The sequence below is a fragment of the Virgisporangium aurantiacum genome, assembly GCF_016863635.1.
In the GTDB taxonomy this organism is placed as follows: domain Bacteria; phylum Actinomycetota; class Actinomycetes; order Mycobacteriales; family Micromonosporaceae; genus Virgisporangium; species Virgisporangium aurantiacum.
The window spans coordinates 57,672-115,342 of record NZ_BOPG01000004.1 but is presented as its reverse complement, the minus strand read 5'-3'; the positions used below and the strand labels follow the sequence as shown (position 1 = coordinate 115,342).

Below are 57,671 nucleotides of genomic sequence, written 5' to 3'. Positions count from 1 at the left end.
CAGCAGGGGATCGTGCACGTGATCGGGCCGCAGTTGGGCCTCACGCAGCCGGGCATGACGATCGTGTGCGGCGACTCGCACACCGCGACGCACGGTGCGTTCGGCGCGCTGGCGTTCGGCATCGGCACCAGCGAGGTCGAGCACGTGCTGGCCACGCAGACGCTGCCGCAGGCGAAGCCGAAGCAGATGGCCGTCACCGTCACCGGTGAACTGCCGGACGGTGTCACCGCGAAGGACCTCGTGCTGACGCTCATCACGCAGGTCGGCACCGGCGGCGGACGCGGGCACGTGGTCGAGTACCGCGGCCCCGCCATCGAGAAGCTCTCGATGGAAGGCCGCATGACGATCTCGAACATGAGCATCGAGTGGGGCGCCAAGGCCGGGCTCATCGCACCGGACCAGACCACCTACGACTATCTCAAGGGACGCGAGCACGCGCCGGAGGACTGGGACGCCGCGGTCGCCTACTGGGAGAGCCTGCGCACCGACGAAGGTGCGGTGTTCGACACCGAGGTGGTGCTGGACGCGTCCACACTGACGCCGTTCGTCACCTGGGGCACCAACCCCGGGCAGGGCGCGCCCTTGGACGCGACCGTGCCCGACCCGGAGTCGTTCACCGACCCGGTCGACCGCACGGCCGCCACCCGCGCGCTGGAGTACATGGACCTGACGGCCGGCACGCCGCTGCGCGACATCTCCGTCGACGTCGTGTTCCTCGGCTCCTGCACCAACGGCCGCATCGAGGATCTGCGCGCGGCCGCCGACGTCCTGCGTGGGCGCAAGGTCGCCGACGGCGTGAGGATGTTGGTGGTTCCCGGCTCCGCGGTGGTGCGGGCGCGAGCCGAGGAGGAGGGCCTGCACGAGGTGTTCACCGCGGCGGGCGCGGAGTGGCGGTTCGCCGGGTGCTCGATGTGCCTCGGCATGAACCCCGACACGCTGAAGCCCGGCCAGCGCTCGGCGTCCACGTCGAACCGCAACTTCGAGGGACGCCAGGGCCGCGGCGGACGCACCCACCTGGTGTCGCCGCCGGTGGCCGCGGCGACCGCTGTGGCCGGTCACCTCGCCGCACCCGCGGATCTGTAAGGGAGATCACGATGGAGAAGTTCACCGTCCACACTGGAACGGCTGTGCCGCTCAGGCGGTCCAACGTGGACACCGACCAGATCATCCCGGCGGAGTACCTGAAGCGGGTCACCCGCACCGGTTTCGCCGACGGCCTCTTCAACGCCTGGCGCGGCGATCCGGCCTTCGTGTTGAACGACCAGGCCTACGTCGGGGCCACGATCCTGGTGGCCGGACCCGAGTTCGGCACCGGCTCGTCGCGGGAGCACGCCGTCTGGGCCCTGCAGGACTGGGGCTTCCGGGCAGTTGTGGCTCCCCGTTTCGGGGATATTTTTCGGGGGAACTCCCTCAAGGGCGGGCTGCTGCCCGTGGAGCTACCCGCCGAGGCCGTCACGGAGCTGTGGGACACCATTGAGGCCGACCCGAAGGTATCGGTAACCGTCGATCTTGAAAGTCGCAAAGTCGTTGTGGGACAACGGTCCTGGGACTTTCCGCTCGACGATTTCAGCCGCTGGCGGCTGCTCGAAGGGCTCGACGACATCGGCCTGACGCTGCGCCACGAGGCCTCGATCGACGCCTTCGAGGGCACCCGGGAGACCTGGTTTCCGGTCGTTTCCTAGGCTTTCAGCGGGCCTCGGCGAGAAATTCGTTAGGACACAAGGATTTCTTTTCCGCTTTATGTTTGTATCCTGCTCACAAGGGCCATACGTTGCGCGAAGGGATGACTCGCGCGAGTCCAGCCACTGTGTATCGGAGGAAGAACGTGAACAAGGCCGAGCTCGTTGAAGCGCTCGCCGTCAGTCTCGGAGACAAGAAAGCGGCCACTGCCGCCCTTGACGCCGTGCTGAAGGAGATCCAGAACGCGGTCACCAAGGGCGACCGCGTTGCCATCACCGGCTTCGGTGTCTTCGAGAAGCGGGTTCGTGCGGCCAGAACCGCCCGCAACCCCCGCACCGGCGAAGCGGTGAAGGTGAAGAAGACCTCGGTCCCGGCGTTCCGTCCGGGTGCCGGGTTCCGTGAGCTGGTTGCCAGCGGCAAGGTCCCGAAGGTCGCCGCGGCCAAGAAGACCGCCGCCGCCAAGAAGACCACCGCGACGGCCAGCAAGGCCGCGCCGGCCAAGAAGGCTCCGGCGACGAAGGCCGCGGCCACCAAGGCCACGGCTGCCAAGAAGACGACGGCCAAGGCCACTCGCGCGGCCGCCACGCCGGCGAAGCGCACCACGACCGCCAAGGCCGCTCCGCGCAAGCGGGCCTAGTAGTTCCGGATTTCTGGCTCGGGGGCCACAACTCACTGCAGGAGTTGTGGCCCCCGGCCGCGTCTTCAGGTCCGGCTGCTCAACCAGGCGGACATTGTTCGTACTCCCACGCCTATGGCCTGCTCATCAGGGTCGAACGTGGGGAAGTGGGGATAGGCCGTCTCTATCGGGGAACCCGGGCGGCGGACGCCGACAAAGGTGAACGTGCCGGGGATCCGGTCGAGGAAGAGCGCGAAATCCTCGCCGTTGAACGGTACCGAGGCGTGCAGCGTGGTCACCCCCTTGGCGCCGAGCGTCCGCCGGAGGAAACCGGCCTGCTCCCGGCCGTTCCGTTCGGGTACCACCATCGCGGGGAAAGGGTCGGTCGGAAATGCCACCGAGGCCGGGCCAGAGGAGTTCGCGAGGCGGGTGATGCTCGCGCGAATCTCTTCGTAACGGTTCTCGGGCCAGCATCGGTAGGAGACCTGTACCTGGGCGTCCACCGCTCGTGCACCGATGGACACGAAGCGGGCCAGCGGCGTGCCCGGCGTCTGCAGGTCGGCCACCAGGCGTTCGAGGTCGGCGGGTGTGGCGGGCTGAGACACCGTTCTCAGGTTTGTGATCGCGGTGGCCAGCGCCTGTGCCCGGGCCGGTGCGTCGGGCCCGGTGAGCGTCACGACGCCGCGATCCTGGCCGGGCAGGCCGAACCCGGGCATGACCGCGAACTGCCCGACCGGGAACGGGCCGCAGTGCAACGCGTGGATCTCGGCCGGCCGGACGGCGTCGAACACACCGTCGGCGAGCATCGCGGCGGCGCCGGCGAGCGACTCCTCGGCCGGCTGGAAGACGAACATCACGGTGCCGGAAAGCCTGCGCCGCCGGCGCGCGAGCAGTTCCGCCACTCCCACCCCGATGGTGGTATGGAGGTCGTGGCCGCACAGGTGGGCCGCCTCCGTACCGCCGCCGACCTGGCCGCTCGGCGGCACGGCGTCCATGTCGGCCCGGTAGGCGACCGTCCGGCCGCGCCGGGCGCCCCTGAGGACACCGACCACCCCGTGTCCACCGATGCCCGTGGTGACCTCGAGGCCGGCCGCACGGAGCCGGCGCGCCACGAGGCCGGCGGTGCGCACCTCGTTGCCCGCGGTCTCCGGATGGCTGTGCAGGTCGCGCCGGAACGCGACGAGGTCGTCGGCACCCGACGCGAGAGCCGGCCCGGCCAGACCCGGAAGGGCGATACCCACGGCGCTTCCGACGGCGCCGCCCAGAACCACTCGACGACCGATGACGCGTCTCCCCGACATGGCATTCCTCCCGCTCGATCCGTTGTGGACGAGCGTGCCGGAGAGGCCGGATGAACACAGTGACGGCAACACCCGTCTCCGCGGTGACGCCAGCGGTACTAGACGGCCGGGGTTCTCAGATCCAGATGGGCGGTCGACGCGATCTCGCCGGACGCCGCGAACGCCAGCACCCACGCCGTGCCCTTGGGGGTGGGCGGCTCGCCGCCCGGGCGGACGGACGCGATCAGCGGCCGGATCAGCCCGCCCTGGCTGCACACAACGGCCGCCTGCGTGGCCTGAGCGAGCTCCTGCAGCGCGTGCAGTGCCTCCTCGGGGTCTCCGGCCTCCGCGAAGCGTCCGTCGACCTCAAGGCGCAATCCGAGCCGTTCCGCCGCCGGGGCGACGGTGTCGCGGCACCGCACGGCCGGCGCGCTGAGCACGCGCTCCGGCTCGAACAGGGTCAGCAGCGGCGCGGCGGTCTCCGCGTCGCGGCGTCCGTTCTCGTCGAGGGGGCGTTCGTCGTCGGGGCCCGACCAGCCCTCGCGGCGGCCGGCATGGGCGTGCCGCACCAGCACCACCACGCCGGTGACCGGCGGAAGGGCCACGAACGAGGCCACCACGCCGCGGTCGTGCGCGTAGGTCAGGCGGTCGCGGGCCGTCGCCAGTGGCACCCACTGCAGGACGTCGACCTCGTGGTCGGGCTCGTGGCCGTGGTCGGCGGAGCAGCGCATCGACCAGTACTCGACCTGCTTCTCCACGCCGGGGTCGCCGGTGAGGTAGCTGACCGAGCGCAGCCGCGCCTGCGGCACACCCCGGACGCCCGTCTCCTCGTGTACCTCGCGCACCGCGGCCGTCAGCCGGTGCTCGCCCGGGTCGAGCTTTCCCTTGGGCAGGCTCCAGTCGTCGTACCGCGGGCGGTGCACCAGCAGGATCTCGGCGTCGCCCTCCGGACGCCACCGGTACACCACCCCGCCGGCGGCCAGAACGATCTGGTTCACGAGCGCAGCCAGCCGGTGTGTTCCGGGGTGTCGGCGAGCGCCCACGCGGCCGGGAACCGCTCGCGGGCGCGGCGCACCGCCGCCCGTTCCCGCTCGACCAACCGGCCGGCGGCCACCGCGAGCGCGTGATCGTCCACATCGGACCGCGCGATCGCCAACCACGTCTCGGCCGCGATCGCCGCGTCCTGGTGCTCCCCGAGCAGTTCCTGTACCTCCGTCAACGATTCACCCAGCGCGGCGGCGGAGCCACCGATCAGCTTGGCGACGGACTCGACAGCGTACCGGGCGCGCTTGGCCCGGATCCGCACCGAGTGCCAGTCGTCGTCGAGGCCGAGCACGTCGAGGTCGCCGGCGCCGACCCGGCCGCGGCCGGAGGTGCTGAGCTGCCGCCACGGCCGGGCCACCAGCCTCGTGAGGGCGACGTCCGCCTTCTCCTCGGCCGCCGCGCCCAGTTGCGGTTCGCGCGCGGCCTCCACGAGGACGTCGAGGAGCGTGGCGTACCGCTCCGAGCCGAGCACGTTCTCCAGCGCCTGCAACGCGTCCTCGTGCCGGGCGGCGAGGTCGGCGTCGAACCGGGCGACGGCCGCCGGGTCGAGCGGCGCGACCGGATCGGCGCCGGCCGTGCGCTGCAACCGTTCCCGGAGCACCTCGGCGTCGCGGGCGACCCCCAGCACCTCGGCCAGCCAGCTCGCGCCGGCCCGCAGGTTGTCGGACCACTGGGGGTCCAGCAGCGGTTTGAACGTACGGAGGTCGCTGCGCAACCGGCGGCAGCCGACCCGCATCTGGTGCACGGGGGTGTCGCCGTCCGGCATCGCGGTGCGCAGGCGCAGGTACGGATCGGCTTGAAAGATCTTCTCGATGTGCTTGCGCACCGCGGTGACCACGATGTCGCCGGCGGTCGGCCGGCCCCCCGACGACGGAGCGGTCGGCGGGGTCAGATCGGGCGGTGCGGCGGCCCGCTCGCCCATCGCGCGGGCGTGCTTGGGGAGGAACGCGCCCCGGTTCGCGCCGGCGTCGACCAGGATCGCCTCGATCCGGTCGAGCAGTTTGGTGCCGCCTTCCTTGCGTTCCACCTCGATCTCGCGGAACTGCGAGGTGACGTCGCGGCCGTCGAGCACGCTGACCGTGTCGTCGGCGACCTCGACGAGCACCTCACCGGTGCGGCTGCGCAACTCGTACGCCCGGCGCACCGTGCGGATGGTGACCGCCGGAACGAGCGGCGCGCCCCGGTGGTACGCGGTCAGCAGGGTCACCAGCTCGGCCGGCATCGTCCCCTTGGTGCCGTCGCGGTTGATCTCGTCGCGCGCCTCGGCCGCGCCCGACGTCGGCAGCTTGACCGTCCACGGCGGCTTGCCGCGTTCGCCGCTGCGGTACCGCACGGAGATGCCGGCGCGGGCCAACCGCGCGGTCTCGGTGTCGTAGTAGGTCGCGCGCAGCGTCTTCGGCGGCAACGGGACGACCGTGCCGCCCTTCGGCAGCGCCTCGGTCAACAACGGCAACCGGAAAGCCGTGTCGACGTCGTACTTGCGCTCCTCTTCCAGCATTCAGTCACCCCTGCCGACGATGCGACGGATCAACGCCTCCTGCGGGTTCTGCAGCGGTCCACCGTCGGGATCGGCGACGCGTCGCCGCCATTCACCGTCGGCATGCAGTTCGAACGCGCTGGTCTCCCCGCTCATGCACAGGGTGATTATCCGGCCCAGGTGCTCGCGGGCGTCGGCGTCGGTCACCCGGACGAGCGCCTCGACGCGCCGGTCGAGGTTGCGGTGCATGAGGTCGGCCGAGCCGATCCACCACTCGGCGGTCTCGCCGTCGGCGCCGAACCGGAACACCCGCGAGTGCTCCAGGAACCGGCCGAGGATCGAGCGCACCCGGATGTTCTCCGACAGCCCCGGCACCTGCGGCTTGAGCGTGCAGATCCCGCGGACCACCAGGTCGACCTTCACCCCGGCCTGGCTCGCCCGGTACAGCGCGTCGATGATCTCCTCGTCGACGAGCGCGTTCGTCTTGATCTGCACCAGGCCCGGCGTACCCGCCGCGGCCTGCTCGGCCTCGCGTTCGATCCGTTCGATGAGGCCGCTGCGCACACCGTGCGGCGCGACCATGAGCCGCCGGTACGCGGTCTGCCGGCTGTACCCGGTGAGCACGTTGAACAGGTCGGTGAGGTCGGCACCCACCTCGGTGTCGGCGGTCAGCAGGCCGAAGTCCTCGTACATGCGGGCGGTCTTCGGGTGGTAGTTGCCGGTGCCGATGTGGCAGTAGCGGCGGATCTGGTTGCCCTCCTGCCGCACCACCAGCGCCGTCTTGCAGTGCGTCTTGAGACCCACCAACCCGTAGACGACGTGGCAGCCGGCCCGCTCCAGCATCCGCGCCCAGCCGATGTTGGCCTGCTCGTCGAAGCGGGCCTTCAACTCGACGAGCACCACCACCTGCTTGCCGGACGCCGCGGCGTCGACCAGCGCGTCGACGATCGGCGAGTCACCCGACGTGCGGTACAGCGTCTGCTTGATCGCCAGCACGTTCGGGTCGGCGGCGGCCTGCTCGATGAACCGCTGCACGCTTGTGTTGAACGAGTGGTACGGGTGGTGGACCAGGATGTCGTTGTCGCGCAGGCGGGCGAACACGCTGCGCGGTGTCTCGCCCTCGGCGAAGTACGGGTGGGTGGCCGGCACGAACGGCTTGTCCTTGAGATCAGGCCGGTCGACGTCCTCGAACACCTGCCACAGCGCGCTCAGGGCGAGGAGACCGGGCACCCGGATCACGTCGTGCATGTCGACGTCGAGCTCACCGACGAGCACGTCGAGCACGTGGTCGGAGATCGACGCGGCGACCTCCAGCCGCACCGGCGGGCCGAACCGGCGGCGGGCCAGCTCCCGCTCCAGCGCCTGCAGCAGGTCCTCGTCGCGGTCCTCGTCGAGCTCCACCTCGGCGTTGCGGGTGACGCGGAACACGTGGTGCTCCACCACTTGCATCCCGGAGAACAGCGAACCGAGGTGCGCGGCGATCAGCTCCTCCACCGGCAGGAACCGGAACACCCGTCCGGCGTTGTCGCCGACGGACACGAACCGCGGCACGTTGTTCGGCACCTTCACCCGGGCGAACAGCTCCGGCCCGCCGTCCGGGTCGCGCACCACCACCGCGAGGTTCAGCGACAGGCCGGAGATGTACGGGAACGGGTGGGCCGGGTCGACCGCCAGCGGCGTGAGCACCGGGAAGATCTTCGCCTGGAAGTACCGGCGCAACTGGGTGCGCTCGGCGGTGTCGAGGTCGCGCCAGCGCACGAACTCGATGTTCTCGTCGACGAGCGCGGGGCCCACGTCGTCGGTGAAGCACTGGGCGTGCTGCGCCATCAGCTCCGACGACTGCACCGCGATGCGTTCCAACTGCTCGCGGGGGAGCAGGCCGTCGGTGCCGCGCACCGGTAGGCCCATCTGCATGCGTCGCTTCAGGCCGGCGACGCGCACCATGTAGAACTCGTCGAGGTTGCCGGCGAAGATCGCGAGAAACTTCACCCGCTCCAGCAGCGGCGTGCGCGGGTCCTCGGCGAGCGTCAGCACCCGGGCGTTGAAGTCGAGCCAGGACAGTTCCCGGTTCGAGTACCGGTCGGCCGGCAGTTCCGGAAGATCGGGTGCGGCGTCGGGGTCGTTCCGCGGCGCTTCGGTCAGCACCGGCTCCGGCGCCTGCGCCGCCACGGGTTCGGAGGTGGTGGCGGCCCGGCGGAGACCGTCGGTCGCCGGGAGGACGCGCTTGCGGCGACGGGACGCGGACCGCTTGCTCCCCGCACCCGTCGCCTCGGTGCCGTTCCGGTCATCGGGGTGAAAGGCGCTCGCGTCCACAGGATCATCATGACCGGTCAGCGGCTCGAACAACACGGATCCGGACAGCAGGTTCTCAGCGCATCGTGACGAGACCAACGCGTTCGACCGCGCCGCTCGGCGCCCGATCGAGGCGTACCCGTTGGCCGACGCGGAGCAGTCGGAGCCCCGAGGCCGCGAACGCGGCGGCGGGGAACTCGAGCCGCTGCCCGTCGTCGAGAAGCACCGCACCCGCACCGGTGCCGGAGTCGAACTCGCTGACCGTCCCCTGCATGCCCAAACCCTAGACCGCGATCCCGGCACGCAGGAGCGCACGGGTGTGCGGGCCAACCCCGAGGGCGACGGCGATCGCCAGGTCGGCCGGGGTGTCGACGTCGTGGCGCAGCGAGGGCCAGTCGCCCTCGACGCGGCGGGCGCCGGCGTGGCCGTGCGCGGCCGCCGAACCCGGGCCGAACCTGGGCACCAGCCGACCGCCGGCCGCGGCGACCAGCAGCACCGTGCCGGTGCCGGACGCGTCGGGGACGTACCCGCCACCGGCGGCGGTCGCCAGGGCGCTCAGGGCCGCGCTCAGCTCGTCACCCCGAAGAGCGGGCAGATCGGCCGGCAGCGCCGCGATGCGGCCGACCACGGCTGTGCTCGCGGTGGCGGCCGCGTGCCGCAACGCCGCGTTGAGGCCGCCGGACCCGGCCCCAGACCCGGCCCCGGACCCGGCCCCGGGCACCGACTCCGGACCCGGTTCCGCGACGGTCCGGGCGCCCAGCGCCGTGACGGCGGCCGAGACCAGCGGATCCGCCGTGACCACCAGCACATCGGCGATGCCCGGCGCCGCCAACGCCGCCGCGACGGTGTCCTGCGCCATCGCCAGCACGAGCGGCTCGTGCCGCTCCGCGCCCACCGCGCCGCGCAGCCGGGTCTTGGCGGCGGCCAGCCGCTTCACCGGGACGAGCACCGACCACTCCACCCGCCCGATAGTGCCCTACCCGGCACGGCGGTTGTCGCTCGCGGTGACCAGCGCCACGCCGGTAAGGTTTGGCCGGCGGAGTGGCTGGCCGGACGGCCGAAACCGGGTGGGGCTCCGCGTGGAGGAGGCACACGTGGCCGGGCGTGGCTTGGGTTTCTGGCGGCGGTTCGCGGTGATGGCGATCAAGCCACCACTGACGGTGTTCACGCGCCGGACGTGGAGCGGGTTCGAGCACGTCCCGCAGACCGGTCCGGTGATCATCGTCGTGAACCATATTTCGCATGCCGACACGGTCGCCGTCGCGCACTACGTCTACGACTCCGGCCGCTGGCCGCAGTTCATGATCAAGGGCTCGGTGTTCAAGGTGCCGGTGCTCGGCAACCTGATGCACCGGTGGCAGCAGATTCCGGTGGAGCGCGGAACCACCGACGCGGCCCGTGCGCTGGAGGCGTCCGTCGCGGTGATCGAGGCCGGCGGGGCGGTGGTCATCTACCCGGAGGGCTCCACCACCAAGGAGCCCGACCTGTGGCCGATGCGCGGCAAGACCGGCGCGGCGCGGCTCGCGCTCGCCACCGGCGCGCCCGTGGTGCCGCTGGTGAGCTGGGGCGCGCAGAAGATCTTCGACCCGCGTACCAAGAAGTGGCGGGTGCGGCCGCGCACCCCGGTGACCCTGGCCGCCGGTCCGCCGGTCGACCTGTCGCGCTGGGCCGGGCAGCCGCCCACCAGCCCGGTGCTCAACGAGATGACCACCGAGATCATGAACCGGCTCCGCGAGATGATCTCCGAACTGCGCGGGGAACCGGCGCCGCCGATCTGGAGCCCGTCCTCGGCCGCCAAGGCCGACTCGAAGGCCGAGGAGCCGTCGTGACCGAGCACTTGTGCGAGGGCACCATTCAGCAGAGCCGCCCCGGTCAGGGCGGGTCGCCACGAAGTGGAGACCCGGCATGACGCGTGCCGCCGTTCTGGGCGCCGGGTCGTGGGGGACGGCGTTCGCGAAGATCATGGCCGACGCCGGCTGTGACGTCACCGTGTGGGCGCGCCGGCCGGCCGTCGCCGCGGCGATCCGGGAACAGCGCACCAACCCCGACTACCTGCCGGCGCTGCGGCTGCCCGTGGGCGTCACCGCCACCACCGACCCGCGGCAGGCGATCCGCGGCGCCGAGCTGGTGGTGCTCGCCGTGCCGTCGCAGACGCTGCGCGGCAACCTCGCCGACTGGTCGTCGGTGATCGAGTCCGACGCCACCCTGATCAGCCTCATGAAGGGCATCGAGCTCGGCACCACCAAGCGGATGAGCCAGGTCATCGCCGAGGCCGCCGACGTGCCCGACGAGCGGGTGGTGGTGGTCAGCGGCCCCAACCTGGCCGCCGAGATCGCCGCCGAGCAGCCCGCCGCAACCGTGGTGGCCTGCCGCGACACCGGCCGCGCGGAACTCGTGCAGAAGGCGATCACCACCCGGTACCTGCGCCCGTACACGAACGAGGACGTCGTCGGCTGCGAACTCGGTGGCGCGGTGAAGAACGTGATCGCGCTGGCGTACGGGATGGCCACCGCGCTCGGGTTCGGTGACAACACCCGGGCGATGGTGATCACCCGCGGGCTGGCCGAGACGGCCCGGCTGGGCGTGGCGCTCGGCGCCGACCCGCTGACGTTCGCCGGCCTGGCCGGCCTCGGCGACCTGGTGGGCACCTGCTCGTCGCCGCTGTCGCGGAACCGCACGTTCGGCGAGCACCTCGGCCGGGGCGAGACGCTGGAGCAGGCGCAGGCGGCCACCCGGCAGACGGCCGAGGGCGTCAAGAGCTGCCTGGCGATCCGTGACCTGGCCCAACGGCACGGCGTCGAGATGCCGATCACCGCGCAGGTCGAGCGGGTCTGTCACGAGGGCCTCGACCCGCGGATCGCCGTCGGCGCCCTGATGGGCAGGAGTGTGAAACCGGAGTGACCGGAGACGGAACGCGCGTCGCCCATGCCGGGCTGCCGGATCCCGTACCGGGGCAGCCGTTCCTGCCCGGTCCGGTGTTCGCCGCCCCGTACCACCTCGACCCCGTCGCGGGGCCGCAACCGGGCACGCCCGGCTACGGCCGGCCCGACAACCCCACCCGCGTCGCGCTGGAAGCCGCCATCGGCGAACTCGAAGGCGGCGAGTGCGTCGCGTTCGCCAGCGGCATGGCCGCGATCGCGGCGGTCTTCCAGGTGTGCGGGCGGAACGGCAGCGTCGTCGTGCCGTCCGACGGGTACTTCGCCGGCCGGGCGCTGGCGGAGCAGATGCTGCCGAGCGTCCGGTACGCCCCCACGGCGGGTCCCGCGCCCGACTTCGCCGGCGTCTCCCTCGTCCTCCTGGAAAGCCCGGCCAACCCGGGCCTGGACATGTGCGACCTGCCCGCGCTGAGCGCGGCAGCCCACGCGGCGGGAGCGCTGGTCGCGGTGGACAACACCACGGCGACGCCGCTCGGCCAGCGGCCGCTCGACCTCGGTGCCGACGTCTCCGTCGCGTCCGGCACCAAGGCGCTGGCCGGCCACTCCGACGTGCTGATCGGCTACGTGGCCACCCGCGACGCCGGCCTGGCGGAGAAGTTCCGCTCCTGGCGCGCGCTCGGCGGCGCGATTCCGGGCCCGTTCGAGGCCTGGCTGGTGCACCGCTCGATGGGCACGCTCGACCTGCGGCTGGCCCGGCAGAGCACCAACGCCGCCGCCGTGGCCGAGGTTCTCGCGGCCCATCCGGCCGTCGTCTCGGTGCGGTGGCCGGGACGCCCGGCGGATCCGGCCTACGACCTCGCCCGGAAGCAACTGCGCCGGGTGCCGGGCGTGGTGACGTTCACGCTGGCCGACAAGGCGGCCGTCGACCGGTTCCTCACCGCGAGCACGCTGATCGCCGCCGCCACCAGCTTCGGCGGCCTGCACACCACCGCCGACCGGCGCGAGCAGTGGGGCGACGACGTGTCGCCCGGCCTGGTGCGGCTGTCGTGCGGGATCGAGGACGAGGCCGACCTGGTCGCCGACCTCCAGGCGGCGCTGAAGGCGGTCTAAACCGGGCTCGGTTTCAGGGCGAAACCGGCGATCTCGGGCGCCTTCAGGGGACGCGCGAAGTGGTAGCCCTGCGCGTACCGGTACCCGAGCTCGTACAGCCGGTCGGCCTGCGCACCGGTCTCCACGCCCTCCGCGACCACGACCAGCCGCATCGCGGAACCGATCTGGCTGAGCGACGTGATGATCGCCTCCTGCTCCGGACTCTGACCCACGCCGTCGACGAACGACTTGTCCACCTTCAACACGTCGATCGGGACGGTGCGGAGCAGGCCCAGAGACGAGTGACCGGTGCCGAAGTCGTCCAGCGCCACCCGGACGCCGAGGTCCTTCATCGCGTTGACCGCGACGAGCGCCGGGCCGCCGTCGAACACCGCGGTCTCGGTGATCTCGACGGTCAGTTTCTCCGCCGGCAGGCCCGACGCGAGCAGCGCCGCCTCCACCACGGTCGGGAAGTCGGGCTCGATGAGCTGGCGGGCCGACACGTTCACGCTGATCCGGCCCGGTGCGGCCGGGCCGAGCTCGCGCAGCCAGGCCGCGCCCTGCTGGCAGGCCTCGTAAAGGACCCACGCGCCCAGCGCGGTGATCAGCCCGGTGCGCTCGGCGACCGGGATGAACTCGACCGGCGACACGAACCCGCGCACCGGGTGCTGCCACCGCACCAACGCCTCGACGCCGCTGAGCTCGCCGTGCGGCAGCGTGACGATCGGCTGGTACACCAGCGCCAGCTCGTTACGGTCGATCGCGACGGACAGGTCGGCGGCCAGCTGGGCGTGCTCCTGCGCGGCCTGGTCCATGCTCTGGTCGAACTCCACGCACCGGCCGCGGCCCTGGTTCTTCGCCGCGTACATCGCGAGGTCGGCCCGGCGCAGCAGTTCGGCGGCGGTGATGCCGGGCGTCCCCGGAGCCACACCGACGCTGGCCCGCACCAGCAGGTCGTAGCCCTTCGCCGTCACCGGCTGCTCCAGTTCGCCCATGAGCCGGCGGGCGATCTCCATCCGCTCGTCCGGTACGACGTCACGCAGCAGCACCGCGAACTCGTCACCGCCGAGGCGGGCCACCGTGTCCTGCGGCCGCAGGCCGTCGCGCAGCCGGGTGGCGACGTCGCGCAGCAGCGCGTCGCCGACGGCGTGGCCGAGCCGGTCGTTGATGAGCTTGAAGTCGTCCAGGTCCACCAGCACCATCACGGTGCCGGCGGGCTCGTCGGTGGCGAGCGCCTCGTCGGCGACGCTCGCGAACAGGGTGCGGTTGAGCAGGCCGGTCAGGTCGTCGTGGGTGGCCTGGTAGGCGAGGTCGTCCCGGTACCGCCGGGCCTCGGTGACGTCGCGGGCGTTGCTCACCATGCCCTTGATGACCGGGTCGTTGAAGAAGTTGGTGCTGTGCACCTCGAGCCGGCGCCAGGTGCCGTCGGCCCGCCGGAACCGGGCCTCGCCGTGCGCGGTCGCGCCCGGCCCGGCGTACGAGGGGGCCAGCTGTTCGGCGAGCGCCTCCCGGTCGTCGGGGTGGACGACCATCCGGCAGCCCTCCAGCACCTGCTCCGGCGTGATCTGGAGCATCTTCTCGATGCCCGGGCTGATGTAGGTGATCCGGCCGGTGCTGTCGGTGATCGAGACGACGTCGGTCGAGTTGCGAACCAGCGCCCGGAACCGGTGCTCCTGCGCGCGCACGTCCCGCAGGCTCTCGTCGAGGCGGCCGACCAGCCGGGCGTTGTCGTGGAACGCGGTGATCTGGCGGACGATGATCAGCGTTGTCAGGACGACGGACCCGACCAGCAGCATCTCGTGGCGCGGCAGGTCGCGCATCTCGGCCACCAGCGCGAGCAGGTTGAACAGGACGACCGCCGCGTACGGCACCACGCTGAAGGGTCGCCGGCGGGTGCGGGCGGCGGCCGCGTCGGGGTCGGCCAGCGCGACCCGTTGCCGGCGGGCCGCCAGCATCCACCCGACCGCCGAGACCGGCAGCACCACGGTCTCCGGGGTGAGCCCGGTCCACGGCGTCAGCGCGGCCAGACCGCCGGCCGCCATCGCGCTCATCACGAGGGACCCGCCGAGCAGCCGCATCGACACCTGGTCGAGCGGCTCGGCGCCGGTGATCATGAGCTTGCCGACCGCGACCAGGCCGCAGCCGGTGACGCACCCCAGGATCAGCGTGAGTTCCAGGGCACCCGACCGCCCGGTGGCGTGCAGCAGCTGGGTGGCGAGGTACCACATCATCACGACGGTCGCGCAGCCGACGACCGCCAGGTCGAGGACGACCGTCCGCCGGTTCCGCAACTGGTGCCACGGCACCGGCAGGACCGCCATCGCCGCCACGAACATCAGCAGGCCCACGATGTACAGCACGAACGCGGCCATCGGCACGGAGCTGACCTGGCCATCGGCCGCGCCGTCGGACCGGCCGGTCGCGCCGCCGACGGCCGCACCGGCCGCGGTGAGCCCCATCGACCAGGCGAGCAGCAGCCACGACCGGCGCACCCCGGGGCCCGACGCCGTACCGGTGCGCCCGGCCGCGCGGGCGGTGTCGACCGCCACGACCGTGCCCAGCGTCCAGTTCGTCATGCTCAGCAGGCCGGCCAGGAGGTTGCCGCCACGGTCCACGACACCGGTCGCGCGCGCGACGTACAGCAGGATCGCCAGCCCCACGACCCCGACCGCGACCGCGGGCAGTAGCCGCACGAGCCGGTCGGGTGACCGCCGTCCGTGCTCCGCCATCGGTCTCCTCGGTAGTCGGTCCGTTACGCTCCTTCCATCGGCTGGCTTCCGCCCGTGTTAAGAGTTCGGTCCCGGCAGGGCGAGCACTGTGCGTATGGTGCGCGGCCGGTATCGTCGGCGCGTGGCTGACTCGTCGGTTCCAGCGAAACCCCGTGTCGCGGTCGTTTTCGGCGGTCGCAGCACCGAACACGCCATCTCGTGCGTCAGCGCCGGAAACGTGCTGGCCGCACTCGATCCGGACGAGTTCGACGTGGTGCCGGTCGGCATCACCAAGGCCGGCGGATGGGTGCTCACCACCGGCGGCGCCGCGACGGCGATCGAGGGCCGCCGGCTACCGGCGGTGACGGATGCGTCCGGTACCGCAGTGGTGCTGCCGGCCGACCCGACCATCGGGCAGATCGAGGTCGTCGACGCCCGGCAGGGCGTGCAGGCCCTCACCGGCGTCGACGTGGTGTTCCCGCTGCTGCACGGCGCCTACGGCGAAGACGGCACGATCCAGGGCCTGCTGGAGATGGCCGGGCTGCCGTACGTCGGCGCCGGGGTGTTCGCCTCGGCAGCCGGCATGGACAAGGAGTTCACCAAGCGCCTCGCCGCGGCCGACGGCATCCCGGTCGGCCCCTACACCGTGCTGCGGGCCGGCCAGTCGCTGTCGGCGGCCGACCGCGACCGGTTGGGGCTGCCGGTGTTCGTGAAGCCGTCCCGGGCGGGGTCGAGCATCGGCATCACGCGCGTCGCCGACTGGGCCGACCTCGACGCGGCCGTCGCCAAGGCCCGCGAGATCGACCCGAAGGTGATCGTCGAGGGCGCGGTGGTCGGCCGCGAGGTCGAGTGCGGCGTGCTGGAGGGCGAGCACGGCGGTGCGCCCGAGGCCAGCGTGGTCGGCGAGATCCGGGTGCCGGGCGGGTTCTACGACTTCGACGCCAAGTATCTCGACGACGTCGCCGAGGTCTCCGTTCCGGCCGACCTGCCGGCCGAGGTCACCGAGCGGGTGCGGGAACTGGCCGTGCGCACGTTCGTGACGCTCGACTGCGCGGGTCTCGCCCGGGTCGACTTCTTCGTGACGCCCGACAACGAGGTGTACCTCAACGAGATCAACACCATGCCCGGGTTCACGCCGATCTCGCTGTTCCCGCGCATGTGGGCGGCCTCGGGCCTGGACTACTCGAAGCTGGTGTCGCGCCTGATCCGCACCGCGCTGCGGCGCGGCACGGGCCTGCACTAGCCCTTGCAGACCTGCTTGACCTCGGGAATCGCTTCCGTGATCGGTTTCGCCAGGTCGACCAGGTCCTGCCCGAGGAAACCGGACGGCGCCATGACCACCAGCGGCACCTCGCGCCCCTGCAGGCTCCACCGGCGCGCGCCGGCCGGGTCGTCCTGGTACCAGCAGGGTCCCTCGATCTGGAAGTACTGGGCGCCGTCGGGCGGGGTGGGTGCGCTGGCGCCGCAGGCGACGGTGACCGCCGGCTCGCCGTAGGCGGCGTTCTGCTCCGGGCCGGCCGTCACCGGGCGACGGGGCAGGTCGCCGAAGTGGTCGGGCAGCTTCGACAGCAGGGCGCGGCAGACCGCGGCCGGCCGGTCGGCCAGCGGCGGTGCCGCCATCTCGACCGGCGTCGAGGGCACCGGCTTCGGCGACGCGGCCGGGTTGTTCCGCTCGGCCGGCTCGCCGGGCGACATGATCTGGAACGCGACGACGCCCGCGACGACCGCCACGGGAATCGCGATCATCGCGGCGATCCGCGCCGCGCGCCTCGTATCGGGGTCGGCCATCACAGGTGGACGACGGAGCAGGTGACCGTGCGCGTGATGCCCGGTACCAGCTGAACCTTGCTGACGATCATTTTTCCGAGCTCGTCGACGGTGCGTGCCTCGGTGAGCACCACCACGTCGTACGGACCGGTCACCGCGTCGACCCGAACGACTCCCGCAACATCCCGGATCGCCGCGGCCACGTCACGCGCCTTTCCCACCTCGGTTTGGATGAGGATGTACGCCTGGACCACGACAATGCTCCTATCCCTGGTTTCCTATCCGTTCGTTTCCCACCGCATTCGCCCGAGACCACAGCAAGCCCTGTGAAACTACAGCACAGAGCGGATTCGGCTCACTCCCACGAGCGAGGTAGGTACATGACCGTTGCCAACGCGGGCGAGTTCGGGTTGATTGCCCGGATCACCCGACGGCTTCCCGCCGGTCCGTCCACATTGCTCGGCCCCGGCGACGACGCCGCGGTGGTGGCCGCTCCCGACCGGCGGGTGGTGGTATCCACGGACGTGCTCGTCGACGGCCGCCACTTCCGGCGGGACTGGTCGACCGCGGAAGACGTCGGACACCGCGCGGCCGCGGCGAACCTCGCCGACATCGCCGCGATGGGTGCCGTGCCGACCGCACTGGTGGTGGCCCTGTGCACGCCACCCGACCTGCCGTTGAACTGGGCCGAGGAACTGGCCGACGGGCTGGGCGCGGAGGCGGCGAGCGCCGGCGCGGCCGTTGTCGGCGGCGACATCTCGTCGAGCCCGACGCTGACGATCGCCGTCACCGCGCTCGGCGACCTCGACGGCCGCGCGCCGGTGACGCGCGGCGGTGCGCGACCCGGCGACGTCGTCGCGGTCGCCGGCCGCCTCGGCCACGCCGCGGCCGGCTACACCGTGCTGTGCCGGGGTTTCCGGACGCCGAAGATCCTCGTGGACGCCCACCGGCGCCCCGAAGTGCCGTACCGCGCCGGCCCGGAGGCCGCTGTGCTGGGCGCCACCGCGATGATCGACGTGTCGGACGGGCTGCTCGCCGACCTGGGCCACATCGCCACCGCCAGCGGAGTGGCGATCGACCTGCGCCGGGAGACGTTCCCGTTGCCGGGCCAGATGCGCGACGCGGCCGCGGCGCTCGGCGTCGACCCGTACACGTGGCTGCTCTCCGGCGGCGACGACCACGCGCTCGCCGCGACGTTCCCGGCCGACACCGATCTGCCCGAGCGCTGGCTGGTGGTGGGCCAGGTCCAGGACTCCGCAATGCCCGCGGTCACGGTCGACGGCCGGGTGTTCGGCGACGGCACCGGCGGCTGGGACCACTTCAGATAGGAACACCAACAGGGGACGGGCGTGCGCCCGTCCCCTGTTGGTAAGTATGCGTGCGCCGTTAGGCGCGGACGACCTTGCCGGCCTTCAGGCAGGACGTGCAGACCTGCACCCGCTTGGTGTTACCGCCACCGGCGGGGGTGCGCACGTTCTGGATGTTCGGGTTCCACCGACGCCGCGTACGGCGGTGCGAGTGGGACACGTTGTTGCCGAAGCCGGGCTTCTTGCCACAGACGTCGCACACGCTAGCCACGGGAATCTCCTGGATTTGCTCGAACGAATGCAGGCCCGGATGACGGGCAACCCGGTAAGACTACCCGAGCCCGCCACGGAGCCGAAATCGGCCGCTGGTGGCGGCGGGCTGTCATACCGCGCCATTAGGGTTACGGCGTGCCGGACAGTCTCGATGCGGTCGCCGTGCGCCAGTGGTGCGCGCTCGGCCTCGACGCGCTGCGCCGGCACCAGCGCGAGATCGACGATCTCAACGTGTACCCGGTTCCCGACGGCGACACCGGTACCAACCTGGTGCTCACGGTCTCGGCGGCGGTCGAGGCGATCGCGCTTCATCGGGAGGCGATCACCCCCGAACTGCTGCGCGCCCTCGCGCGCGGTGCCCTCCTCGGTGCCCGGGGCAACTCCGGCGTGATCCTCTCCCAGTTGCTGCGCGGCCTGGCCGACGGGCTCGCCACCAGCCCGTCCCCGGGTGGGCTGGCCTTCGCCGCGGCGCTGGTCGCCGCCGCCGACGCGGCGTACCGGGCGGTGGCGGTGCCGGCCGAGGGCACGGTGCTGTCGGTGGCCCGGGCGGCGGCCACGGCGGCGGCGGAGACGGAGTCCGACGATCTGGCCGTGGTGGTGGCCGCCGCGGCCATGGCCGCCCGGCAGGCGCTGGCCCGCACGCCGGAGCAGTTGCCGGCGCTGGCCCGGGCCGGGGTGGTCGACGCGGGCGGGCGCGGGCTGTGCGTCCTGCTCGACGCGCTGGCCGAGGTGGTCACCGGGGTCACCGGCACCGACGAGGTGTATCCGCCGCCGAAGACGGCGGCGGTGGCGCGGGAACGGCTACGGGTCCGCGAGGCGGGTTCGGAGGAGTACGCGTACGAGGTGCAGTACCTGCTCGACGCGTCCGACACCGCGGTCGAGCGGCTGCGGGCCGCGCTCGGCGGGCTGGGCGACTCGCTGGTGGTGGTCGGCACCGGTGACGGCACCTGGAACGTGCACGTGCACGTCAACGACGTCGGCGGCGCGATCGAGGCGGGCGTCGTCGCGGGCCGGCCGTACCGCATCGCCGTCACCCGGTTCGAAGATCAGGTGGGCACCGATCCCGACGCGCGCGCCGTCGTGGTGCTGTGCGCCGGCGACGGCATCGCCGACCTGTTCGCGGGGGAGGGCGCGGTCGTGGTCACCGCCACCGCCGGCGGCACGCCGTCGACGGCCGAGATCCTGGCGGCGGTCAAGGCCACCGGCGCCGGCAACGTGGTGGTGCTGCCCAACGACCCGAACGCCGCCGCGGTCGCCACGGCGGCCGCCACCGAGGCGCGCGCCGAGAAGATCAACGTCGCGGTCATCCGCACCCGGTCGCCGGTGCAGGCACTGGCGGCGCTCGCGGTGCGCGATCCGGGCCAGCGGTTCGACGACGACGTGATCGGGATGGCCGAGGCCGCCGGCGCCTGCCGGTACGGCGAGGTCACGGTCGCGAGCCGGGCCGCGCTCACGATGGCCGGCCCCTGCGAGCCCGGCGACGTGATCGCGCTGATCGAGGGCGAGGTGAACCTCATCGGCACCGACCTCACCACGGTCTGCCGCGACCTGCTCGACCGCATGCTCTCCGGTGGCGGCGAGCTGGTCACGCTGGTCACCGGCGCGGCGGCGCCGCCCGGGCTGGCCGACGACCTCACCGGCCACCTCGAACAGCGGTGGAAGTTCGTCGAGGCGCAGGCCCACGAGGGCGGCCAGCCGCACTACCCGCTGCTCGTGGGGGTCGAATGAGTCTCGTGGACACGCCACTGTCCAAAGTGGTCGGTGCCAAGACCGGCAAGGCGTTCGCCGACCACCTCGACCTGAACACGTGCGGCGACCTGCTCTACCACTTCCCGCGCCGCTACGACGAGCGCGGCGAGCACACCGACATCCGCGGCCTGGAGATCGGCGAACAGGTCACCGTGATGGCGCAGGTCAAGAGCGTCAACCTGCGGCCGATGCGGGCCCGGCGCGGCAACCTGCTCGAAGTGGTGGTGGGCGACGGCACCGGCGGCGTGCTCACCTGCACGTTCTTCAACCAGGCGTGGCGCCAGCGCGACCTGCAGACCGGCCGCTGGGGCCTGTTCGCCGGCAAGGTGACCGATTTCCGCGGCAAGCGCCAGCTCAACGGCCCCGACTACGTGCTGCTGAGTGCCGACGCCGACGCCGAGGAGGAGGTCGAGGAGTTCGCCGGCGCGCTGATCCCGGTGTATCCGGCCGCCGCCGCGCTGCCCACCTGGACCATCGCCCGCACCGTCCGGGTGGTGCTCGACACGTTCGAGCCGCCCGACGACCCGCTGCCGGCCGGCCTGCGGGCCGAGCACAACCTCGCCGGCATCGGGCCGGCACTGCGCGACATCCACCGGCCGGCCACCCGCGGCGCGCTCGAGCTGGCGCGGCGGCGGTTGAAGTGGGACGAGGCGTTCGCCGTCCAGTTGACGCTCGCGCAGCGCCGCAAGCGGGCCGAACTGTTGCCCGCGGTGCCCCGGCCACGCCGGGAGACCGGCGTGCTCGCGGCGTTCGAGACGACACTGCCGTACGAGCTCACCGAGGGGCAGCTCCGGGTCGGAGACGAGATCGCCGACGACCTGGCGAACGCCCACCCGATGCACCGGCTGCTGCAGGGCGAGGTCGGTTCCGGCAAGACGCTGTGCGCGCTGCGCGCGATGCTGCAGGTGGTCGACGCCGGTGGGCAGGCGGCCATGCTCGCGCCCACCGAGGTGCTCGCCGGGCAGCACGCCCGCGGCCTGCGCGACCTGCTCGGCGCGTACGGGCGGGCGGGCGAGCTCGACGGGCATCCCGACGGCACGAAGGTCGCGCTGGTCACCGGCTCGCTCGGCGCGGCGGCCCGGCGGGCGGTGGCGGCCGACGTCGCCTCCGGCGAGGCCGGCATCGTGGTCGGCACGCACGCGCTGCTCTACGACGGTGTCGACTTCGCCGACCTGGGCCTCATCGTCGTCGACGAGCAGCACCGGTTCGGCGTCGAGCAGCGCGACAAGCTGCGGTCCAAGGCCGACAAGCCGCCGCACGTGCTGGTCATGACGGCCACCCCGATCCCGCGCACGGTCGCGATGACCGTCTTCGGCGACCTCGAGGTCTCGACGCTCAGCCAGCTTCCGCGCGGCCGGTCGCCGATCGCCACCCACGTCGTGCCGGTGGCGGAGAAGCCGCAGTTCCTCGAACGGGCCTGGCGCCGCGTGCGCGAGGAGGTCCAGAAGGGCCACCAGGCGTACATCGTCTGCCCCCGGATCGGCGACAACGAGAACGAGGACGAGCCGCCTGCCGACAACGACAGCGAGAAGGCGCGGCCACCGCTGGCGGTGCTCGACGTGGTCGAGATGCTGCGCGGCGAGCTGCTGCCCGACCTGCGCATCGGTGTGCTGCACGGCCGGCTGCCCGCCGACGAGAAAGACGCCGTGATGCGCGCGTTCGCGGCCGCCGAGACCGACGTCCTGGTCGCCACCACCGTGATCGAGGTGGGTGTCGACGTGCCCAACTCCACGATGATGATGATCATGGACGCCGACCGGTTCGGGGTCTCCCAGCTCCACCAGCTGCGCGGCCGGGTCGGCCGTGGCTCCGCTCCCGGGCTGTGCCTGCTGGTCACCGAGGCGATGGCCGGCACGCCGGCCCGCGAGCGGCTCGACTCGGTGGCCTCCACGCTCGACGGGTTCCGGCTCGCCGAACTCGACCTGGAACAGCGCCGCGAGGGCGACGTGCTGGGCGCCGCGCAGAGCGGCCGGCGGTCCCACCTGCGGCTCCTGTCGCTCCGCAAGGACACCAAGCTGATCGGCGAGGCGCGCGTCGCCGCGATCGACCTGGTGAAGGAGGACCCGGAGCTGGAGAAGCACCCCGACCTCGCCGCTTCGGTGGCCCGCCTGGTCGACGACGAGCGCGCCGAGTACCTGGAGAAGGGGTGAGCCGCGTGATCGCCGGTGTTTTCGGCGGGCGCCGGCTGCAGACCCCGCCCGGGCAGGGCACCCGGCCCACGTCCGACCGGGTGCGGGAGGCCCTGTTCAGCACGCTCGACTCGCTGACGCACCTGGAAGACGCGTGGTTCGCCGACCTGTACGCCGGGTCGGGTGCCGTCGGGCTGGAGGCCGCCAGCCGGGGCGCCGCGCGCGTCACGCTGGTGGAGTCCGCGCCGGCGGCGGGCCGGGCCGTCCGGGCGAACATCGCCGCGCTAGGGGTGGGCGAGGCCTGCACCCTGGTCACCACCAGGGTGGAACAGGCGGTCGCGGCCCCGCCCCCCGAGCCGTACGACGTGATCTTCGCCGACCCACCGTACGACCTTCCCGACGACGCGCTCGCATCGGTTCTTGCGGCGATCGGCGCCAACGGGTGGCTGGCCACCGACGGGCTTCTCGTGGTCGAGCGGTCAACCAGGTCACCGGAGCCCACGTGGCCCGATGTGGTTACACCGGGGCGTGGTCGGCGGTACGGCGAGACCACCCTTTGGTACGGTCGCCGATCATGAGTGAGCAGCGGCCACGGCGGGCGGCCTGTCCCGGCTCCTTCGACCCGGTACAGCTCGGCCACCTCGACGTGATCGGCCGCGCGTCGACCCTGTACGACGAGGTCGTCGTGGCGGTCCTGGTGAACGAGTCCAAGGTGGGGCTGTTCACCGTCGACGAGCGGATCGAGATGCTCACCGAGGTCACCGCGACGTACCCGAACGTGTCGGTCCGCAAGTTCCGTGGGCTGCTCGTCGACTTCTGCCGCGCGAACGACATCCCGGTGGTGATCAAGGGCCTGCGGGTCGCCAGCGACTTCGACTACGAGTTGCAGATGGCGCAGATGAACTGGGGCCTGGCCGGCGTGGAGACCCTGTTCATGCCCACCAGCCCGCAGTTCTCGTTCGTGTCGTCGAGCCTGATCAAAGACGTGGCGAAGTGGGGCGGCGACGTCACCCCGCACGTGCCCGACACGGTCGCCACGCGGTTGCGAGAAAAACTCGCGAAACCACGGGACTAAGAAACGCGGAAGTTTCAGGTCGGGCCTAATCGGCTCTCAGGCGGCATGATGAGGGAGGCCTTGCAGGGGGCCGGTGTGACTGCCGACAAGGGAGAACAACGCGGTGGATCCGCTCGATCGGGTCGATGAGCTGATCGCGCTCATCGAGAACGCGCGCTCTATGCCGATGTCGCGTGCGAACTGTGTGGTGGACCGGGCTCATACCATCAACGAGCTGCAGGAGTTGCGCGCCGAGCTGCCCAGCGAGGTCCGCCGGGCGGTCGCGCTGCTGGAAGAGCGCGACAAGATCATCGACGCCGGACGCCGCGAGGCGGAGCGCATCATCTCCGAGGGCGAGTCCGAGCACGCCCGGCTGGTGTCGATCAACGAGATCGTGGTGTCGGCCGAGCACGAGGGCGCCCGGGTGCTGGCCGACGCCCGCGCCGAGGCGCAGCGCCTGCGCGAGGAGGTCGACGACTACGTCGACACCGCGCTGGCGAACTTCGAGCAGCTGCTCACGCGGTCTCTCGCGTCGATCGAGCGGGGCCGCGACAAGATGCACGCGCTGCGCGAGATGGGCTCCTACGGTGGCGGCGGCCAGGAGGTCGACGACCGGCCGCTGCCGTTCTGACCGCGGATTTCGGGCCGGGCAGGTCCGTCGGGTAAGGTTGTCCGTCGGCCTCACCCTGGCCGGGAGCTAAACGATGCAGCAGCAACCCAAGACCCACCTGAACCCCCGGTCGCCGCTCGTTCTCGACACCCGAGAACTGCCGCGCCGCCCTGGGGCGATGCGTACAGTCAGCCGGGCCGTTGAGGCGCCGGACCGTCTCGGTCTCGACCTCATCGGGGTGCCGAAGGGCGCCACGCTCGACCTTGACCTGCGGCTCGAGTCCGTGTCGGAGGGGGTGCTCGTATCGGGCACCGTCACCGGAGCGGTCGAGGGGGAGTGCGGGCGCTGCCTCGCGGCGCTCGGCGAGACGCTCACCGTGCGCATCCAGGAGTTGTTCGCGTACGAGAACAGCACCACCGACGAGACGACAGATGAAGACGAAGTACGCCGGCTACAGGGCGACCTGATCGACCTGGAGCCGGTGGTGCGGGACGCGGTGGTCACAGCACTGCCGACGAACCCGCTGTGCCGGGAGGACTGCCCGGGGCTGTGCGCCGAGTGCGGCGAGCCCTGGGACGATCTTCCGGCCGATCACACGCACGACCAGATCGACGCGCGCTGGGCCGCGCTGACGCAACTGAGAACCGAGGAGTAGATCCGGTGGCTGTTCCGAAGCGCAGGATGTCGCGCGCCAACACCCGCTCGCGCCGCTCGCAGTGGAAGGCGAAAGCGGTTCAGACCGTGGCGTGCCCGCAGTGCCGTTCGCCGAAGCTGCCGCATGCGGCGTGCACGGTCTGCGGCACATACAACGGTCGCCAGGTCCTTGAGGTCTGACACCCGACGCCCGGGTGACGGACTCCTCGCGGCGTGGCGCCGCGCGGATCGCCGTCGACCTCCTCGGCGGGGACGCCGCTCCCGCCGTCGTGGTTGACGGCGCTCTACGCGCCTCCACCGCCGATACCGACCTCTCGCTGCTCCTCGTCGGCCCCCGTGAGGTGGCCGACGAGGTCATTGCCGCGCTCCCACCCGCCCGCCGCTCCGACGTCGAGGTCGACGCCGTGCGGCGGGTCGTCGGCATGGCCGACTCGCCGCTGCGCGCGGTCCGCTCCGACACCACCGTCCGGGCCGGTGTCGCCGCGGTCGTCACCGGGCGGGCCGACGCGCTGGTCACCGCCGGAGCCAGTGGTGCGGCGGTCACGGCAGCCGTGCACGGCTTCGGCCGCCAGCCCGGGGTGCGTCGCCCCGCTCTCTGCGTGACCCTGCCCGCGCTGCGCGGGCCCGTCGTGCTGCTCGACGTCGGTGCCGGGCTCGACCTGATGCCGTCGGAACTGGCCCGATTCGCCCAGCTCGGCGCCATGTACGCCGCCGTCGTGCACGGCATCACCGCCCCGCGCGTGGGGCTCCTGTCGATCGGGGCCGAGCCCGGCAAGGGCGACAAGCTCCGCAAGGTGGCCGCGGTGGCGTTGGCCGACGCCACGCTGCCGCCCGGCGCCCGCTACACGGGGTACGTCGAAGGTCACGATGTGACGCTCGGCGGGCACGCCGACGTCGTCGTCACCGACGGATTCACCGGCAACGTCCTGCTCAAGGGCATCGAGGGCGCCTACGCGCTGGCCGCCGGCCACGAGACGGCCAGCGGGCCGCCCGTGTCGGTGCCGCGCGCCGCGGTGCTGCTCGGTGTTCCCGGCATCGTGGTCGTCTGCCACGGCGCCGCCAACGGCAAGGACGTCGCCGACGGCATCGCGCTCGCCACCACCCTGCATCACCTCGGCCTGCCCGGCCGCATGGCCGCCGCGCTGGACCCGCCGGCCCACGCACCCGTCGTCGCGGAGGTTCGCCCGTGAAGAGAAGGCCGTCCGTCGTCCATCTGGAAGCCGCGTTCGGGGTCGCCTTCGAACCCGACCTGCTCGAACGCTCACTGACCCACCGCTCCTACGCGTACGAGAACGGTGGCCTGCCCACCAACGAGCGGCTGGAGTTCCTCGGCGACGCCGTGCTCGGCGTCGTGATCACCACCGCGCTCTACCACAACCACCCCGACCTGCCCGAGGGCCAACTCGCGAAGCTGCGCGCCAGCGTGGTCAACTCGCGGGCGCTCGCCGGTGTGGCGCGCAACCTCGGCCAGGGCGGCATCGGCCCGTACCTGCGGCTGGGCAAGGGCGAGGAGGCCACCGGCGGCCGCGACAAGTCCAGCATCCTGGCCGACACGCTGGAGGCGCTGCTCGGCGCGATCTACCTGCAGCACGGGCTCGACCGGGCCAGCGAGGTGATCCACAAGATCTTCGACCCGCTGATGATCGAGGCGGCGGGCGGTGGTCCGGCGCTGGATTGGAAGACCAGCCTCCAGGAGCTCACCGCCGAACTCGGGCTGGGCGTGCCGGAGTACCGCATCGAAGACGCCGGCCCCGACCACGCGAAGACGTTCACCGCCTGGGTCCTGGTCGCCGGCGAGCGGTTCGGCGGCGCCGACGGCGGCAGCAAGAAGGAGGCCGAGCAGCGTGCGGCGGCATCGGCCTGGCAGGAACTGAAGGCCCGCGCGGTGGCGGCGGCGGCCGACGTGGCCCCCGACGACGCGACCGAGGCGGTGGCGGCGGCTGCGGGGGCCGCGGCGACCGGCTCCGACGATCCGCCCGGTTCTGATCAGCCGGAAGCATGACCACCGAGCAGACTGATTTCGTGGGTGAGGACTCGGAGGACGGTGCTCACGACGTCACCCCGCATGACGGGGCCTTGACGTACGAGACCTCGTTGTTCGAGCGGGTGGCCTGGATCGGCGCGCCACTGTCGATCTACCTGGCGACGCGGATCGTGCAGTTCTGGCTGCTGGAGTGGATGCTGCCGCCCGGCTCGCTGATGCGCGACAAGCTGCTGGCCTGGGACGCGTCGTGGTTCGTGCGGCTGGCCGAGGGCGGCTACCCGAAGGCGTACCAGTACGGGCCGAACGGTGAACTGCTCGGGTCGACGCTCGCGTTCTTCCCCGGCTATCCGTTGCTGATCAAGGCGGTCGCCGCGGTGACGCGGACCGACCACGCCAATACGGCGATCGCGTTGGCCTGGATCTTCGGCGCGGCGGTGGCGCTGCTGCTGTGCGCGCTGGCCACCCGGCTGTGGAACCGGCGGATCGCGCTCGCGCTGGTGGCGCTGGTGTGCGTGCAGCCGATGTCGGTGGTGTTCACGATGGCCTACTCGGAGCCGATGTTCCTGGCCCTGGTGCTGGCCAGCCTGCTCCTCGCGCACCAGAACCGGTGGCTGCTCGCGGGGCTCTTCGGCCTGTTGGCCGGGCTGACGCGGCCGACCGGCGCGGCACTGGCGTTGGCGCTGCTCGTGGCGGCGGTGCTCCACGTGCGGTCAACGTCCGGGCGGCGCCGCTTTCTGGCCCCGGTGGGTGCGTTCATCGCGTGTCTCGGTGTGCCGGCGTACCTGATCTGGGTCGGCCACCGGGTGGGTGACCCGGCGGGGTGGTTCAAGGTGCAGTCGGCCGGCTGGGGAACCAGCACCGACTACGGCGTGATGGTGTTCAGGTTCCTCCGCGACTCGTTCCGGGCCGGCGACGGCTGGGTGCAGATGAGCGTGGCGATCCTCCTGGTGGCGGCCATGGGGTTGGTGCTGCTCTCGATCTACATGATGTTCCGGGGCGAGATCTGGCCACCGCTGGTGGTGTACGGGTTGGTGGCACTCGCGCTCGTCGTGGGGCAGGCGGGCTACTACCATTCCAAGCCGCGCCTCATGGTGCCCGTCCTCCTGACGCTCGTACCACCCGCGATCGCGCTCGGCCGGGCCCGCCCGCGCACCGCGATCGCGTGGCTGGTGGGATTCGGGCTGTTCGGCCTGTGGTACGGCGCGCACATGATCATGGTGTGGCGGTACGCGATCTAGGTTTGGGGGGTTCGGTGCCGGAGTTGCCCGAGGTCGAGACCGTGCGACGGGGCCTGGAGAAGTGGGTGACCGGGCGCACGATCGCCGCGGTGGAGGTGCACCACCCGCGGTCGATCCGCCGGCACGTCACCGGCCCGCTCGATTTCGCCGCCCAGCTGCTCGGACGGACCGTGCTGGGGGTTTCGCGGCGCGGCAAGTACTTCTGGTTCCCGCTGGACGACGGCGCGGCCATGTACGGGCATCTCGGCATGTCGGGCCAGCTGCTGGTGCAGCCCGCCGGTACCGAGGACGAGATCCATCTGCGGGTGCGGTTCACGTTCACCGACGGCGGTCCCGAGCTGCGGTTCGTCGACCAGCGGACGTTCGGCGGGTTGGCCGTCTCGCCGGGCGGCGCCGAGCTGCCGGCCGAGCTGGCCCACATCGCGCTCGACCCGATCGATCCGCTCTTCGTCGACGAGGACTTCGTGGCCGCCCTGCGCCGGCGCAAGACCGGTGTCAAGCGGGCGCTGCTCGACCAGACGTTGATCTCCGGGGTCGGCAACATCTACGCCGACGAGTCGCTGTGGCGCTCCCGCCTGCACTGGGCCCGCGCGACCGACACCCTCACCAGGCCGGCCGCGCGGCTGTTGCTGGGCCACGTGCGCGACGTGCTCACCGCGGCGATCGGTGCCGGTGGCACGAGCTTCGACTCGCTGTACGTCAACGTCAACGGCGAGAGCGGCTACTTCGACCGGGCGCTGGCGGTGTACGGGCGGGAAGGTGAACCGTGCTCGCGATGTGCGTCACCGGTGCGCCGTGATCCGTTCATGAACCGGTCGAGCTTCAGCTGCCCCAAATGCCAGCCTCGCCCCCGGCGAGCCCGCCTTTAATCGGTAACCGTGCCGTCGGAGGCACGGTATCGTCTGCGTGGACCCGGGCTGACAATTGTGATGTTCGCCCGCCACGGATCCCACGCAGCCGTGGAGCTTGACGACTCGCCGCGTACGGCGGACTATAGAAAAGTCGCCAGTCGCGCCCAATCACGCCCGTGACAAGTCGTGTCATGTGCAGGGACGCGGAAAGCTGGGCGCGCGTAGGCCGCACACCGGTCGCGCAATACGAGGAGACGATATGGCGAAGGCCCTCTACGGCCACGTCGGCAACGCGCCTGACCGGCGCCTGCTCGACGAGGTCACGCTTCTGCGTACCAAGGTACGGGCGCTTGAGATCGAACTTACTCGGCTCCGTGCTGAGAACGACAGGCTCGCCGCGGCGGCTGAGGCGGAACTGCTCCGCCTGCCCGAGCCGGCAATGGCCTGAATCGCGTCGTAACCCTTCCCGGCGGGCCCGCTGATCGCCGACCCGCCGGAAGTATTCGATTCTCAGCAGTCCCACAACTGAACACACGCAAACCCGCGCGCCGTCGCTAATGCGACCGGCGCGCTTGCGTGCCCACCCCATGGCGCCGCCCACCGTGCGGCGCCATTCCCATGCCCGGTCGCCGGGGCAACCGCTGGTCAGGGGTCGGTGGCGCTCGGTGGATGGGCGCGCCAGTGTGTGGGGGAATGCGGGGGAGGGTAAGCATCGAGCGGTACCCTGCCCGATGTAACCAGGTAACGGGTGACACACGGTAGTTGCCCCGGTCGAGCTGCGGAGTTTCGTGCATCTCAAGAGTCTGACGGTCAAGGGCTTCAAGTCCTTCGCCACCGCAACAACGTTGAAGCTCGAACCCGGCATCACCTGCGTGGTGGGCCCGAACGGGTCGGGCAAGTCCAACGTTGTCGACGCCATCGCCTGGGTGCTCGGCGAGCAGGGTGCGAAGGCGCTGCGCGGCGGCAAGATGGAAGACGTGATCTTCGCCGGCACCACCGGCCGGGCGCCGCTCGGCCGGGCCGAGGTCACGTTGACCATCGACAACAACGACGGTGCCCTGCCGATCGACTACACCGAGGTCTCGATCACCCGGCGCATGTACCGCTCCGGCGAGAGCGAGTACGAGATCAACGGCAACCGGTGCCGGCTCATCGACATCCAGGAGCTGCTCTCCGACTCCGGCATCGGCCGGGAGATGCACGTGATCGTCGGGCAGGGGCAGCTCGACGCGGTGCTGCACGCCAAGCCGGAGGACCGGCGCGCGTTCATCGAAGAGGCCGCCGGCGTCCTGAAACACCGTAAGCGCAAGGAAAAGGCGCTGCGGAAGCTCGAAGCGATGCAGGCCAACCTGAACCGGCTCACCGACCTCACCGCCGAGCTCAGGCGGCAGCTGAAGCCGCTCGGCCGCCAGGCCGAGGTCGCCCGGCGGGCCGCCACGATCCAGGCCGACCTCCGCGACGCGCGGCTGCGGCTGCTCGCCGACGAGCTCACCGCGATGCGCGAGACCCTGAACCGGGAGATCGCCGACGAGACCGCGCTCCGGTCCAAGCGCGAAGAGGTCGAGCAGAAGCTGGCGGCCGTCGACGAGCGCCTGAGCCAACTGGAGAGCCGGGCGGCCGCCGAGGCGCCGGTGCTCGCCAAGGCGCAGGACACCTGGTACCAGCTCTCCGGCCTGCAGGAACGGCTGCGCTCCACCCACCAGCTCGCCTCCGAGCGGCTCAAGCACCTCAACACGGTCGAGGAGCAGCGGCCCGGCCGCGACCCGGACCAGCTCGACGCCGAGGCCGACCGGGTGCGCGAGCAGGAGAACGAACTGCGCGCCGCCCTGGAGACCAGCCAGGACCGGCTGGCCCAGGCGGTGAGCGAGCGGCAGGACCTCGAACGCACCCTCGCCGCCGCCGAGAAAGCCCTGGTGGCCGCGCACAAGGCGGTCGCCGACCGGCGCGAAGGGCTCGCCAAGCTGGCCGGGCAGGTGCAGTCGGCGCGAACGCGCGCCCACGCCGGCGCGGAGGAGATGGAGCGGCTCGCAGTCGCCTACGCCGAGGCGAAGGGCCGCGCCGACACCGCGCAGGAGGAGTACGACCTCGCCGCCGACGGTGCCACCGAGGCCGAGCAGGACACCGCCGACCTCGACGTGCGGCACAAGGAAGCGGTTCAGGAACACGATCAGCTCCAGACCAGGTCGCGGCAGGTCGAAGCGGCCGAGCGCGCCGCGGAGAAGGAAGCGGCGCAGTGGAAGGCGCGCGAGGAGGCCCTCGCGATGGGCCTGCGTCGCAAGGACGGCGCCGGTGCGCTGCTCGCCAAGGCCGGTGAGATACCGGGCCTGCTCGGCAGCGTCGCCGCGCTGCTGTCGGTGGAACCCGGGTACGAGGCCGCGCTGGCCGCCGCGCTGGGCGTGCTCGCCGACGCGGTGGCCGTCGACGGGCTCGACGCCGCCAGGGACGCGATCGCACTCCTCAAGAACGACGACGGCGGCCGGGCCGCATTGCTCGTCGGGTCGGCGCCGACCACCGGGACGGACGACGACCGGCCCGCGCTGCCGGAAGGCGCCCGCTGGGCCACCGAACTCGTGCACGCGCCCGCGGAACTCAAGCCGGCCGTCGACACCGCCCTGCGGGGCGTCGCATTCGCGCCCGACCTCGAAACCGCACGACACATCGCCGGCTACGCGCCCACCGTGCGCGCGGTGACCCCGGACGGCGACATCATCGGCGCCTACGCCGCGGCCGGCGGCTCGGGCAAGCAGCCCAGCTACCTCGAAGTGCAGGCCGCGGTCGAGGAAGCCCGCACGCACAAGAACGAAGCCGACGCCCGCGCCGCCACGCTGCGCGCCGAGCTGGCCGAGGCCCGCGAGGCGGCCGCCGAGGCGAAGGAGAAGGTCGCCGAGGCCAACACGGCCCGCCGGCACGCGGAGGGCGCGCGCAACGCCGTCGCCCGCAAGCTCGCAGAGCTCGGCGCCGCCAGCCGCGGCGCGAAGGCCGAGGCCGACCGCCTCGCCGCCGCCCGCGCCAAGGCCGAGAACTCCCGCGAGGAAGCGCTGTTCGCGGTGGAGGCACTCGAAGAGCGGCTGGCCATGGCCGAGGACGCGCCGGTCGAGGAAGAACCGTCCACTGTGGAGCGTGACGAGCTCGCGGTGGCCGTCCCGCAGGCCCGTCAACGCGAGATGGACGTGCGCCTCGCGGTCCGCACGGCCGAAGAACGCGTCGCGGCGCTGGCCGGACGCGCGGACGCCCTCACGCGACAGGCCCAGGCCGAGCGCGCCGCCCGCGAACGTGCCGCCGCCGCGCGGGCCGCCCGGGCCCGCGGCGCGGCGATCGCCCGGGCGGTCGTGGTCGGTGCCGAGCGGGCGCTGGAGGCCATCGCCATCAGTTCGGCGGCGGCGTCCGAACAACGCGATCACCTCGCCGCGGCGCGGGCCGAGCGGGAGCAGGAACTTTCCGGCATCCGGGGGACGAGCCGGCAGCTCACCGGCGAGCTCGACCGCCTGACGAGCGCGGTGCACCGGGACGAGGTCGCGCGGGCCGAGCAGCGGCTGCGCATCGAACAGTTGGAGGCCCGCTCGGCCGAGGAGCACGGGCTCGACCCCGAACTGCTGATGGCCGAGTACGGGCCTACGCAACCGGTGCCGCCGACCGCGCCCGAGGTGGCGGCGGCCGAGGCCGAGGGCCGGCCGGTGCCCGATCCGGTGCCGTTCGACCGGGCCACGCAGGAGAAGCGGGCCGCGAAGGCCGAGCGCGAACTGACCCTGCTCGGCAAGGTGAACCCGTTGGCGCTGGAGGAGTTCGCGGCGCTGGAGGAGCGCTTCAAGTTCCTCTCCGACCAGCTCGAAGACCTGAAGAAGTCGCGGCGCGACCTGCTCACCGTGGTCAAGGACGTCGACGACCGGATCCTCGAGGTGTTCGCCAGCGCCTTCCACGACACCGCGCGCGAGTTCGAGCAGGTGTTCGGCGTGCTGTTCCCGGGCGGCGAGGGCCGGCTGGTGCTCACCGACCCCGAGGACATGCTCACCACCGGCGTCGAGGTGGAGGCGCGGCCGCCGGGCAAGAAGATCAAGCGGCTGTCGCTGCTGTCGGGCGGGGAAAGATCGCTGACGGCGGTGGCGATGCTCGTCGCGATCTTCCGGGCGCGGCCCAGCCCGTTCTACATCATGGACGAGGTCGAGGCGGCGCTCGACGACGTCAATCTCGGCCGGCTCATCCTCCTGTTCGCGCAGCTGCGGGAGAAGTCGCAGCTGATCATCATCACGCACCAGAAGCGCACGATGGAGGTCGCCGACGCGCTGTACGGGGTGACGATGCGCAGCGGCGTCACCGAGGTCATCAGCCAGCGCCTGGCGCGCGATACCGATGAGGCGGCGTGACTGCCGTAGCGAAGCGAAGGCTGGCACGCCGCGGTCTTGTGCGGGATTCGGAAGGCACAGCATGAGGGCTCGTCCCTCCGTTCTTCTGATCGATTTCGATGGTGTGTTGCGCCGGTTCGACCCGGCGGTGACCGCCGTTGCCGAGACCCGGTACGGCCTTGAACCCGGCACCGTGCTGTCCGTGGCCCTGGAGTGGCCCCGCATCGAGCCGGTGATCACCGGTCGCGTTTCGCACGCGGACTGGCTGCTGGGCATCGCCGACACCCTGGCCGACCGGGTCGGCGGGCCGGATACGGCGCGCAACCTGATGGTCGAGTACGACGCCTACCACGGCGGGATCGTCACCGAGGTGCTGACGTTCGTGCGGTCGGTGCGGCAGGCCGGCGTCCGCGTGGTGCTGGCCACCAACGCCACCGACGCCCTGGACCTCGACCTCGACGCGTTCGGGCTGACCGGCGACTTCGACGCCGTCGCCAACTCGTCGGTGCTCGGCTCGTACAAGCCGCAGAAGGAGTTCTTCCTCGCCGCGTGTTCGATGGTGGACGCGTCTCCGTCGGAGTGCCTGCTCATCGACGACGCCGACCGCAACGTGCGCGGGGCACGTGCGGCCGGGCTGTCGGCACTGCGATTTAACGGTCCAGAAGATCTTTCATACGCTCGAGCGGCGCTTTCGCCTTCTTAGGCTTGCTGGGGAACATCGTCTCCCACAGCGGCCAGAAGATGAACCAGATCGCCAGCGGCACGGCCGGCTTCAGCGCCCAGCCGAGCAGCGTCCGCCCCTTGTCGGGATCGTCGACCAGCAGGTAACCGAGCCCGAGCAGCACCGCGGCCACGGCCCAGCCGAGCATCGCCTTGCCCCACGCCTTCCACTCGTAGGCCGTCTTCGCCCAGCCGTGCGTCGGCGGCTTCCACGGCTCGGGGCCGCCGGCGAAGCGGCGCGCGAAGCGCTCGTCGGCCCAGCGGATCATGTCCTTGCCGAACGCCACCGAGAACCCGATGTAGAGCGCGGCCAGCCCGTGTCCCCACTCCGGTTCGGCGCCCCGCCGCAGGTCGATGATCGTGGCGACGAGCAGCACGACGTCGATCAGGGGGACGCACACCAGAAGGACCGTGCTGACCCGTCGCCAGCGCAACAGGTACCGCGCGGCCAGTCCGGCGCCGAGCGTGACCCAGAACCCGATCTCGGCCGCGATGATGAGTGCGATCAGCATGCTCATTACGCTGCCGTCTCCACGTGGTCGAATCGTCGGCGCGCATGACGATTCGCGGCGTACATCCTTCGACGGACCCCGGTCCGGCTCCGGACGGATTCTCCGCGCCGCGAAGGGTGATCTGATGGAGGGCGTGAACGCGACGCGGATTGCCCGGGTCACCGGCGCGGTGCCGGCCGAGTGGAGCGACCCCACCGGCCCGCGCCGCGACGTCCGCCTCGCGCTGATCTGCTTCGGCGGCGGCCTGCTCGTGCTCGCGCTCGACGTGAACAGCTTCGGCCTCCACGCCGGGTGGTGGCGGGCGCTGCCGCTGCTGCTGGTGTGCCTGGCCCTGCTGCTGCGCCGGATCGCACCGCTGGCGGGCCTGTGCGTCGGCATCGTGGCCGGGGTGTGGGACCTGACGCTCGGGCCGTCGCTGGCCACGTGGCTCGTGTTCGGGCAGTTGGCGTACGACGTCGCGCTGTACGGCCGGCGGGAGGTGCTGCCGTGGCTGCTGCGGGCGTCGGTGGCGAGCACGGTGGTGGCGACGCTCGGCACGTTCTTCGCGTCGCGGAACTTCGCGCTCGGCGCGGCGGTGGGCGTCACGTTGACGCTGGTGTTCGTGGTGCCGGTGGCCACGTCGGTGCCGGTGCGGCAGTACCGGGAACGGGCCGAACGGGAGCGGGAACGGGCGGAGCAGATCGCCCGGCTCGCCGAACTGTCGCGTCGCCAGGCGCTGGCCGATGAACGGGCCCGGATGGCGCGGGAACTGCACGACGTCGTCGCCAACCACCTGAGCGCGGTGGCGATCCACGCGACGGCGGCGCAGTCGTTGCTGGGCGTCGACCCGTCGAAGCTCGCCGACATTCTCGGCGTGATCCGGGAGAACAGCGTGCAGGGGCTGGCCGAGATGCGTCGCATGGTCGAGGTGCTCCGCGAACCCGGCGACGATCTGGTGCTGTCGCAAGGGCTGGTCGAGGCGTTGCCGCGCCTCGCGGCCGCGTCCAGTGTCGACGTGACGGTGGAGCGGGTCGGCGAGCCGCGTCCGCTGCCGCCCGACGTCGACCATGCGGCGTACCGGATCGTGCAGGAGTCGTTGACCAACGCGGGCAAGCACGCACCGGGCGGAACGGCCGCGGTGCGGCTGGAGTACCTGCCGGCGAGCGTGGTGGTCACGGTCGACTCGTCCGCGCCGGCGTCGGCGGTGCCGCCGGTGGCGGGCGCCGGCATGGGCCTGCGCGGGATGCGGGAACGGGTGACGCTGCTGGGCGGCGAGTTCTCCGCGGGTCCACCCGTTTGTGACCACGAAACGGCCTGGCGCGTCCGCGCGGAGCTCCCGTCGTGACGACCCGTGTGGTCGTCGCCGACGACCAGGACGCCGTGCGGTCCGGCCTGGTGCTGATCCTCGGCACGGCGCCCGACATCGAGGTGGTCGGCGAGGCCCGCGACGGCCTCCAGGCCGTGGCCGTCGCCCGCGACCTCCGCCCCGACGTGGTGCTGATGGACGTCCGGATGCCCGGCCGAGACGGGATCGCCGCCACCCGCGACATCGTCGCCGAGGGCGGTTCCGTGCTGATCCTCACCACGTTCGACATCGACGAGTACGTGTTCGGCGCGCTGCGCGCCGGCGCCGCCGGCTTCCTCCTCAAGGACGTCGACGCCACCGGCCTGATCGACGCCGTCCGCACCGTGGCGAGGGGCGACGGCGTGATCGCACCCGCTGTCACCCGTCGGCTGATCGCCGCGTTCGCGGCCACGACCCCGGCCCTCGACCTGGCGGCGCTCGCCACGCTGACCGCGCGCGAACGCGACGTGCTGGCGGCGATCGGCCAGGGCCGCTCGAACGCGGAGATCGCGACGGACCTGGGCATGGCCGAGTCGACCGTGAAGACGCACGTGAGCCGGGTGCTGGGCAAACTCGGCGTCCGGACCCGGGTGCAGGCCGCAATAGCCGCCCGCGAGGCCGGCCTTACCTGAGGCCGACCACTATCGCCATCTCTGACCAGCAATTACAATGCGTGACTTGTGGGGCAGCGGAGTGATGGTGGGTCGGATTACGATCGTCGTATGAGCGTAGAGGCGATTGCCCGCCACATGCCGGCCGTTCTGACGCTTGACGACCTTTCGGTGATGAACGAGCTAGACACGTACGGTCACCGGTACGAGATGAGCCCCGAGGGAGCCCTGTCCGTCGTGCCGTCCCCGGAGTTCGTGCATGCCCAGATCATCAACGATGTGATCGGGTGGCTCCTCGCGGCGGGATGGACGCTGAAGCAGGTTTACCAGGCCGTCGGGTTGCGGATCTCTGGCCGTGCCGGTGGGGCCGGCGGACGCATCCCAGACCTCATCGTCTGGAACCGGCCGCCCGTGCCGCGGGCCGGCTGGATGCCGGTCACCGACGTCGCTCTCGTGGTCGAGGTCATCTCGCCCAGTTCGAAGGCGACCGACAAGAGTGTCAAGCCCGACGAGTACGCCGGGGCGGGCATTCCCCGGTACTGGACCGTCGATTGCGACCCGGCCAATACCGTCACCATGTACGAGTTGGCCGGCGACACGTACAAGACGTGCTTGACCATGCCGCTCGCCTGGGTGCTCAACACCAAGCCGTCCGATCACCTGGGCTGACGCGCCAGCCGGCGGTGCGGGCTGCGTCAGCTCATGGGAGGGTCGGCATCATGGGTAACCGGCTCGCGGGGTCCGCCTCGCCGTACCTGGAACAGCACGCCGACAACCCGGTCGACTGGTGGCCGTGGTCGGCCGACGCGTTCGCCGAGGCGAGGCGGCGCGACGTGCCGGTGCTGATCTCCATCGGGTACGCGGCCTGCCACTGGTGCCATGTCATGGCGCACGAATCGTTCGAGGATGAGGCGGTGGCGCGCATCGTCAACGAACTCACCGTGCCGGTGAAGGTCGACCGCGAGGAGCGCCCCGACGTCGACGCCGTCTACATGACCGCCACGCAGGCGATGACCGGGCACGGCGGCTGGCCGATGACCGTGTTCGCCACCCCCGACGGCAAACCGTTCTTCTGCGGCACCTACTTCCCGCCGCAACAGTTCGTGCAACTCGTCAGGGCCGTCGACGAGGCGTGGACGGGGCAGCGCGCCGCGGTCGAACAGCAGGGCGGCGCCGTCGCCGAGGCCATCGCGCGCGCGTCCGCTCACGGGCTTCCCGCCGAACCACTCACAAGCGCGGCACTCAACGCGGCGGCCGGGTCGCTGAAGGCCGACTTCGACCCGGTGAACGGCGGGTTCGGCGGCGCGCCCAAGTTTCCGCCGCACCTGGCCCTGCTGTTCCTGCTGCGTCACCACCAGCGAACCAAGGACCCGCAGAGCCTCGAGATGGTGCGCCAGACCTGCGAACGCATGGCCCGCGGCGGGATGTACGACCAGCTGGCCGGCGGGTTCGCCCGGTACTCCGTCGACGCGACGTGGACCGTGCCGCACTTCGAGAAGATGTTGTACGACAACGCTTTGCTGCTGCGCGTCTACACGCACCTGTGGCGGCTCACCGGCGACCCGCTCGCGCTCCGGATCGCCGACGAGACCGCGGCGTTCATCGCCCGCGACCTCGGCACCGCAGACGGCGGGTTCGCGTCGGCGCTCGACGCCGACACCGACGGCCGCGAGGGCCTCACCTACGTGTGGACGCCGCGGCAACTGCGCGAGATCACCGGCGACGACCACGCGACAGAGATCTTCGGCGTCACCGACGACGGAACGTTCGAGCACGGCACGAGCGTCCTCCAACTGGCGACCGATCCGGAGGATCGGGAGCGCTGGCTCGGCGTCCGCGAAAGGCTTTTGGAAGCACGGGCCGCGCGGCCGCAACCGGCGCGCGACGACAAGGTGGTCGCGGCCTGGAACGGCCTGGCGATCACCGCGCTGGCCGAGTACGTGTCGATCAGCCCCGAACCGCGGCCCCGGGTGGGCCTGGCGATGTTCGCCGCCGCCGACGCCCTGGTCGAACGGCACCTCACCGAGGGCGGGCGGCTGCGCCGGGTATCGCGCGACGGCCGGCCGGGCCCGCACGCCGGCGTGCTCGACGACTACGGCGCGGTCGCCGAGGCGCTGTGCGCGCTGCACCAGGTGAGCGGCGAGGGACGCTGGCTGGCCAGCGCGAAGAGCGTGCTCGATGCCGCGATCGCCCACTTCGGCACCGGCGACGGCGGCTTCTACGACACCGCCGACGACGCCGAGCACCTCATCGCGCGGCCGGCCGACCCCACCGACAACGCCACGCCGTCCGGGCTGTCGTCGGTGGCGGCGGCGCTGGTCACCTACTCGGCGCTGGCCGGCGAGCCCGCCTACCGCGAGGTCGCCGAGCGGGCGCTCGCCACGGTCGCCGGGCTCGCCGGCAAACACGGCCGCTTCATGGGTTACGCCTGCGCGGTCGGCGAGGCGCTGCTCAGCGGCCCGTTCGGGATCGCGGTCGCCACCGCCGAGCCGCAGGCCGACCCGCTGGTCCGGGCCGCCTGGCGGCTCGCGCCACCCGGCGCCGTCGTGGTCGCGGGTCCGCCGGACGCCGCGGGTGTCCCGCTCCTGTCCAAAAGATCTTTACGGGACGGCGTGAGCACCGCCTACGTGTGCCGCGACTTCGTCTGTGACGCACCGGTGACCACGGTGGAGGCGTTGGCCGCCGCCCTGAGCTGACAGAAAGCCGCGTTCGCCCGTGGTGAACGCGGCTTCTTCTTACCCGGAAGCGGTGTAATGCTGTAATCAATGCAACGTCTGCAACACGTGAAGGAGCAACCGATGCGGAAGTTTGGCGGCTGGGAAGGGCGCGGCCCGGGGTTCTTCGGCGGCGGCGGACGCGGGCGCGGCGGGGCGGAACCGCCGTCGGCCGACGACGCGCCGGCGTTCATCCAGGGCGCGCTGCCCGACGACTGGTTCACCGGGCCGGCCGACGTGTCCATCGACCGTGACGAGATCATCATCGTCGGCACGCTGCCGGCGCCGAAGCTCGACGAGGGCGCCAGCGACGCCGACCGGGCCTCGGCCGAGCAGGGCCGGATCGCGTCGTTCCGGGAGGCGACCCGCGAGCGGCGGATCCAGATCGCCCGTCAGCTCGAGCACCGCTACCAGCGCAAGGTGGCCTGGGGCGCGGCCGCCGGCGACACCCACGAACTGTTCACCACGCTCTCGGCGCCGGTCATGACGCGGCTGCGCCAGGCCGAGCGGCAGGTGCTCGACACGCTGGTGGCGGCCGGGGTGGCCCGGTCGCGGTCCGACGCGCTGGCCTGGTGCGTGCGGCTCGTGGGCCAGCACGCCGAGACCTGGCTGAGCGAACTCCGCGGCGCCATGGGTGCCGTCGACGATCTCCGGAAGCGGGGCCCCGAGCTGTAGGAGACCTGCTGATCGGGGCCGGCGGCGCCGTCACTACCCTGGCTGGCGATGGACACCAGGACCGGGCTGCCCGTCGTCGGCATGATCGGCGGCGGCCAGTTGGCCCGCATGACCCACCAGGCCGCGATCGCGCTCGGCCAGTCGCTACGCGTGCTGGCGGCCAGCCCGGACGACGGGGCGGCGCTGGTCGCCGCCGACACCATGATCGGCGCCCACACCGACCTCGACGCGCTGCTGGCCTTCGCCAAGGAGTGCGACGTGGTGACGTTCGACCATGAGCACGTGCCGGGCGACCACATCCGGGCGCTGGTGGCGGCCGGTGCGGTGGTCCGGCCCGGTGCCGACGCCCTGCTGCACGCCCAGGACAAGCGGGTGATGCGCGAGCGGCTGAGCGGTCTGGGCGTCCCGGTGCCGCGGTGGGCGCCGGTCCGGTCGGCCGACGACCTGGCGGAGTTCGGATCGCGCGTCGGCTGGCCGGTCGTGGTCAAGGCCGAGCGGGGCGGGTACGACGGGCGCGGCGTGTGGGTGGTCGGATCGCCCGCCGAGGCACCGTCCCGCACCGTCGCCTCACTCGGCGACAAACCGGCTGCTGTCAACCTCATCGTCGAGGAGAAGGTTCCGCTGGTCCGGGAGCTGGCCGCGGTGGTGGCCCGCTCGCCGTTCGGGCAGGTGGCCGTCTACCCGGTGGTGGAGACCGTGCAGGAGGACGGGATCTGCGTCGAGGTGATCGCGCCGGCGCCCGGGCTCAGCGACGAGCGGGCGGTGCGGGCGCAGAACCTCGCGATCCGGATCGCCACCGAACTCGACGTGGTCGGCCTGCTCGCCGTCGAGCTCTTCGACACCGGCGTCGACCTGCTCGTCAACGAACTGGCGATGCGGCCGCACAACTCGGCCCACTGGACCATCGAGGGCGCGCGCACCTCGCAGTTCGAGCAGCACCTGCGCGCGGTGCTCGACTATCCGATGGGCGACACGTCGCTCACCGCGCCGGTCGTCGTGATGGCGAACGTCCTCGGCGGCACCAACGGAAACCCGATGACGATCGACGAGCGGCTGCACCACATGTTCGCCGCCGAGCCGGGCGTGAAGGTGCACCTGTACGGCAAGCAGGTGCGCCCCGGCCGCAAGATCGGCCACGTCACCGCGCTGGGTGACGATCTTTCTTCGGTCCGGGCGAGTGCGGCTCGCGCCGCGAAGTGGTTGAGCGAGGGTTTCTCATGACGACCGTTGGCGTGATCATGGGCAGCGACTCGGACTGGCCGACGATGCAGGCCGCCGCCGAGGCGCTGGGCGAGTTCGACGTCCCCTACGAGGTGCGGGTGCTCTCCGCGCACCGCACGCCGCAGACGATGCTCGACTACGCCGGTTCCGCAGCCGGCCGCGGGCTGCGGGTGATCATCGCCGGCGCCGGGGGAGCGGCTCACCTGCCCGGTATGGTCGCGTCGGCAACGGCGTTGCCGGTGATCGGCGTCCCCGTGCCCTTGAAGTACCTCGACGGCATGGACTCGCTGCTGTCGATCGTGCAGATGCCGGCCGGGGTGCCGGTGGCCACGGTGTCGATCGGCGGTGCGCGCAACGCCGGCCTGCTGGCCGTCCGCATGCTCGCCGCCGCTGATCCGCACCTGCTCGCGAAGATGGAGCAGTTCCAGGCGTCGCTGCGCGACCTGGTCGCTCAGAAGGACGCCGCCCTGCAGAAGGCCGTCAACCCTTCTTGAGGCGAGCCACCTCGGCACCCGTCGGATCGAGCAGCACCAGGACGCCGTCGGCGAGCCCTGCCGCGGCCGTGCTGGTCAGCCACGCGGGGACCGGCGCGCCGTCACACGCGATCAGCGTGCTTGGCCCGGCCGTGGCCAGCATCGAACTGCCGGTGGCGGTCCACCGGCCGCCGTTGCCGTTGCAGCCGTCGGAGCCGGTCCAGGTGCGGTCGTCCTTGAACTCGACGTACGCCCGGCCACCGGCGGCCACCGGCACCCACCGGCCGACGATCTGTGTCGGCTCGACCCGGGTCAGCGTGGCCGGCACCTGCGGGGTCCGGGTGAGTTCGGCCCGGTCCTCGTCGGTGATCACCGGCGGTGCGGCCTCGGCCGGGTCGACGCCCGACCCGACCTTCGGCTTGCCGCCGGGAACGAGCCGGGCCAGCTGCTTGCCGTTCCGGTCGACCAGGATCTTGGTGTCGCCGACGGACTGGTAGCCGCTCGCGTCCCGCAGCCAGGACGGGTTCTCCACGGGCTGGCAGTTCTCGCCGCCACTGGTCAGCTCCCCGAGGAAGAGGTCCTGGGCGGCGGCCCAGGAACCGGTCAACGCGCCGCACGTCCGCCACAGCGACAGCTGCTTCTTCGGGGCGATGCGCAGCACCGTGCCGGCTTCCTCCCCGGCGTCGGCGACCGTCCACAGGCCGACCAGCGAGATCGGACCGGTGTCGGCCGGTGCCGCCGGGTCGACCGGAGCGTTGGGTCCGTCGCCGGCACAGCCGGCGAGCGCGAGTGCCAAGACCGTTGCGAGTGCAATCCGGACCTTCATATACATTCGGACGCGGCGCCGACCGGCCCGGTTCCCTCTTTTTCTCCAACCGCGACGGTCCGGATCTGATCGGCGCACCGGCCGGGTCGCGCTGGGACCCCGACACGGGCCGCAGGGGGTCACTCGTGCGGGGCGAATCAGCGCCTCGTAGGTTGGCTCGGTGCGATCGCTTGCCGCTCACCTTCGTGCCCTGAGCCAGGATCGGCTCACCGGCCTGGTTGCGCACCGTCGGGACGCGACTCTCGAACCTGCGCCGAAGACCGTCGACCAGCTCGCGGCGCGGTTGCTCCACCCGTCGTCGATTGCCGCCGCCTGTTCGCTGCTGACCCGGCCGCAGCTTCAGGTGGGCGAGGCCGCTGCCGCGGTGGGCGACGGCTGCACCGGGCCGCGGCTGGCGTCGCTGTTGCGCGTACCGGAGGATGACCCGAACCTGGCGGCGGCGCTGCAACGGCTCACCGAGCTGGTCCTGGTCTGGCCCCGCACCGACGCCCGCGCCGAAGGCTTCGCCGCAGCGCATCTGAGTGCGATCTGGCCCCAGCCGCTGGGCCTCGGGCCCGGTGCCGCCCAGCTGCTGCTCACCCGGAACATGAACGAGCTGCGCAAGCTCGCGAAGCGGTACGGGGTTCCCGGCACCGGCCGCGGCAAGGACGAGTTGATCGCCGACCTGGCAGCCTGGCTGGCCCGGCCGGAGAACGTCCGTTCGCTCGTGGCACCGGCCCCCGCCGACGTCCGTGCCCGACTCGCGGCGCTGGCCCGGCGTCATGCCTCCCCCTACGGCATGTACGCGATCATGTCCGGCGCGTCCGGTACCACGCTGCCGTGGGCCGCCGAGCGCGGGCTCGTGATCGGTTCCCCGTGGGGCGGCGAGCAGATGCCACGCGAGGTCGCCCTCGCGCTGCGGGACGGTGCCGCCGCCCCGTTCGACCCGTCGCCGCCGGCCGTGCCCACCACTCCGATCGAGCCGGCGGCCGCCGAGCGCGAGGCCGCCGCCGCAGCCACGGAAACCCTCGCCGCGGTCACCATGGTCGCCGACGCCGTCAGCGGTGGCCCGGTGCCGCTGCTCAAGACCGGCGGGCTCGGCGTACGCGAACTGCGCCGGATCGCGAAGTCGGCCGGGCAGGACGAGGACCGTACCCGACTGACCATCGAACTGCTCGCGGCGGACGGCCTCACCGGAGCGTCGGACGACGGCCTCAGCTTGTCCGCGGCATACGACGAGTTCGCCGCCACCGAACCCGCCGACCGACTGCTCGACCTCGTCGAGACCTGGCTGGCGATGCCCGCGTGCCCGCTCGCCCCACCCGACCCGACCGGCGTCTCCGTCCGTGCCCTCTACTGGGACGAGGAAGAGGAACTGCGCCTGACCGGTCTCCGCAGCCTGATCCTGCGCACTCTTGCCGACGCCGCGCCGGAAGGGCAGGCCGTCGAACCGGGCCGGCTCGCCGAGCGGCTGGCCTGGCAGAACCCGGTGCTGACCGACGAGGCCGACGAGGACCTGGAGCGGTACGTCACCGGCATCTGGCGTGAAGCCCACCGGCTGGGTCTGCTTGCCCACGGAACCGTCACCGGGCTCGGCCGCAGCCTGCTGACCGGTGACGCCGACGCGCCCCACCGGCACGCCGAGGCCATGCTGCCCCGGCCACGCAGCACGGTGCTGCTGCAGAACGACCTCACCGCCGTGGCGACCGGCACCCCCTCGGCCGACCTGCTCGCCCTGCTGACCAGCGCCGCCACCGCCGAGTCCCGCAGCGGCGCCTGGACCTGGCGATTCTCCCCGGCCAGCATCCGCGCCGCCCTCGACGCGGGCGCCACCGCCGCCGACCTGCACGCCCGGATCGCCGAGGCCGCCGAGGGCGGTCGGCTGCCCCAGACGCTCGCCTACCTCATCGACGACGTCGCCCGCCGCTACGGCCAGGTACAGGTGCGCCCGGCCGGCTGCTGCCTGTGCAGCGACGACGAAACCCTGCTCACCGAGATCCTGCACACCCGCTCGCTGCAGGCACTGCACCTGGTCCGGCTCGCTCCGACCGTCCTCGCGAGCGCGAAACCACCGGCCGAAACGCTGGCCGCCCTGCGCGCCGCCGGCCACGCACCGGCCGCGCTGCGCCTTGATGGCAGCCCGGCCATCGAGATCCCAACCCGCCGCCGCGCCGAGCCACGCACCGAACCGGACCGGGACGGCATGGCGGTACTGCCCCGCCTGAGCGACCCGGCCGACGTCGCACGGACCGTGCTCGCCAGCCGCCGATAGCGCTCAGCCGAGCAGTTGCCGCGCCATCACCACGCGCTGGACCTGGTTGGTGCCCTCGTAGATCTGGGTGATCTTGGCATCCCGCATCATGCGCTCGAGGGGGAAGTCGCGCGTGTAGCCGTAGCCGCCGAGGAGCTGCACGGCGTCGGTGGTGATCTTCATGGCTGCGTCGGACGCGAAGCACTTGGCGGCGGCGCCGAAGTAGGTCAGGTCGGGATCGTTGCGTTCGCTCTTCGCCGCCGCGACGTAGGTGAGCTGGCGGGCCGCGTCGAGTTGCATGGCCATGTCGGCGAGCATGAACTGCAGGCCCTGGAAGTCGGCGATCCGCCGGCCGAACTGCTTGCGCTCCTGCATGTAGCTCGTCGCGTAGTCGAGCGCGCCCTGTGCGATGCCCACCGCCTGCGCCGCGATCGTGACGCGGGTGTGGTCGAGCGTGCGCATCGCGGTGCCGAAACCGGTGCCGGGTGCGCCGATCATGCGGTCGGCGGGCAGGCGGACGTTGTCGAGGTAGACCTCGCGCGTCGGCGAGCCCTTGATGCCCAGCTTCTTCTCCGGCGCGCCGAAGCTGACCCCGGGGTCGCCCTTCTCGACCACGAACGCCGAGATGCCCTTCGAACGGGCGTCCGGCTCGGTGACGGCGAACACCGTGTAGTACTCCGACACCCCGGCGTTGGTGATCCACCGCTTGACGCCGTTGAGCAGCCAGCCGTCGCCGTCGGGAACCGCGCGCGTCTTCATCGAGACGGCGTCGCTGCCGGCCTCGGGCTCCGACAGGCAGTACGAGAACATCGCGTCACCGGCGGCGAGCGGGGTGAGGTAGCGGCGCTTGAGGTCGTCGGTGCCGGCCAGGAGCAGCGGCAGGGACCCCAGCTTGTTGACCGCGGGAATGAGCGACGACGACGCGCACGCCCGGGCCACCTCCTCGATCACGATCGCGGTGGCCAGCGCGTCGGCTCCGACCCCGCCGTACTCCTCGGGGACGTGCGGGGCGTGGAAGTCGCCGGCCCGCAGGGCGTCGTAGGAGGCCTGCGGAAACTCGGCCAGTTCGTCGGCGGCGGCGGCGTTGGGCGCCACCTTCCCGGTGCACAGCTCCCGCACCGCGTCACGCAGCTCCCGATGCTCCTCGGGCAGTTCGTAGACGTTGAACACGCGTTAAGGATACTCGCCAGTAACCGGATCGCGGAGGCCGACCGGATGATGTGGAGCTATCCTCGACGCTTCGTCGCTCCCTCCGAACGGACGAAAGTGAGCAGCGTGACGATCCAGTACATGACGCCGGGCGCCACGTTGGCGGTGCCGTCCGGCGCGGCGCGGCCCCGGCTGACCTTCCTCGGCACCGGCTACCTCGGTGCCACGTACGCGGTCTGCTTCGCCGAACTCGGGTACGAGGTGCTCGGCTACGACGTCGATGCGCCCAAGATCGCCAAGCTCACCGGCGGCGAGGTGCCGTTCCACGAGCCCGGCCTCGACGAGATGCTGCGCAAGAACCTGGCGGCCGGCCGGCTGAAGTTCACCACCTCGATCGAGGAGGCCGCGGCCTTCGGCGACATCCACTTCATCTGCGTCGGCACCCCGCAGCGCGCCGACAGCATGGCCGCCGACCTCTCCCACGTCGAAGACGTGGTCGTGCGGCTGGCGCCGCACCTGCACCGCAAGGCGCTGATCGCGGGCAAGTCGACGGTGCCCGTCGGCACCGCGGAGTGGGTCGAGCAACTGGTGCGCCGGCACGCGCCGGCGGGGTCGCACGTCGAGGTCGCCTGGAGCCCCGAGTTCCTCCAGGAGGGGCACGCGGTCGAAGACGTGCTGCGCCCGAACCGGGTCATCTTCGGCGTCCGCAGCGAGTGGGCCAACGACATGCTGTTCGCCGCGCACAAGGGCGTCTTCGACCTCGCCACCACCGAAGACCGCGAGGTGCCGGTGGTGATCACCAACTTCGCCACCGCCGAACTCGTGAAGGTGGCCGCGAACGCGTTCCTCGCCACCAAGATCTCGTTCATCAACGCGATGGCGGAGATCTGCGAACCGGCCGGCGCCGACGTCACGCAACTCGCCCGCGCGATCGGCTACGACGCCCGCATCGGCAACCGGTTCCTGCGCGCGGGCGTCGGCTTCGGCGGCGGTTGCCTGCCCAAGGACATCCGCGCGTTCCAGGCCCGGGCCCAGGAACTCGGCGTCGGTGAGGCGCTGCGGTTCCTGCACGAGGTCGACCTCATCAACCAGCGGCGGCGGCAGTGGGTGGTGCAGCTCGCGGCCGAACTGCTCGGCCGGCCCTTCGGCCCGGCCGGTCCCGACCTCAGCGGCGTGAAGGTCGCGGTGCTCGGCGCCACGTTCAAACCCAATTCGGACGACGTGCGCGACTCGCCGGCGCTGTCGGTGGTGCGCAAGCTCAGCCGCAGCGGTGCCGAGGTGTCGGTGTACGACCCGGAGGGCATGGAGAACGCCCGCCGCGAGGTGCCCGACGCCACCTACGCCCGCTCGGTGGTGGAGGCGGTCACCGGCGCCGACCTGGTGTGCGTCCTCACCGAGTGGGAAGAGTTCCGCACCGCCGATCCGGTGGTTCTGGCCGACCTCGTCGCCGGCAAGGTCGTGATCGACGGGCGCAACTGCCTCGATCCGGTGCTGTGGCGGCGCGCCGGCTGGGAGTACCGGGGAATGGGTCGGTAGGGCTGTTCATGTGCGGCCGATCCGTTCATCCGGGTGGGCTCGCCGGCCTATCCCGAAAGGGTGAAATGCGTACCGACGCATTTCAATAAGTGCTGTTGCCGGAGATTTAGGAAAAGGTTACGGGTACCTAATAGATCGGTTTCCTGGATTCGTTTAGGCGCCGTTTTCTATGTTTCCGGCGTGACTCCCGAAAAACCCACCGACGACGATGAAACCCGTCCGCTCGAACTGCCGGACGAATCCGCTCCGGTATTCGTGGATTCCACCGGCCGTCGGGGCCGGCGAATCCGCTTCGCCTTCTACGGCATCGGTGGGTTGAGCCTCACCTACGCCGGAATGGTGGCGATGAGTCTCGCCGGTGGACCGCTCAACCCCGAGACGCTGCTGCCGTTCCCCGATCTGCTGATCAACCGCCCCGCGGCGGAGTCGACGCCCGAACCGGCGCAGCCGGTACCGACCGGCACCGACCGGCCGGGTGACGGGCGCCGCCCCGGCCAGGGTGGCGGGGCATCACCGGGGCAGCCGGGCCAGGCCGGGCAGTCCGGCGTACCGGCGGTCGGCCCGCCCGGGCCCGCCGTTCCCGAGGGGACCGTCGCCCCGTCGGCCGCGCCGTCGCAGCCACCGGCCTCGCAACCGCCGTCGACAGCGCCGTCGGCGAACCCGGCGCCGAGCGAGGTCCCGCCGCCCGGCGGAGGCGCCGGCGGGGGTGGCACTGGCGGGGGCGGCACGGGCGGAGGCAGCACCGGCGGAGGCGGAACGGGCGGTGGCGGAACGACCGCGCCGATCGGACCCGTGCCGGAGGGCACCGGCGTGGGGACCGGAGGCACCACCACGACCGGCACTCAGACCGGATCCGGCACCGGCGGCACCGGCGCCGGGACGGGAACCGGCGGGTCCGGAACGGGCGCCGGCACCGGAAGCACGGGCACCGGAAGCTCAGGCACCGGAACCGGCACCGGAAGCACGGGCACCGGCTCCGGCGCGGGCACCGGCTCCGGCTCATCCACGCCGGTCAGTCAGCCGGCACCAGCGCCCGTCGAACCTGCGGCGCCGCCCGCGCAGGTGGCCGCGGCGCCGGCCAACAAGTGGGCCGAGTCGGTCACCGTGCCCGGCCGGCGCGTCCGGGGCCGGGAGTGACCGCTCCGCCGGGCCGGTCGCGGTTCGGGATCGGCCGCTGGGTGGTCGCTACCGTGCTCGTGTTGATGTTCGCCAGCGTCCTCATGGTCGAGGCGTACGTGAACGCCGAGTTCGCGCCCGACTCCGCGCAGACGACCGGCGGCGCCGGCTCGATTCCGGAGTCGGTGCAGAACGGTGGCCCGATCATCGACACCACCAACGGTGGGGCGCGCTCGTTCGGGCTGCCGAAGAAGACGATCGCGCTCACGTTCGACGACGGGCCCGACCCGCGGTGGACCCCGGCGATCGACGCCGTGCTGCGCAAGCACCACGTGCCGGGCACGTTTTTCGTGGTGGGCACCCAGGTGGCCCGGCACCCCGACATCGTGCGTGACCTCGTGAACGCCGGCGACGAGATCGGCATCCACAGCTTCACCCACCCGCAGATGGTCAAGCTGCCGAAGTGGCGGCAGGAGATCGAGTACTCGCACACCCAGATGGCGATCGTGAACGCCACCGGGCGCAAGTCGAACCTGCTGCGGTTCCCGTACTCGTCGACGGTCGCCGCGATCGACGACGACAACTGGAAGCTGATGCGGGACGCCGGCCGGCTCGGCTACCTCACGATCCTCACCGAGTCCGACTCGAAGGACTGGGACAAGCCCGGCGTCGACAAGATCCTCGACAATGCCACACCGAAGGACGACACCGGCACCATCTCGCTGTGGCACGACGCGGGCGGTGACCGGTCGCAGACGGTTGCGGCGCTCGACCGGTTCATTCCGCTGATGAAGGAGCGGGGATTCGAGTTCGTCACCGTCTCCGAGGGGCTGCGCCGCACCCTCGCCGAACGTGACCCCGCTGCGTCCGTCACCGGAAATCCGCCCGCGACCAAGGCCGACCGGCAGCGCGGCCTCGCGCTGACGGCGGCCATCGCCATCGCCGACCGCACCGTCGACGGCCTGGCGGTGCTGTTCCTGATCGTCGGTGTGCTGACCGTGATCCGGACGCTGGCGCTGTTCATCCTCGCCGCCCGGCACGCCCGCAAGCGGCGCAGCGCGGCCTGGACCTGGGGCGAAAGGGTGACCGACCCGGTGTCGGTGATCGTGCCCGCCTACAACGAGAAGGAGGGCATCGAGGCGGCCGTGCAGTCGCTCGCCGACGGCGACCACGTGGGCGGCATCGAGGTGGTCGTCGTCGACGACGGTTCGAGCGACAACACCGCCGACCTGGTCCGGGCCATGCGGCTGCCGAACGTGCGGGTGGTGCAGATCCCCAACGGCGGCAAGCCGAACGCGCTGAACACGGGCGTCGCGATGGCCAGCCACGACCTGATCGTGATGGTCGACGGCGACACCGTGTTCGAGAAGGAGTCGCTCGGCCGCCTGGTGCAGCCGTTCGCCGATCCGCGCGTCGGCGCGGTCGCCGGCAACGTGAAGGTCGGCAACCGGAACAGCCTGGTGGCGCGCTGGCAGCACATCGAGTACGTGATCGGGTTCAACCTCGACCGTCGCCTCTACGACGTCCTCCGGTGCATGCCCACGATCCCGGGCGCGATCGGCGCGTTCCGCCGCGAGGCGCTACGGCAGGCCGGCGGCATGAGCCACGACACGCTCGCCGAGGACACCGACGTCACCATGGCGCTGTGCCGCGCGGGCTGGCACGTCGTCTACGAGGAGCGGGCCCGGGCGTGGACCGAGGCGCCGGCCACGCTCAAGCAACTGTGGACCCAGCGGTACCGCTGGAGCTACGGCACCATGCAGGCGATGTGGAAGCACCGCCGGTCGCTGTTCGAGCGCGGGCCGTCGGGCCGGTTCGGCCGGCTGGGGCTGCCGCTGGTGGCGCTGTTCGGGGTGGCGTTGCCGCTGCTGGCGCCGATCATCGACCTGCTCACCATCTACGGCCTGGTGTTCCTCGACCGCACGGAGACCCTGATCGCCTGGGTGGCCATGCTCGGCCTGCAGTTCATCACCGCGGCGGTGGCGTTCCGCCTGGACAAGGAGAAGATCACACCGCTCTGGACGCTGCCGCTGCAGCAGTTCGCCTACCGGCAGCTGATGTACCTGGTGCTGATCCAGAGCGGGCTCACCGCGCTCACCGGCGCCCGGCTGCGCTGGCACAAGCTCCGCCGGGCTGGCACGGCGGGCGCCGCCGCGCCGGCCGGCGTCGCGGGGGTCCAGGCAGTCGGGCCGGTTCCGGTGGTGGATCCGGTAAAACCTCTGGGACGCGATGAGCTGGTCCGCCCGCGCGGCGTCGCCAGCGTGCCACCGAACCCGTATCTCGACACGCCGGCACAACGCGATCAAGACTTCCTTCAGGCGTCGAAACACGGCATTCTTCCTTAGAGGGGTGGGCGTGCGGTAGTCGCACGGACACGGGAGGGAGCCGCGTGGAGCCGTACCCGTGTCCGTACTGTTCCGAAGCCGTTCCCGGCGGCGCGACCGAATGCCCCCACTGCGGGGAGGAGCTCGCGCCGCCGTCGGATGAACGCGAGCGGCCCGAGACCGACCTGCCGGCCGCCGGCTTCCGTCCCGGCACTCCACCCCGCCGGTCCGGAGCAGCCGCGGAGGAGACCCCCGCCTGGGACGACGACGGCGCGGTCTGGGAAGGCGGCCCGGCCCGGGAAAGCGGCCCGGCCCGGGAAAGCGGCCCGGCCCGGGAAGGCAGCGCGGCCTGGGAAGGCAGCGCGGCCCGGGAGAGCACGGCGCGCGAAAGCGCGGCACGGGAAAGTGCTGCCCGGGGGTCGCGGGCCCGCGCCGGCGGTCCCGGCGGCACCCCGCTGCCAGACGGAACATTCTCGCCGCGCCGGCCGGGTGCCCCCGGAACGCCGGGTGGCCCGGGCGGAACAGCGCGGCGCCGGCCGGGCCGGGCGACCGGCCCCGGTGGCGGCCCGAGCGGCGGTCCCGGCGGTGGGCCGGGTCGCGCCGGAGCCGGCCAGACCGGCGGCGGACCGACCGCTCGCCCCGGCCGGTTCGAACCACCCGGCCGCTTCGCCCGCTTCGCCCGACTCAGCCGGCTACGGGCCGGCTTCGGCGGCAACCGCTCCGACGACGATTTCGACGAACCCGGTCTGCCGCCCGGGTCCAGCCGCGTGGCACCGCTCGACGAGGACCGGCCCCGCGCGCCGCGCGGCCGGCTCGTCGGCGTCGAGACCAGCTCCGGCGCCAACCAGACGGTCCTGTTCACGCTCGGCGGGCTGCTGCTCGCCGCCGCCGTGGTGGTGATGACGTTCTCGTTCACCGGCCTCGGCGCCGTCGGGCGGATGGCCGTTCTCGGGCTGATCACGCTCGTTCTGCTCGTGCTGCCGGTGATCCTCGCCGGCCGGCAACTGATCGCCACCGCCGAGACGCTCGCCGCGGTCGCCCTGCTCATGGTGCTGGTCGACGGGTATGTCGCGTACACCGAGGGCCTGTTCGGCGACGCCGACGTGCCCCCGCAGATCTACATCGCGATCGTGTGCATGCTCACCGCCGCGATCTGCCTCGGGTACCAGTACCTGACGCACCTGCTGGCCCCCCGGTACGCCGCGCTGCTCGTGCTGCAGCCGGTGATCCCGCTGCTCGCGTACCCGTTCGTCACCGACCCGACCGGCTGGGCGCTCGCGCTCGTCGGCGTCGCGGTGATGAACCTCGGCTTCGGGCTCGGCGTGTCGGCCGACCGGCCGCTGTTCGGGCTGGTGGTGCTGCCCGGCGAGGGGCGCTGGGCGGCGTTCCTCCGCGACGCCACCTGGGTGCTGTTCGCGCTGGCCTACGGTGCCGCGATCGCCTTCGCCGCCACCGCACTCGTCGACGCCGAGGGCGTGCCACAGGTGGTGCGGGCCGCCGGCGTGCTGGTGCTGGCCGCGGCCGTCGGGGTGGCCGGTGCCCTGCAGCAGCGGCGGCAGCCGATCGGCGACCTGACCGGCGGCCTCGCCGTCCTCGCCGTGGTCGCCGCCGCGGCCCGGGTCGCCACGGTGTCCGTCCCCGGATATGCCCTGGTGGTGACGGCGGCGGCCGTGGCGCTCGCCGCTGCGCTCGTCCCCGTGTTGCCGGACCGCGCACGCCGCGGCCCGGCGGTCGCCGGTGGCCTGGCCGGCGCCATCACCGTGCTGTTCTGGCTCTGGGCGGCCATGCCGGCGATCGGCGCGCCGATCCGCGCCGCCTCGCCCTACTGGGACACCGAGCTCGCCACCTACGAACAGCGCGTGTCGACGCTGTCCGAGGGCGCCACCTGGCAACTGCTGGTAGCGGCGATGCTGCTCACGGTGGCCGCCGCGCTGCTGTTCCCGGTCGAGTACCGCATCGACGCCATCGTGATCGGCGGCGGGCTCACGGCGCTGACCGCACCCGCGGCCCTCGGCCTGAACTGGGTGATGACGCCCGCGGTCGCGGTGGCCGCCGCGATCGTGGCCGGCGTTGCCGCCCCCCGCGTCGGGCAGGTCCAGCGCGCCAGGGCACGGCCGGCCCACGTCGACCCGCCCGGGCCCTCGATCGATCCGTTGACCGGCCGGGTGTCCGTCGACCCGACCCGGCCCGGCCAGCGCAACGCCGGATGGGGCCAACCCCGCCCGACCACGAACCTGGTCTCCGACCGCTACGGCGCCACCGCCGACAACGCCGACCCGCTCGTCCGTACCGCGTGGATCTGCCTCGGCGCGGCACTCGTCGTCGGCGCCTGGGCGGCCGCCGCCAGCCTCACCCGGCCGGCCGCGACCGCGCTGACGCTCGCCGCGATCACGATCGCCGGGTTCGCGGTGGCGGTCGGCCGGCGGGCCGCGGTGACCGACCCCCGCGCCGAGATGGTGGCCCGGATCGCGTCCGACGCCGCGGCCGGCGGCGCGGTGTTCGCGTTCCCCGGCGCGGTGGCCGCGCTGACCGCGACGTTCGTCGTCGGACGGGCCTCCGATCAGGCGTTCGCCGCGACGGCGGTGCTGGTCGTCACGTACCTCGCGCTGTCCGTGGTGCTCGCCTACGCGGCCCTCGTGCAGGTAGTGCAGCGACGGGCGATCCCGCCGGTCGTGTCCGGTGCCATCGGCGCGGCCGGCGTGGTCACGATCGCGACGCTGATGGTCGACGAGGCCACCTCGATCGACATCGTCGTGACCCTGCTGCTGCTCGGCAGCGCGGTGCTGCTCTGGCTCGCGCCGAGCATGGACGACCGCGACCTCTTCGGCCAGCGGCTCGACGGCTCCGACCTGGCCGCCGCCGCGGTCACCATCGCCGGCACCGCCGCGCTCGCCCGGGCCGCCGCGCTGCTGGTCGAGGGCAGCGAACTCGTGCTGGTGGCCGCGCTGGTGCTGGTCGTCGCGCTGGGTACCCGGCTGCTGCGCGAGGAGCGCTGGCGGCGCGGACCGGTGGCCGGCGCCGCCGCCGTCGGCGGCATCGTGGCGGCGCTCGCCGGGTGGGGCGCGCTCGGCGCGGCGGTCGGCGTGATCCAGGCCGCCAGCCCGCTGTGGAAGGCCGACCTCGGCCAGCAGTGGTCGCAGACCGCCAGCGAGTACGCCGTCTTCGGGACGCAGGTGCCGATCACCCTGTTCCTGCTGGCCGCCGCCGCGGCGGTCGCGATGCCCAAGCCCGTCGGCGACGACGTGGCGGCCGTGCTCGCCGGGCTGGCCGCGGTGTCCGTGCCGGTGGCGTTCCAGCTCGGCTGGGCGGCGCCGTTGGTGATCGGGCTGCTGGCCACGATGGCGTTCGGCCTGGCCGCCGTGATCGCGTGGAATCCGCGCACCGGGTTCACCCGGCTGGGCGTCGGCGCGGCGATCGGGATCCACACGTCCGCCGCCAGCCTCTGCGAACCCAGTGCCACGGCCGGCACGCTGCTCGGCATGCTGACCGTCGGCGTCATCGTGGCGCTCGCGGGCTGGCTGGTCGACCAGAGCCGGGCCGACCAGGAAGTCGAAGGCGCGGCGGGTTTCGGACGCGCGCACCTGCCGGTGGTCGGCGGCTCGGCCGTCGCGAGCGCGCTGCTCGCCGGATCGGGCGCGTGCGCGGCGTTCTCGGCGACGCTGACCCACGACGTCGACGTGCCGGTCACCGGCGCGCTCGCCGGCGCCGCGGTGGGCCTGGCCGTCGCCGGGTTCCTCTGCCGGTACGTCCCGATGTACCTGCCGTACGTCACCGTTGGGGTGGCCGCCTCGGCGACCGTCGCCGCGCTGACGTCGCTGGCCACCGACCTGCCGGCGGCGATCTACGCCGCCGCGGCCGCGCTCATCGGCGTGATCGCCGAGCTGCTGCGGGTCCGCTCCGAGCGCCCGACGTCGGAATGGGCGCCGACCACCGGTTGGCGGCCCGACCGCACCCGGACCCCGCTGCCTAGCTGGCGCATCGCGCGCCGGCCGGGTGGCTTCGGCTCGGGCGTGATGGCCGCCAGCGCCGTGCCGGCCGGGGTGGCGCTCGTGGTGATCGCGCCCGCCGTCGCCGCCGCGCTGCTCGGCCCGTACCAGTGGATCGACGACCCGTGGTCCGGCACCGCCGAGACCGCGGCGAACCTCGGCTGGTTCGAGCGGTGGACCGGCAACCCGGGCGACGTGCTCGCCGCCGCCACGCTGACGCTCGCCGCCGCCCTCGCCGCGGTGGGGCTGGGCGGCAGCCGGCGGACCATCATCGACCGGGCCGTCGCCGTGGTGATCCCGGGCGTGGCGGTGACGCTGCTGATCATCCCGGCCGCACTCGACGTGCCGTGGCCGGTGTACAACACGATCACCCTGGTCGTGGCCGTGCTGGCTGGGCTCGGCCTGGCACTCACGCCGCCACCACCGGCCTCCGCCGAGTCGAACTCGCTGCGGCTGGCCCGTCGCGCCATCTTCGTGATCGGCCTGGCCGCGGCCGGCGCCGGGTTCACCGGCAGCCTCGCCACCCCGTCGACGACCGTGAGCACGTTCGCCGGCACGGTGTTCTTCGGTGTGATCGGCGCCGTCTGGGGCCGTACCGGATTCGCCCGGTTGTTCGCGTGGCAGTTCGCCGCCGGGTCCCTGATCGGGCTTGGCATCGCGGGCGGCCTGGCCGCCCACCTGCCGGCCCGGACCACCGCGGTGGCCGTGCTGGCGGCCGGTGCGCTTCTCCTCGGGATGTCGGCCGCGCTGCCCCGGCTGCGCCGTAACGACCCCGAACGGGTGGCCAGCCTGGAGAGCGAGCAGTCGCTGCTGGAGGCGTTCGGCTACCTCGCGCTGGTGGTGGCGATCGCCCTCACCACGGGTTTCCCGGAGTACACGGCCGTGGCGTGCATGGCCACCGGCACCCTGCTCGGCGTGGCCGCCATCCGGCAGGGCCGGTCCGACCAGTACCGCTCCACGCTGATCGTGGCCGCGACCGTCATCGAGGTGGTGGCAATCTGGATGCTGCTGCGCGATGCGCAGATCGGCATCCCCGAGGCGTACACGCTGCCGTTCGCGGTGCTGGCGCTGGTGATCGGCCTGGTCGAACTGCGCCGGCGGCCGGAACTCGGTAGCTGGCTGGCCTACGGCCCGGCCCTGGTGGCCGCGTTCGCCCCGACGCTGACGATCGTGCTGGTCACCGACGCGAGCCCGATCCGCCGGGTGCTCCTGCTGGTCGCGGCCGTGCTGACGGTGGCCATCGGGTCGGTGCGCAGGCACAAGGCCCCGGTGACGATCGGAGCGGTGGTCACCGTTCTGGCGGCGGCCAACGAACTCGTGGTGGTCGGGCGGTACCTGCCGCTGTGGATCCTGCTTCTGCTGTTCACCCTGACCGGCGGACTGCTCATCAGCCTGGGCGCGACGTACGAACGCCGAACGCGCCGCTTCCGCGGCGCGTTCGGCACCTTCCGCTGACCGCTTCAGCCCAGGTGTTCCGACGGCTCCGTGCGCAGCAACCAGGCCAGCGGCATTTTCGCCCGCTCGACATAGGTGTCGTCGGGACCGAGACGGTGCAGGGTGACGGTCTGTGCGTTGTCCCGGTCGACGACCCAGTACTGCGGGATGCCGGCCGACGCGTACTCGTACCGCTTCGTGTCCTTGTCCGTCGACCGCGATCCGACCGACACGATCTCGATCACCAGCAGGAGATCGGTGATCGGCAGCCACACGCTGGGCGGCTGCGGCTTCGACCAGACGGTGAGGTCAGGAATCCGTCCGCTGTCGCCGTCCTCGCCGGGAATCCGGATGCCGGCCGCCTGCATGATCTGTTCGGCCGTCCATCCGGCCATGGCCAGCCAGATCGTCAACCGGGTCGCGATCACGGCGTGCTCGGAGTCGGGCGGCGGCATGACCGACAACATCCCCTCGGAACTGGTCTCATACCGGTGACCGAACGCGTCGAAGGCGTTCATCGCGGCCAGGTCGTCCAGCCCGAACCGGGCGGGCATGGCCTTCCCCACAACGTCCGCGCTCATGTGCTCATGTTACCGAGGGTCAGTGCGGTCCAGCCGGTTCCGATTGTCAGCGGATTGTCAGCGTTGGCCCGGGTCACTGGATCCGGCGGGTGATGTCGGGGCGTAGCGGGTCGTCGGGGTTGCCCGTGGGCGGGTTGCCGTACGGGTCGAAACCCGATGGGGCCACCGGGCTGCCGGGCGGCGGCCCGACCGGGCTTCCCGGCGGCGGACCGAACGACGGCGGACCGCTGTAGGGGACCCCGATGGGCGGCGTGCCGGGGTAGCTCGGCTGGCCGCCGAACTGGTCGGGCGGGTTGCCGAACTGGTTCGGCTGGTTCCCGAACTGGTCGGGTGGGTTGCCGAACTGGTTCGGTGGGCCGCCAAACTGGTTCGGCTGGCCGGCCAGCGCGCCGGGCGGCGGTGCGCCCATCGGCGGCGCGCCTGCCGGCTGCACCGCAGGCCGCGCCCGGCTCATCCAGCGGTTCGGGCTGAGCAGCGTTCCCAGCAACGGGATCGCGAGCGCCACCAGGAAGGTGCCGGCGCCGAAGCCGGAGTTGTCGAGGCCGAGGATGTCGGCGGGCATAACATCGAGGAACGACGATGTATCGGTGACGATCCACAGCCCGATCCCCAGGTACGCGACGCCGGCGAGGGCCGGGCCGATCGGGGAGAGCCGCGGAACCACCAGGATCGCGTAGGCCACCCCGGCACCGACCATCGCGAGGAGGCCGACAATGTTGTCGGTCGACCACCCGTCTTCGACGGCCATGCGGGTGGCTCCGAAACCGAACAGGATGTAGGCGACGAAGCCGAGCACGGGACCAAGGATGACGCTGGCCAGGTGACGCACGCTGACCTCCGGATCGATGCGGGACCTTCCCAGACGCTACAACGATCGGCCCGCTCGTTGACCCTGCCCGCGCCCCGATCTTTGCCCGATCTTGGACTCGCACCCGGAAGAGTGCTCAGGTCTCCTGCGGTGGACGCGGCGGCCGCGACCACGGAGAGGCGGTCGGCGGGTCCGGAGGCCACTCGTCGGCTTCAACGTCCGCGGGGGTTGCCTGGCCGGGCAGCCGCTGCGTCGAGTCGGATGGCTCGCCGACCGACCCGGCGGGCGAGTTGGCGGGTGGGCCGGCGGCTGTTCCGGCGGGTGGCTCGGTGGGTGGCATGGTCGGTGGCGCAGGACGCGTGGACAGTGGATTCACCGGCCGCGAGCGCGGCGGCCCGGCCGGCGGGGGACTG

49 protein-coding genes and 1 pseudogene (2 of these 50 cut by a window edge) are annotated in these 57,671 nt (G+C 72.2%); 34 read left to right on the top strand and 16 right to left on the bottom strand.

Going from position 1 to position 57,671, the window contains the following annotated elements; genetic code table 11:
- The 3 genes and pseudogenes from leuC to Vau01_RS02975 all read left to right on the top strand — a co-directional run.
- On the top strand, positions 1–1,083 hold the 3' portion of the coding sequence (leuC, locus tag Vau01_RS02985) for a 3-isopropylmalate dehydratase large subunit (RefSeq protein ID WP_203986836.1). 321 nt of this gene lie to the left of the window's left edge; only the last 1,083 of its 1,404 coding nucleotides appear in the window; its start codon lies off the left edge, out of view; it ends in the stop codon at positions 1,081–1,083.
- 11 nt (positions 1,084–1,094) lie between these two features.
- A complete protein-coding gene (leuD, locus tag Vau01_RS02980) occupies positions 1,095–1,682 on the top strand; it encodes a 3-isopropylmalate dehydratase small subunit (protein WP_203986834.1) in 588 nt (195 codons plus the stop codon).
- A gap of 143 nt (positions 1,683–1,825) precedes the next feature.
- A pseudogene (locus tag Vau01_RS02975) lies at positions 1,826–2,311 on the top strand (HU family DNA-binding protein); the annotation flags it as partial.
- A gap of 71 nt (positions 2,312–2,382) precedes the next feature.
- Here the strand turns inward: Vau01_RS02975 and Vau01_RS02970 are convergent.
- The 6 genes from Vau01_RS02970 to cofC form a co-directional block, all read right to left on the bottom strand.
- The gene (locus Vau01_RS02970; RefSeq protein ID WP_239151259.1) at positions 2,383–3,537 is read right to left on the bottom strand and encodes a M20 metallopeptidase family protein; all 1,155 of its coding nucleotides are present in this window, start codon (positions 3,535–3,537) and stop codon (positions 2,383–2,385) included.
- 158 nt (positions 3,538–3,695) lie between these two features.
- A complete protein-coding gene (locus tag Vau01_RS02965) occupies positions 3,696–4,574 on the bottom strand; it encodes an NUDIX hydrolase (RefSeq protein ID WP_203986827.1) in 879 nt (292 codons plus the stop codon).
- Positions 4,571–6,118 carry a CYTH and CHAD domain-containing protein gene (locus Vau01_RS02960; RefSeq protein ID WP_203986824.1) on the bottom strand — a complete coding sequence of 516 codons (1,548 nt, stop codon included), beginning with the start codon at positions 6,116–6,118 and terminating at the stop codon, positions 4,571–4,573. Before Vau01_RS02960 ends, Vau01_RS02965 begins: the two co-directional genes overlap by 4 nt.
- On the bottom strand, positions 6,119–8,242 hold the full coding sequence (locus Vau01_RS02955) for an RNA degradosome polyphosphate kinase (RefSeq protein WP_373320160.1): 2,124 nt from the start codon (positions 8,240–8,242) through the stop codon (positions 6,119–6,121).
- Between the two features lie 223 nt (positions 8,243–8,465).
- Positions 8,466–8,663, bottom strand: coding sequence for a cold-shock protein (locus Vau01_RS02950; protein ID WP_203986820.1), 198 nt, complete (start codon positions 8,661–8,663; stop codon positions 8,466–8,468).
- Positions 8,664–8,672: 9 nt separating this feature from the next.
- Positions 8,673–9,350 (bottom strand): 2-phospho-L-lactate guanylyltransferase, encoded by a 678-nt coding sequence (gene cofC, locus Vau01_RS02945; protein WP_373320155.1) that lies wholly within the window; start codon positions 9,348–9,350, stop codon positions 8,673–8,675.
- A gap of 133 nt (positions 9,351–9,483) precedes the next feature.
- Here cofC and Vau01_RS02940 point away from each other — a divergent pair, with 133 nt between their 5' ends.
- From Vau01_RS02940 to Vau01_RS02930, 3 genes are all read left to right on the top strand, one after another.
- Positions 9,484–10,218, top strand: coding sequence for a lysophospholipid acyltransferase family protein (locus Vau01_RS02940; protein ID WP_203986817.1), 735 nt, complete (start codon positions 9,484–9,486; stop codon positions 10,216–10,218).
- A gap of 76 nt (positions 10,219–10,294) precedes the next feature.
- Positions 10,295–11,290, top strand: coding sequence for an NAD(P)H-dependent glycerol-3-phosphate dehydrogenase (locus tag Vau01_RS02935; protein WP_203986814.1), 996 nt, complete (start codon positions 10,295–10,297; stop codon positions 11,288–11,290).
- Positions 11,287–12,375, top strand: a complete 1,089-nt coding sequence (locus tag Vau01_RS02930; protein WP_203986812.1) for a cystathionine gamma-lyase — start codon at positions 11,287–11,289, stop codon at positions 12,373–12,375. The genes Vau01_RS02935 and Vau01_RS02930 overlap by 4 nt, the downstream gene beginning before the upstream one ends.
- On the opposite strand, the gene Vau01_RS02925 is transcribed toward Vau01_RS02930, so the two are convergent.
- The gene (locus Vau01_RS02925) at positions 12,372–15,083 is read right to left on the bottom strand and encodes a putative bifunctional diguanylate cyclase/phosphodiesterase (protein WP_203986809.1); all 2,712 of its coding nucleotides are present in this window, start codon (positions 15,081–15,083) and stop codon (positions 12,372–12,374) included. The genes Vau01_RS02930 and Vau01_RS02925 overlap by 4 nt on opposite strands.
- A 121-nt stretch (positions 15,084–15,204) precedes the next feature.
- On the opposite strand from Vau01_RS02925, the gene Vau01_RS02920 reads away from it, so the two are divergent.
- Entirely contained in the window at positions 15,205–16,305 is a 1,101-nt protein-coding gene (locus Vau01_RS02920; RefSeq protein ID WP_239151257.1) for a D-alanine--D-alanine ligase family protein, read from the top strand.
- On the opposite strand, the gene Vau01_RS02915 is transcribed toward Vau01_RS02920, so the two are convergent.
- Together Vau01_RS02915 and Vau01_RS02910 are read right to left on the bottom strand one after the other, a co-directional pair.
- Positions 16,302–16,808 (bottom strand): DUF3515 domain-containing protein, encoded by a 507-nt coding sequence (locus Vau01_RS02915; protein ID WP_373320154.1) that lies wholly within the window; start codon positions 16,806–16,808, stop codon positions 16,302–16,304. The genes Vau01_RS02920 and Vau01_RS02915 overlap by 4 nt on opposite strands.
- A gap of 41 nt (positions 16,809–16,849) precedes the next feature.
- Complete coding sequence (locus Vau01_RS02910; RefSeq protein WP_203986805.1) at positions 16,850–17,083, bottom strand: Lrp/AsnC ligand binding domain-containing protein; 234 nt, start codon at positions 17,081–17,083, stop codon at positions 16,850–16,852.
- A 126-nt stretch (positions 17,084–17,209) separates the two neighbouring features.
- Between Vau01_RS02910 and Vau01_RS02905 the strand changes: the two genes are divergently transcribed.
- Positions 17,210–18,157 carry a thiamine-phosphate kinase gene (locus Vau01_RS02905; RefSeq protein ID WP_203986803.1) on the top strand — a complete coding sequence of 316 codons (948 nt, stop codon included), beginning with the start codon at positions 17,210–17,212 and terminating at the stop codon, positions 18,155–18,157.
- A gap of 58 nt (positions 18,158–18,215) precedes the next feature.
- Here the strand turns inward: Vau01_RS02905 and rpmB are convergent, their stop codons facing one another.
- Positions 18,216–18,407 carry a 50S ribosomal protein L28 gene (gene rpmB / locus Vau01_RS02900; RefSeq protein WP_203986801.1) on the bottom strand — a complete coding sequence of 64 codons (192 nt, stop codon included), beginning with the start codon at positions 18,405–18,407 and terminating at the stop codon, positions 18,216–18,218.
- Positions 18,408–18,544: 137 nt separating this feature from the next.
- Here rpmB and fakA point away from each other — a divergent pair, with 137 nt between their 5' ends.
- The 14 genes from fakA (at position 18,545) to Vau01_RS02830 (ending at position 33,721) form a co-directional block, all read left to right on the top strand.
- Entirely contained in the window at positions 18,545–20,137 is a 1,593-nt protein-coding gene (fakA, locus tag Vau01_RS02895) for a DAK2 domain-containing protein (RefSeq protein ID WP_203986799.1), read from the top strand.
- Positions 20,134–22,308, top strand: coding sequence for an ATP-dependent DNA helicase RecG (recG, locus tag Vau01_RS02890; RefSeq protein WP_203986797.1), 2,175 nt, complete (start codon positions 20,134–20,136; stop codon positions 22,306–22,308). Before fakA ends, recG begins: the two co-directional genes overlap by 4 nt.
- Positions 22,305–22,865 (top strand): 16S rRNA (guanine(966)-N(2))-methyltransferase RsmD, encoded by a 561-nt coding sequence (rsmD, locus tag Vau01_RS02885; RefSeq protein ID WP_203986794.1) that lies wholly within the window; start codon positions 22,305–22,307, stop codon positions 22,863–22,865. Before recG ends, rsmD begins: the two co-directional genes overlap by 4 nt.
- The gene (gene coaD / locus Vau01_RS02880) at positions 22,862–23,362 is read left to right on the top strand and encodes a pantetheine-phosphate adenylyltransferase (protein ID WP_203986792.1); all 501 of its coding nucleotides are present in this window, start codon (positions 22,862–22,864) and stop codon (positions 23,360–23,362) included. The genes rsmD and coaD overlap by 4 nt, the downstream gene beginning before the upstream one ends.
- Positions 23,363–23,465: 103 nt before the next feature.
- On the top strand, positions 23,466–23,972 hold the full coding sequence (locus Vau01_RS02875; RefSeq protein WP_203986790.1) for an SPFH domain-containing protein: 507 nt from the start codon (positions 23,466–23,468) through the stop codon (positions 23,970–23,972).
- Positions 23,973–24,045: 73 nt separating this feature from the next.
- Positions 24,046–24,606, top strand: a complete 561-nt coding sequence (locus tag Vau01_RS02870; RefSeq protein ID WP_203986789.1) for a YceD family protein — start codon at positions 24,046–24,048, stop codon at positions 24,604–24,606.
- 5 nt (positions 24,607–24,611) lie between these two features.
- Positions 24,612–24,785 carry a 50S ribosomal protein L32 gene (rpmF, locus tag Vau01_RS02865; protein ID WP_203986787.1) on the top strand — a complete coding sequence of 58 codons (174 nt, stop codon included), beginning with the start codon at positions 24,612–24,614 and terminating at the stop codon, positions 24,783–24,785.
- 14 nt (positions 24,786–24,799) lie between these two features.
- On the top strand, positions 24,800–25,795 hold the full coding sequence (locus Vau01_RS02860; protein ID WP_203986785.1) for a phosphate acyltransferase PlsX: 996 nt from the start codon (positions 24,800–24,802) through the stop codon (positions 25,793–25,795).
- Positions 25,792–26,607, top strand: a complete 816-nt coding sequence (gene rnc / locus Vau01_RS02855; protein ID WP_203986783.1) for a ribonuclease III — start codon at positions 25,792–25,794, stop codon at positions 26,605–26,607. Before Vau01_RS02860 ends, rnc begins: the two co-directional genes overlap by 4 nt.
- A 20-nt stretch (positions 26,608–26,627) precedes the next feature.
- On the top strand, positions 26,628–27,827 hold the full coding sequence (locus tag Vau01_RS02850) for a hypothetical protein (RefSeq protein WP_203986781.1): 1,200 nt from the start codon (positions 26,628–26,630) through the stop codon (positions 27,825–27,827).
- Between the two features lie 14 nt (positions 27,828–27,841).
- Positions 27,842–28,696 carry a bifunctional DNA-formamidopyrimidine glycosylase/DNA-(apurinic or apyrimidinic site) lyase gene (gene mutM, locus Vau01_RS02845; protein WP_203986778.1) on the top strand — a complete coding sequence of 285 codons (855 nt, stop codon included), beginning with the start codon at positions 27,842–27,844 and terminating at the stop codon, positions 28,694–28,696.
- Positions 28,697–28,937: 241 nt separating this feature from the next.
- A complete protein-coding gene (locus Vau01_RS02840; RefSeq protein ID WP_203929238.1) occupies positions 28,938–29,126 on the top strand; it encodes a hypothetical protein in 189 nt (62 codons plus the stop codon).
- 340 nt (positions 29,127–29,466) lie between these two features.
- Complete coding sequence (gene smc, locus Vau01_RS02835; RefSeq protein ID WP_203986776.1) at positions 29,467–33,039, top strand: chromosome segregation protein SMC; 3,573 nt, start codon at positions 29,467–29,469, stop codon at positions 33,037–33,039.
- Positions 33,040–33,100: 61 nt separating this feature from the next.
- Positions 33,101–33,721, top strand: coding sequence for an HAD family hydrolase (locus Vau01_RS02830; protein WP_203986774.1), 621 nt, complete (start codon positions 33,101–33,103; stop codon positions 33,719–33,721).
- On the opposite strand, the gene Vau01_RS02825 is transcribed toward Vau01_RS02830, so the two are convergent.
- Positions 33,669–34,250, bottom strand: a complete 582-nt coding sequence (locus Vau01_RS02825) for a hypothetical protein (RefSeq protein WP_203986772.1) — start codon at positions 34,248–34,250, stop codon at positions 33,669–33,671. The genes Vau01_RS02830 and Vau01_RS02825 overlap by 53 nt on opposite strands.
- A 124-nt stretch (positions 34,251–34,374) precedes the next feature.
- On the opposite strand from Vau01_RS02825, the gene Vau01_RS02820 reads away from it, so the two are divergent.
- From Vau01_RS02820 to purE, 7 genes are all read left to right on the top strand, one after another.
- Positions 34,375–35,574, top strand: coding sequence for a sensor histidine kinase (locus Vau01_RS02820; RefSeq protein ID WP_203986770.1), 1,200 nt, complete (start codon positions 34,375–34,377; stop codon positions 35,572–35,574).
- Positions 35,571–36,206, top strand: coding sequence for a response regulator (locus tag Vau01_RS02815; protein WP_203986768.1), 636 nt, complete (start codon positions 35,571–35,573; stop codon positions 36,204–36,206). Before Vau01_RS02820 ends, Vau01_RS02815 begins: the two co-directional genes overlap by 4 nt.
- Positions 36,207–36,254: 48 nt before the next feature.
- The gene (locus Vau01_RS02810; RefSeq protein ID WP_239151256.1) at positions 36,255–36,854 is read left to right on the top strand and encodes a Uma2 family endonuclease; all 600 of its coding nucleotides are present in this window, start codon (positions 36,255–36,257) and stop codon (positions 36,852–36,854) included.
- Positions 36,855–36,904: 50 nt separating this feature from the next.
- Complete coding sequence (locus Vau01_RS02805) at positions 36,905–38,881, top strand: thioredoxin domain-containing protein (protein ID WP_203986766.1); 1,977 nt, start codon at positions 36,905–36,907, stop codon at positions 38,879–38,881.
- A 102-nt stretch (positions 38,882–38,983) separates the two neighbouring features.
- A complete protein-coding gene (gene abmR, locus Vau01_RS02800; protein WP_239151255.1) occupies positions 38,984–39,574 on the top strand; it encodes an ATP-binding transcription factor AbmR in 591 nt (196 codons plus the stop codon).
- A 48-nt stretch (positions 39,575–39,622) separates the two neighbouring features.
- Positions 39,623–40,795 carry a 5-(carboxyamino)imidazole ribonucleotide synthase gene (locus Vau01_RS02795; protein WP_203986763.1) on the top strand — a complete coding sequence of 391 codons (1,173 nt, stop codon included), beginning with the start codon at positions 39,623–39,625 and terminating at the stop codon, positions 40,793–40,795.
- Positions 40,792–41,289, top strand: a complete 498-nt coding sequence (purE, locus tag Vau01_RS02790) for a 5-(carboxyamino)imidazole ribonucleotide mutase (protein ID WP_203986761.1) — start codon at positions 40,792–40,794, stop codon at positions 41,287–41,289. The genes Vau01_RS02795 and purE overlap by 4 nt, the downstream gene beginning before the upstream one ends.
- On the opposite strand, the gene Vau01_RS02785 is transcribed toward purE, so the two are convergent.
- Positions 41,276–42,064, bottom strand: coding sequence for an META domain-containing protein (locus Vau01_RS02785; RefSeq protein WP_203986758.1), 789 nt, complete (start codon positions 42,062–42,064; stop codon positions 41,276–41,278). The genes purE and Vau01_RS02785 overlap by 14 nt on opposite strands.
- Positions 42,065–42,254: 190 nt before the next feature.
- On the opposite strand from Vau01_RS02785, the gene Vau01_RS02780 reads away from it, so the two are divergent.
- Positions 42,255–44,345 (top strand): helicase-associated domain-containing protein, encoded by a 2,091-nt coding sequence (locus Vau01_RS02780; protein ID WP_203986756.1) that lies wholly within the window; start codon positions 42,255–42,257, stop codon positions 44,343–44,345.
- A gap of 3 nt (positions 44,346–44,348) precedes the next feature.
- Here Vau01_RS02780 and Vau01_RS02775 read toward each other — a convergent pair whose 3' ends face one another.
- The gene (locus tag Vau01_RS02775) at positions 44,349–45,494 is read right to left on the bottom strand and encodes an acyl-CoA dehydrogenase family protein (protein WP_203986755.1); all 1,146 of its coding nucleotides are present in this window, start codon (positions 45,492–45,494) and stop codon (positions 44,349–44,351) included.
- Positions 45,495–45,614: 120 nt separating this feature from the next.
- Between Vau01_RS02775 and Vau01_RS02770 the strand changes: the two genes are divergently transcribed.
- The 4 genes from Vau01_RS02770 to Vau01_RS02755 all read left to right on the top strand — a co-directional run bounded on the left by Vau01_RS02770 (position 45,615) and on the right by Vau01_RS02755 (position 55,890).
- Positions 45,615–47,009, top strand: coding sequence for a UDP-glucose dehydrogenase family protein (locus Vau01_RS02770; protein ID WP_203986980.1), 1,395 nt, complete (start codon positions 45,615–45,617; stop codon positions 47,007–47,009).
- 180 nt (positions 47,010–47,189) lie between these two features.
- The gene (locus Vau01_RS02765; RefSeq protein WP_203986753.1) at positions 47,190–48,146 is read left to right on the top strand and encodes a hypothetical protein; all 957 of its coding nucleotides are present in this window, start codon (positions 47,190–47,192) and stop codon (positions 48,144–48,146) included.
- Positions 48,143–50,470, top strand: a complete 2,328-nt coding sequence (locus Vau01_RS02760; RefSeq protein WP_239151254.1) for a bifunctional polysaccharide deacetylase/glycosyltransferase family 2 protein — start codon at positions 48,143–48,145, stop codon at positions 50,468–50,470. The genes Vau01_RS02765 and Vau01_RS02760 overlap by 4 nt, the downstream gene beginning before the upstream one ends.
- A gap of 44 nt (positions 50,471–50,514) precedes the next feature.
- On the top strand, positions 50,515–55,890 hold the full coding sequence (locus tag Vau01_RS02755; protein ID WP_203986751.1) for an SCO7613 C-terminal domain-containing membrane protein: 5,376 nt from the start codon (positions 50,515–50,517) through the stop codon (positions 55,888–55,890).
- 5 nt (positions 55,891–55,895) lie between these two features.
- Here the strand turns inward: Vau01_RS02755 and Vau01_RS02750 are convergent, their stop codons facing one another.
- From Vau01_RS02750 to Vau01_RS02740, 3 genes are all read right to left on the bottom strand, one after another.
- On the bottom strand, positions 55,896–56,450 hold the full coding sequence (locus Vau01_RS02750) for a Uma2 family endonuclease (protein WP_203986750.1): 555 nt from the start codon (positions 56,448–56,450) through the stop codon (positions 55,896–55,898).
- Between the two features lie 73 nt (positions 56,451–56,523).
- Entirely contained in the window at positions 56,524–57,246 is a 723-nt protein-coding gene (locus Vau01_RS02745) for a hypothetical protein (protein ID WP_203986748.1), read from the bottom strand.
- 148 nt (positions 57,247–57,394) lie between these two features.
- Positions 57,395–57,671 carry the end of a hypothetical protein gene (locus Vau01_RS02740; protein WP_203986746.1) on the bottom strand. Its footprint extends 1,568 nt past the window's final position, so the window shows 277 of its 1,845 coding nt (coding positions 1,569–1,845); its start codon lies off the right edge, out of view — the gene reads right to left on this strand; it ends in the stop codon at positions 57,395–57,397.

Excerpts from the sequence above, each read along its gene's own strand:
- Vau01_RS02960 (WP_203986824.1), bottom strand. The coding sequence starts at position 6,118 with ATGCTGGAAGAGGAGCGCAAGTACGACGTCGACACGGCTTTCCGGTTG.
- Vau01_RS02825 (WP_203986772.1), bottom strand. The coding sequence starts at position 34,250 with ATGCTGATCGCACTCATCATCGCGGCCGAGATCGGGTTCTGGGTCACG.
- Vau01_RS02870 (WP_203986789.1), top strand. The coding sequence starts at position 24,046 with ATGCAGCAGCAACCCAAGACCCACCTGAACCCCCGGTCGCCGCTCGTT.
- Vau01_RS02905 (WP_203986803.1), top strand. The coding sequence starts at position 17,210 with ATGACCGTTGCCAACGCGGGCGAGTTCGGGTTGATTGCCCGGATCACC.
- coaD (WP_203986792.1), top strand. The coding sequence starts at position 22,862 with ATGAGTGAGCAGCGGCCACGGCGGGCGGCCTGTCCCGGCTCCTTCGAC.
- Vau01_RS02935 (WP_203986814.1), top strand. The coding sequence starts at position 10,295 with ATGACGCGTGCCGCCGTTCTGGGCGCCGGGTCGTGGGGGACGGCGTTC.
- Vau01_RS02925 (WP_203986809.1), bottom strand. The coding sequence starts at position 15,083 with ATGGCGGAGCACGGACGGCGGTCACCCGACCGGCTCGTGCGGCTACTG.
- Vau01_RS02915 (WP_373320154.1), bottom strand. The coding sequence starts at position 16,808 with ATGATCGCGATTCCCGTGGCGGTCGTCGCGGGCGTCGTCGCGTTCCAG.
- Vau01_RS02795 (WP_203986763.1), top strand. The coding sequence starts at position 39,623 with ATGGACACCAGGACCGGGCTGCCCGTCGTCGGCATGATCGGCGGCGGC.
- leuD (WP_203986834.1), top strand. The coding sequence starts at position 1,095 with ATGGAGAAGTTCACCGTCCACACTGGAACGGCTGTGCCGCTCAGGCGG.
- Vau01_RS02805 (WP_203986766.1), top strand. The coding sequence starts at position 36,905 with ATGGGTAACCGGCTCGCGGGGTCCGCCTCGCCGTACCTGGAACAGCAC.
- Vau01_RS02750 (WP_203986750.1), bottom strand. The coding sequence starts at position 56,450 with ATGAGCGCGGACGTTGTGGGGAAGGCCATGCCCGCCCGGTTCGGGCTG.
- abmR (WP_239151255.1), top strand. The coding sequence starts at position 38,984 with ATGCGGAAGTTTGGCGGCTGGGAAGGGCGCGGCCCGGGGTTCTTCGGC.
- purE (WP_203986761.1), top strand. The coding sequence starts at position 40,792 with ATGACGACCGTTGGCGTGATCATGGGCAGCGACTCGGACTGGCCGACG.
- recG (WP_203986797.1), top strand. The coding sequence starts at position 20,134 with ATGAGTCTCGTGGACACGCCACTGTCCAAAGTGGTCGGTGCCAAGACC.
- Vau01_RS02770 (WP_203986980.1), top strand. The coding sequence starts at position 45,615 with ATGACGCCGGGCGCCACGTTGGCGGTGCCGTCCGGCGCGGCGCGGCCC.
- Vau01_RS02950 (WP_203986820.1), bottom strand. The coding sequence starts at position 8,663 with ATGCAGGGGACGGTCAGCGAGTTCGACTCCGGCACCGGTGCGGGTGCG.
- Vau01_RS02830 (WP_203986774.1), top strand. The coding sequence starts at position 33,101 with ATGAGGGCTCGTCCCTCCGTTCTTCTGATCGATTTCGATGGTGTGTTG.
- Vau01_RS02840 (WP_203929238.1), top strand. The coding sequence starts at position 28,938 with ATGGCGAAGGCCCTCTACGGCCACGTCGGCAACGCGCCTGACCGGCGC.
- Vau01_RS02820 (WP_203986770.1), top strand. The coding sequence starts at position 34,375 with ATGGAGGGCGTGAACGCGACGCGGATTGCCCGGGTCACCGGCGCGGTG.